This window comes from Nocardia puris, from assembly GCF_036051655.1.
In the GTDB taxonomy this organism is placed as follows: Bacteria; Actinomycetota; Actinomycetes; order Mycobacteriales; family Mycobacteriaceae; genus Nocardia; species Nocardia puris.
The window spans coordinates 7,609,091-7,666,633 of sequence record NZ_CP107943.1 but is presented as its reverse complement, the minus strand read 5'-3'; the positions used below and the strand labels follow the sequence as shown (position 1 = coordinate 7,666,633).

55 protein-coding genes (2 of these 55 only partly in view) are annotated in these 57,543 nt (G+C 70.4%); 35 read left to right on the top strand and 20 right to left on the bottom strand.

Features of this window, described 5'->3' with window-relative positions; genetic code table 11:
• The 8 genes from OHB21_RS35585 to OHB21_RS35550 form a co-directional block, all read left to right on the top strand.
• Positions 1 to 33, top strand: the final stretch of a protein-coding gene (locus OHB21_RS35585) for a DivIVA domain-containing protein (protein WP_067509033.1). 714 nt of this gene lie to the left of the window's left edge; the window shows 33 of its 747 coding nt (coding positions 715-747); the start codon falls outside the window, past its left edge; its stop codon occupies positions 31 to 33.
• Positions 34 to 162: 129 nt separating this feature from the next.
• Positions 163 to 789 carry a YceD family protein gene (locus OHB21_RS35580; protein WP_195126100.1) on the top strand — a complete coding sequence of 209 codons (627 nt, stop codon included), beginning with the start codon at positions 163 to 165 and terminating at the stop codon, positions 787 to 789.
• Positions 790 to 836: 47 nt separating this feature from the next.
• A complete protein-coding gene (rpmF, locus tag OHB21_RS35575) occupies positions 837 to 1,019 on the top strand; it encodes a 50S ribosomal protein L32 (RefSeq protein ID WP_067509037.1) in 183 nt (60 codons plus the stop codon).
• Between the two features lie 23 nt (positions 1,020 to 1,042).
• Positions 1,043 to 1,765: a ribonuclease III gene (rnc, locus tag OHB21_RS35570; RefSeq protein WP_067509039.1), complete on the top strand. Its 723-nt coding sequence runs from the start codon at positions 1,043 to 1,045 to the stop codon at positions 1,763 to 1,765.
• A gap of 1 nt (position 1,766) precedes the next feature.
• Entirely contained in the window at positions 1,767 to 2,624 is an 858-nt protein-coding gene (gene mutM / locus OHB21_RS35565) for a bifunctional DNA-formamidopyrimidine glycosylase/DNA-(apurinic or apyrimidinic site) lyase (protein WP_195126101.1), read from the top strand.
• A 60-nt stretch (positions 2,625 to 2,684) separates the two neighbouring features.
• Entirely contained in the window at positions 2,685 to 3,266 is a 582-nt protein-coding gene (locus OHB21_RS35560; protein ID WP_067509044.1) for a dihydrofolate reductase family protein, read from the top strand.
• Between the two features lie 5 nt (positions 3,267 to 3,271).
• Positions 3,272 to 4,321, top strand: coding sequence for a PHP domain-containing protein (locus OHB21_RS35555; protein ID WP_067509047.1), 1,050 nt, complete (start codon positions 3,272 to 3,274; stop codon positions 4,319 to 4,321).
• Positions 4,322 to 4,577: 256 nt separating this feature from the next.
• The gene (locus OHB21_RS35550) at positions 4,578 to 6,092 is read left to right on the top strand and encodes a PstS family phosphate ABC transporter substrate-binding protein (RefSeq protein WP_067509049.1); all 1,515 of its coding nucleotides are present in this window, start codon (positions 4,578 to 4,580) and stop codon (positions 6,090 to 6,092) included.
• 108 nt (positions 6,093 to 6,200) lie between these two features.
• Here the strand turns inward: OHB21_RS35550 and OHB21_RS35545 are convergent, their stop codons facing one another.
• From OHB21_RS35545 to OHB21_RS35510, 8 genes are all read right to left on the bottom strand, one after another.
• Positions 6,201 to 6,383 (bottom strand): hypothetical protein, encoded by a 183-nt coding sequence (locus OHB21_RS35545; RefSeq protein ID WP_067509051.1) that lies wholly within the window; start codon positions 6,381 to 6,383, stop codon positions 6,201 to 6,203.
• A 49-nt stretch (positions 6,384 to 6,432) separates the two neighbouring features.
• On the bottom strand, positions 6,433 to 8,553 hold the full coding sequence (locus OHB21_RS35540) for an amylo-alpha-1,6-glucosidase (protein WP_067509053.1): 2,121 nt from the start codon (positions 8,551 to 8,553) through the stop codon (positions 6,433 to 6,435).
• The gene (locus tag OHB21_RS35535; RefSeq protein ID WP_067509057.1) at positions 8,550 to 9,710 is read right to left on the bottom strand and encodes a glycosyltransferase family 4 protein; all 1,161 of its coding nucleotides are present in this window, start codon (positions 9,708 to 9,710) and stop codon (positions 8,550 to 8,552) included. Before OHB21_RS35535 ends, OHB21_RS35540 begins: the two co-directional genes overlap by 4 nt.
• Positions 9,711 to 9,966: 256 nt before the next feature.
• Entirely contained in the window at positions 9,967 to 11,058 is a 1,092-nt protein-coding gene (locus OHB21_RS35530) for a winged helix DNA-binding domain-containing protein (RefSeq protein WP_195126102.1), read from the bottom strand.
• Positions 11,059 to 11,111: 53 nt separating this feature from the next.
• Positions 11,112 to 11,708 (bottom strand): TetR/AcrR family transcriptional regulator, encoded by a 597-nt coding sequence (locus tag OHB21_RS35525; RefSeq protein ID WP_067509088.1) that lies wholly within the window; start codon positions 11,706 to 11,708, stop codon positions 11,112 to 11,114.
• Between the two features lie 55 nt (positions 11,709 to 11,763).
• A complete protein-coding gene (locus OHB21_RS35520) occupies positions 11,764 to 12,435 on the bottom strand; it encodes a hypothetical protein (protein WP_067509061.1) in 672 nt (223 codons plus the stop codon).
• Positions 12,436 to 12,567: 132 nt separating this feature from the next.
• Positions 12,568 to 12,762, bottom strand: a complete 195-nt coding sequence (locus tag OHB21_RS35515; protein WP_195126103.1) for a hypothetical protein — start codon at positions 12,760 to 12,762, stop codon at positions 12,568 to 12,570.
• A 311-nt stretch (positions 12,763 to 13,073) separates the two neighbouring features.
• Positions 13,074 to 14,000 (bottom strand): AraC family transcriptional regulator, encoded by a 927-nt coding sequence (locus OHB21_RS35510; protein WP_324192209.1) that lies wholly within the window; start codon positions 13,998 to 14,000, stop codon positions 13,074 to 13,076.
• 73 nt (positions 14,001 to 14,073) lie between these two features.
• Between OHB21_RS35510 and OHB21_RS35505 the strand changes: the two genes are divergently transcribed.
• The gene (locus OHB21_RS35505) at positions 14,074 to 14,871 is read left to right on the top strand and encodes an NmrA family NAD(P)-binding protein (RefSeq protein WP_067509063.1); all 798 of its coding nucleotides are present in this window, start codon (positions 14,074 to 14,076) and stop codon (positions 14,869 to 14,871) included.
• Positions 14,872 to 14,922: 51 nt separating this feature from the next.
• On the opposite strand, the gene OHB21_RS35500 is transcribed toward OHB21_RS35505, so the two are convergent.
• The 5 genes from OHB21_RS35500 to OHB21_RS35480 are packed head-to-tail and all read right to left on the bottom strand — an operon-like array spanning position 14,923 to position 20,128.
• The gene (locus OHB21_RS35500; RefSeq protein ID WP_195126104.1) at positions 14,923 to 15,792 is read right to left on the bottom strand and encodes a potassium-transporting ATPase subunit C; all 870 of its coding nucleotides are present in this window, start codon (positions 15,790 to 15,792) and stop codon (positions 14,923 to 14,925) included.
• A 1-nt stretch (position 15,793) separates the two neighbouring features.
• The gene (gene kdpB / locus OHB21_RS35495) at positions 15,794 to 17,947 is read right to left on the bottom strand and encodes a potassium-transporting ATPase subunit KdpB (protein WP_195126105.1); all 2,154 of its coding nucleotides are present in this window, start codon (positions 17,945 to 17,947) and stop codon (positions 15,794 to 15,796) included.
• A gap of 1 nt (position 17,948) precedes the next feature.
• The gene (gene kdpA / locus OHB21_RS35490; protein ID WP_195126106.1) at positions 17,949 to 19,619 is read right to left on the bottom strand and encodes a potassium-transporting ATPase subunit KdpA; all 1,671 of its coding nucleotides are present in this window, start codon (positions 19,617 to 19,619) and stop codon (positions 17,949 to 17,951) included.
• On the bottom strand, positions 19,620 to 19,694 hold the full coding sequence (gene kdpF, locus OHB21_RS35485; RefSeq protein WP_267898895.1) for a K(+)-transporting ATPase subunit F: 75 nt from the start codon (positions 19,692 to 19,694) through the stop codon (positions 19,620 to 19,622).
• Between the two features lie 8 nt (positions 19,695 to 19,702).
• Entirely contained in the window at positions 19,703 to 20,128 is a 426-nt protein-coding gene (locus tag OHB21_RS35480) for a hypothetical protein (protein WP_228791649.1), read from the bottom strand.
• A 145-nt stretch (positions 20,129 to 20,273) separates the two neighbouring features.
• Between OHB21_RS35480 and OHB21_RS35475 the strand changes: the two genes are divergently transcribed.
• The 7 genes from OHB21_RS35475 to OHB21_RS35445 all read left to right on the top strand — a co-directional run bounded on the left by OHB21_RS35475 (position 20,274) and on the right by OHB21_RS35445 (position 27,235).
• Positions 20,274 to 22,976 carry a sensor histidine kinase gene (locus tag OHB21_RS35475; protein ID WP_324192208.1) on the top strand — a complete coding sequence of 901 codons (2,703 nt, stop codon included), beginning with the start codon at positions 20,274 to 20,276 and terminating at the stop codon, positions 22,974 to 22,976.
• Between the two features lie 126 nt (positions 22,977 to 23,102).
• The gene (locus tag OHB21_RS35470) at positions 23,103 to 23,774 is read left to right on the top strand and encodes a response regulator (protein ID WP_324192218.1); all 672 of its coding nucleotides are present in this window, start codon (positions 23,103 to 23,105) and stop codon (positions 23,772 to 23,774) included.
• Positions 23,775 to 23,877: 103 nt separating this feature from the next.
• Complete coding sequence (locus OHB21_RS35465) at positions 23,878 to 24,357, top strand: OsmC family protein (protein WP_084537591.1); 480 nt, start codon at positions 23,878 to 23,880, stop codon at positions 24,355 to 24,357.
• A gap of 123 nt (positions 24,358 to 24,480) precedes the next feature.
• The gene (locus tag OHB21_RS35460) at positions 24,481 to 24,783 is read left to right on the top strand and encodes an acylphosphatase (protein ID WP_195126107.1); all 303 of its coding nucleotides are present in this window, start codon (positions 24,481 to 24,483) and stop codon (positions 24,781 to 24,783) included.
• 32 nt (positions 24,784 to 24,815) lie between these two features.
• Entirely contained in the window at positions 24,816 to 25,586 is a 771-nt protein-coding gene (locus OHB21_RS35455; protein WP_067509074.1) for a hypothetical protein, read from the top strand.
• A complete protein-coding gene (locus OHB21_RS35450; protein ID WP_195126108.1) occupies positions 25,586 to 26,752 on the top strand; it encodes a glutathionylspermidine synthase family protein in 1,167 nt (388 codons plus the stop codon). The genes OHB21_RS35455 and OHB21_RS35450 overlap by 1 nt, the downstream gene beginning before the upstream one ends.
• 33 nt (positions 26,753 to 26,785) lie before the next feature.
• Positions 26,786 to 27,235: a DUF350 domain-containing protein gene (locus OHB21_RS35445; RefSeq protein WP_067509078.1), complete on the top strand. Its 450-nt coding sequence runs from the start codon at positions 26,786 to 26,788 to the stop codon at positions 27,233 to 27,235.
• Positions 27,236 to 27,245: 10 nt separating this feature from the next.
• On the opposite strand, the gene OHB21_RS35440 is transcribed toward OHB21_RS35445, so the two are convergent.
• The gene (locus OHB21_RS35440) at positions 27,246 to 27,890 is read right to left on the bottom strand and encodes an MBL fold metallo-hydrolase (protein ID WP_195126109.1); all 645 of its coding nucleotides are present in this window, start codon (positions 27,888 to 27,890) and stop codon (positions 27,246 to 27,248) included.
• A gap of 339 nt (positions 27,891 to 28,229) precedes the next feature.
• Between OHB21_RS35440 and OHB21_RS35435 the strand changes: the two genes are divergently transcribed.
• Complete coding sequence (locus OHB21_RS35435; protein WP_147265730.1) at positions 28,230 to 28,628, top strand: hypothetical protein; 399 nt, start codon at positions 28,230 to 28,232, stop codon at positions 28,626 to 28,628.
• A gap of 8 nt (positions 28,629 to 28,636) precedes the next feature.
• Here OHB21_RS35435 and OHB21_RS35430 read toward each other — a convergent pair whose 3' ends face one another.
• Entirely contained in the window at positions 28,637 to 29,722 is a 1,086-nt protein-coding gene (locus OHB21_RS35430) for an S-(hydroxymethyl)mycothiol dehydrogenase (protein WP_195126110.1), read from the bottom strand.
• 163 nt (positions 29,723 to 29,885) lie between these two features.
• Between OHB21_RS35430 and OHB21_RS35425 the strand changes: the two genes are divergently transcribed.
• Positions 29,886 to 30,338, top strand: coding sequence for a DUF1707 SHOCT-like domain-containing protein (locus OHB21_RS35425; RefSeq protein ID WP_067509085.1), 453 nt, complete (start codon positions 29,886 to 29,888; stop codon positions 30,336 to 30,338).
• A 41-nt stretch (positions 30,339 to 30,379) separates the two neighbouring features.
• On the opposite strand, the gene OHB21_RS35420 is transcribed toward OHB21_RS35425, so the two are convergent.
• Positions 30,380 to 31,483, bottom strand: coding sequence for a hypothetical protein (locus OHB21_RS35420; protein WP_067509086.1), 1,104 nt, complete (start codon positions 31,481 to 31,483; stop codon positions 30,380 to 30,382).
• A 271-nt stretch (positions 31,484 to 31,754) separates the two neighbouring features.
• Here OHB21_RS35420 and smc point away from each other — a divergent pair, with 271 nt between their 5' ends.
• Positions 31,755 to 35,369 carry a chromosome segregation protein SMC gene (smc, locus tag OHB21_RS35415; protein WP_195126111.1) on the top strand — a complete coding sequence of 1,205 codons (3,615 nt, stop codon included), beginning with the start codon at positions 31,755 to 31,757 and terminating at the stop codon, positions 35,367 to 35,369.
• 36 nt (positions 35,370 to 35,405) lie between these two features.
• On the opposite strand, the gene OHB21_RS35410 is transcribed toward smc, so the two are convergent.
• The 3 genes from OHB21_RS35410 to OHB21_RS35400 all read right to left on the bottom strand — a co-directional run bounded on the left by OHB21_RS35410 (position 35,406) and on the right by OHB21_RS35400 (position 37,150).
• Complete coding sequence (locus tag OHB21_RS35410; RefSeq protein WP_147265729.1) at positions 35,406 to 35,615, bottom strand: hypothetical protein; 210 nt, start codon at positions 35,613 to 35,615, stop codon at positions 35,406 to 35,408.
• A gap of 20 nt (positions 35,616 to 35,635) precedes the next feature.
• Complete coding sequence (locus tag OHB21_RS35405; protein ID WP_067514141.1) at positions 35,636 to 36,517, bottom strand: MBL fold metallo-hydrolase; 882 nt, start codon at positions 36,515 to 36,517, stop codon at positions 35,636 to 35,638.
• Positions 36,518 to 36,760: 243 nt separating this feature from the next.
• A complete protein-coding gene (locus OHB21_RS35400) occupies positions 36,761 to 37,150 on the bottom strand; it encodes a DUF2237 family protein (protein WP_067514140.1) in 390 nt (129 codons plus the stop codon).
• Positions 37,151 to 37,279: 129 nt separating this feature from the next.
• On the opposite strand from OHB21_RS35400, the gene ftsY reads away from it, so the two are divergent.
• The 13 genes from ftsY (at position 37,280) to trmD (ending at position 50,711) form a co-directional block, all read left to right on the top strand.
• Entirely contained in the window at positions 37,280 to 38,872 is a 1,593-nt protein-coding gene (ftsY, locus tag OHB21_RS35395) for a signal recognition particle-docking protein FtsY (RefSeq protein WP_067514150.1), read from the top strand.
• A 307-nt stretch (positions 38,873 to 39,179) separates the two neighbouring features.
• Positions 39,180 to 40,484, top strand: a complete 1,305-nt coding sequence (locus OHB21_RS35390; protein ID WP_067514149.1) for an ammonium transporter — start codon at positions 39,180 to 39,182, stop codon at positions 40,482 to 40,484.
• A gap of 5 nt (positions 40,485 to 40,489) precedes the next feature.
• The gene (locus OHB21_RS35385; RefSeq protein ID WP_067514148.1) at positions 40,490 to 40,828 is read left to right on the top strand and encodes a P-II family nitrogen regulator; all 339 of its coding nucleotides are present in this window, start codon (positions 40,490 to 40,492) and stop codon (positions 40,826 to 40,828) included.
• Positions 40,829 to 40,912: 84 nt separating this feature from the next.
• Positions 40,913 to 43,378 (top strand): [protein-PII] uridylyltransferase, encoded by a 2,466-nt coding sequence (locus tag OHB21_RS35380; RefSeq protein ID WP_067514139.1) that lies wholly within the window; start codon positions 40,913 to 40,915, stop codon positions 43,376 to 43,378.
• Positions 43,379 to 43,474: 96 nt separating this feature from the next.
• A complete protein-coding gene (locus tag OHB21_RS35375; RefSeq protein ID WP_084538194.1) occupies positions 43,475 to 43,801 on the top strand; it encodes a hypothetical protein in 327 nt (108 codons plus the stop codon).
• A gap of 80 nt (positions 43,802 to 43,881) precedes the next feature.
• Positions 43,882 to 45,435, top strand: a complete 1,554-nt coding sequence (gene ffh / locus OHB21_RS35370; protein WP_067514137.1) for a signal recognition particle protein — start codon at positions 43,882 to 43,884, stop codon at positions 45,433 to 45,435.
• A gap of 332 nt (positions 45,436 to 45,767) precedes the next feature.
• On the top strand, positions 45,768 to 46,862 hold the full coding sequence (locus OHB21_RS35365) for a metal-dependent hydrolase family protein (protein ID WP_195126112.1): 1,095 nt from the start codon (positions 45,768 to 45,770) through the stop codon (positions 46,860 to 46,862).
• Between the two features lie 401 nt (positions 46,863 to 47,263).
• Entirely contained in the window at positions 47,264 to 47,809 is a 546-nt protein-coding gene (locus tag OHB21_RS35360; RefSeq protein ID WP_195126113.1) for a Uma2 family endonuclease, read from the top strand.
• 150 nt (positions 47,810 to 47,959) lie between these two features.
• Positions 47,960 to 48,511, top strand: a complete 552-nt coding sequence (locus OHB21_RS35355) for a dihydrofolate reductase family protein (RefSeq protein ID WP_195126114.1) — start codon at positions 47,960 to 47,962, stop codon at positions 48,509 to 48,511.
• Positions 48,512 to 48,730: 219 nt separating this feature from the next.
• Complete coding sequence (gene rpsP, locus OHB21_RS35350; RefSeq protein WP_067514135.1) at positions 48,731 to 49,165, top strand: 30S ribosomal protein S16; 435 nt, start codon at positions 48,731 to 48,733, stop codon at positions 49,163 to 49,165.
• Positions 49,166 to 49,247: 82 nt separating this feature from the next.
• Positions 49,248 to 49,490, top strand: coding sequence for an RNA-binding protein (locus OHB21_RS35345; protein WP_067514134.1), 243 nt, complete (start codon positions 49,248 to 49,250; stop codon positions 49,488 to 49,490).
• Between the two features lie 4 nt (positions 49,491 to 49,494).
• Positions 49,495 to 50,019 (top strand): ribosome maturation factor RimM, encoded by a 525-nt coding sequence (gene rimM / locus OHB21_RS35340; RefSeq protein ID WP_067514133.1) that lies wholly within the window; start codon positions 49,495 to 49,497, stop codon positions 50,017 to 50,019.
• A 2-nt stretch (positions 50,020 to 50,021) separates the two neighbouring features.
• The gene (gene trmD, locus OHB21_RS35335) at positions 50,022 to 50,711 is read left to right on the top strand and encodes a tRNA (guanosine(37)-N1)-methyltransferase TrmD (RefSeq protein WP_067514132.1); all 690 of its coding nucleotides are present in this window, start codon (positions 50,022 to 50,024) and stop codon (positions 50,709 to 50,711) included.
• A 284-nt stretch (positions 50,712 to 50,995) separates the two neighbouring features.
• Here the strand turns inward: trmD and OHB21_RS35330 are convergent, their stop codons facing one another.
• Positions 50,996 to 51,850, bottom strand: coding sequence for a helix-turn-helix transcriptional regulator (locus OHB21_RS35330; protein WP_067514131.1), 855 nt, complete (start codon positions 51,848 to 51,850; stop codon positions 50,996 to 50,998).
• Between the two features lie 97 nt (positions 51,851 to 51,947).
• Between OHB21_RS35330 and OHB21_RS35325 the strand changes: the two genes are divergently transcribed.
• The 3 genes from OHB21_RS35325 to OHB21_RS35315 form a co-directional block, all read left to right on the top strand.
• Positions 51,948 to 53,588, top strand: a complete 1,641-nt coding sequence (locus OHB21_RS35325; RefSeq protein WP_067514130.1) for an AMP-binding protein — start codon at positions 51,948 to 51,950, stop codon at positions 53,586 to 53,588.
• Positions 53,588 to 55,225: an AMP-binding protein gene (locus OHB21_RS35320; RefSeq protein WP_067514129.1), complete on the top strand. Its 1,638-nt coding sequence runs from the start codon at positions 53,588 to 53,590 to the stop codon at positions 55,223 to 55,225. Before OHB21_RS35325 ends, OHB21_RS35320 begins: the two co-directional genes overlap by 1 nt.
• Positions 55,226 to 55,384: 159 nt before the next feature.
• Positions 55,385 to 57,543: the 5' portion of a Tex family protein gene (locus tag OHB21_RS35315; RefSeq protein ID WP_084538195.1), read on the top strand. The gene runs 268 nt beyond the window's last position; only the first 2,159 of its 2,427 coding nucleotides appear in the window; its start codon is at positions 55,385 to 55,387; its stop codon lies off the right edge, out of view.

Below are 57,543 nucleotides of genomic sequence, written 5' to 3'. Positions count from 1 at the left end.
GCGCCCGACTACGCCGCCGACTACCGGCGGTAGGCGCCACCGCGGGCGTCCGGTCGGCGCGCGGGGAGCTGGTGATCGCCGGCCGTTTTGAGGTTCGACCGGGCCCTCGCGTATTGTTGAGTGGTTGCCCATCCCCCTTCCCGCAGTGAGAGTGAGTACGTGATGCCCGCCGGTTCCGGTTCCGCGTCGCGTTCGCGCGCGCGTTCCCACCGCACGCCGGACGCGGGTTTCGTGCTGGACGTCCGCAGTCTGGGCCGCAGGCCCGGCACGATGCGGGAGTTGCGGCGCTCGCTCACCACCGAGGGCCGGATCGGGCTCGATCTCATCGCCATCCCCGAGGGTTCGACGGTGGAGCTGGACCTGCAGTTGCAGGCGGTGTCCGAAGGCGTACTGGTCACCGGCACGGTGTCCGCGCCGACGGCCGGGGAGTGCTCGCGCTGCCTGGAGTCGTTCACCGACAGCGTGGATCTGCACGTCACGGAACTGTTCGCCTACCCGGACAGCACCACCGAGCAGACCACCGAGGACGACGAGGTCTACCGCATGACGGACGATCTCATCGACCTGGAACCCGTGGTGGTCGACGCCATCGGCCTCGCGCTGCCGTTGCAGCCGCTGTGCGGCCCCGACTGCGCGGGCCTGTGCCCGGAATGCGGCGTGCGGATGGCGATTGCGGGTTCTGATCACCGGCATGAGATACTTGACCCTCGCTGGGCCGGGCTGGCGAAGTTCGCCACCGGATCGCCCGGCAGCGGCGCGCCCGACGCGGACGCCGACCCAGACCGATAACCCGCCGAACAGGCAGCGTTCATCAAGACAACAGAGGAGAGTTAGTCGTGGCCGTTCCCAAGCGCCGGATGTCCCGTTCCAACACCAGGTCGCGGCGCAGCCAGTGGAAGGCCGCCGCGCCGACCCTGATCACCTGCCCGAACCGCGGCTGTGGTCAGAAGACCCTGCCGCACATCGCCTGCCCCTCCTGCGGCACCTACAAGGGCCGCCAGGTCACCGCCGCCGTCTGAGGCATTCGATCCTTCGTATCGACGTGACAGCCAGCAAGGATGATGCCGGTTCGCCCGGTGCACACCAGAGCCTGATCGAAGCGCTCGGCGTCGACGTGCGACCGGACCTGCTGCGCCTGGCGCTGACGCACCGGTCGTACGCCTACGAGAACGGCGGCCTGCCGACCAACGAACGGTTGGAGTTCCTCGGCGACTCCGTGCTCGGCCTGAGCATCACCGAGCGGCTGTACCACGAGCACCCGGACAAGTCCGAGGGCGAACTGGCGAAGCTGCGGGCGAGCGTGGTCAACATGCACGCGCTCGCCGAGGTGGCGCGCGGGCTCGGTGACGGCGGGCTCGGCGCGCACCTGCTGCTCGGCAAGGGCGAAGAGCTCACCGGCGGCCGGGACAAGCCGAGCATCCTCGCCGACGGCATGGAATCGCTGCTCGGGGCGGTGCACCTGCAGTACGGCATCCAGGTCGCCCGCGACCTCGTGCTGCGCCTGTTCGCCGACCTGCTCGAGCGCGGCCCCCGCATGGGCGCCGGGCTCGACTGGAAGACCAGCTTGCAGGAGCTCACCGCCGAACGTGGACTCGGCGTGCCCAGCTACGAGATCACCTCGACGGGCCCCGACCACGACAAGGAGTTCACGGCGACCACCGTGATCGGCGGCCGGGCCTACGGGCAGGGCATCGGCCGGTCCAAGAAGGAAGCCGAGCAGAAGGCCGCGGGCGCGGCCTATCAGGCGCTGACCGACGAAGCCTGACGTGCCCGAACTTCCCGAGGTCGAGGTCGTGCGGCGCGGACTCGCCGAACACGTGGTCGGCCGCACCATCGAATCGGTCACCGTCACCCATCTCCGCTCGGTGCGCAGGCACCTGCTCGGCGCGGCCGATCTCGCGGCCCGGATGACCGGCCGACGGGTGGACTCGGCGCAGCGGCGCGGCAAGTACCTCTGGCTCACCCTGGACGACGACGAGGCCCTCGTCGTGCACCTCGGCATGAGCGGCCAGATGCTGGTTCAGCCCGCCGGCGCGCCCGTGGAGAAGCACGCCCACATCAGGGCCGCGCTGCACGATGGCACCGAACTGCGATTCGTGGACCAGCGCACCTTCGGCGGCTGGGCGCTGGCCCCGCTCGTCGAGGTGGACGGTTCGTTGCTGCCGGAACCCGTCGCGCACATCGCGCGCGATCCCCTCGATCCCCGCTTCGACCGGGAGGCCGCCGTCAAGGCGCTGCGCGCGAAGCACTCCGAGATCAAGCGGGTGCTGCTCGACCAGTCCGTTCTCTCAGGGGTCGGCAACATCTACGCCGACGAGTCCCTGTGGCGGGCCCGCATCCACGGTAACCGGATCGCCGCCACGCTCACCCGGCCCGCGTTGCGCACCCTGCTGGACGAGGTCGGCGCGGTGATGGGGGAGGCGCTGGCCGCGGGCGGTACCTCGTTCGACGCGCTGTACGTCAACGTCAACGGTCAGTCCGGGTACTTCGAACGGTCCCTGGCCGTGTACGGGCGGGAGGACGAGCCGTGCCGGCGCTGCGGAGCCCCGGTGGCGCGCGAGAAATTCATGAACCGGTCCTCGTACTACTGCCCCCGCTGCCAACCGAAGCCTCGCTTTCGCTGACGCTCGCGAGCTACCGTTTCCTCAGGCGATCGATGTGTGGTCGGCTGAGGAAAGGTATACATGCGCAAGCTCACCTACTATGTCGCGTCGACGATCGACGGGTACATCGCCACGGAGGACGGGTCGGTCGACTTCTTCCCCGTCGGCGGTGATCACGGCCCGGCGATCACCGCGCAGTATCCGGAGACCCTGCCGTTCAAGGTCAGGGAGGCGCTGGGCATCGACAAGCGCAACGCGAGCTTCGACACGGTGATCATGGGGCGCAAGACGCACGACTTCGGCGTGCGCACCGGCACCTCGAGCCCGTACGCGCACCTGCGCCAGTTCGTCGTGTCCACCACGCTGCCCGAGGCGCCCGATCCGGCGGTCGAGCTGATCTCCGCCGATCCGCTGGCGAAGGTGCGGGAACTCAAGCGCGCCAAGGGACTCGGCATCTGGCTGTGCGGCGGCGGGGAGCTGGCGCAGGTGCTGCTGCCCGAGATCGACCAGATCTTCCTGAAGCTGTACCCGATCGTGCTCGGGCGCGGCCGGTCGCTGTTCGGCGACGGGCCTGGGCTGCCCGAGCCCGCGCGCTTCCGGGTGATCACCAGCCGGGTGTTCGAGGACGGCGTCGCCTTCGTCAAGTACAGCCGGATCCGCTGACCGGCATGCCCGACCGCGCGCCCGCCACCGAACCCGCCGCGCCGGGCCCGGTGGAGGCGCTGCGCGAGATCGGGTTCTGGCTCGAGCGCGGCCGCGCCGAGACGCACCGGGTGCGCGCGTACCGGCGGGCGGCCGACGTGGTGGCCGAACTGTCCACGGCGGAGTACGAGGCCAGGCGCGCGGCGGGCACCTGGCAGGAACTGGCGGGGGTCGGCCCCAAGACCGCGGCCGTGATCGCCGCCGCGGCCGCGGGGACCGTGCCCGCCTATCTCACCGAATTGCGCGGCGCGGCAAAGCCGATCGGTGCGCAGGGCAAGTCGCTGCGCACGCTGTTGCGCGGCGACCTGCACACCCACTCCGACTGGTCCGACGGCGGCAGCCCGATCGCCGAGATGATGGGGGTGGCGGCCGCACTCGGGCACGAGTACTGCGCGCTGACCGACCATTCGCCGCGCCTGAAGGTCGCCAACGGGCTCTCCGCCGCGCGGTTGCGCAGGCAGCTGGACGTGATCGCCGGGCTCAACGAGCGGCTCGCGCCGTTCCGGATCCTCACCGGCATCGAGGTGGACATCCTCGACGACGGCACCCTCGACCAGGAGGCGGATCTGCTGGCCGAACTGGATGTCGTGGTGGCGAGCGTGCATTCGCACCTGCGCGACGACAGCGCCACCATGACCAAGCGGATGGTGTACGCGGTGGCGAACCCGAACGTCGACATCCTCGGCCACTGCACGGGTCGCCTGGTGGAGGGATCGCGGGGCACCCGCCCGGAGTCCACCTTCGATGCCGAGGTGGTGTTCGAAGCGTGCCGCACCTACGGCACGGCCGTCGAGATCAACAGCCGGCCCGAACGCCGCGACCCGCCCGCGCGCCTGCTGCGGCTCGCGGTGGAGATGGGTTGTTACTTCTCCGTCGACACCGACGCGCACGCGCCCGGCCAATTGGATTGGCAGGGTTACGGATGCGAGCGCGCGGTGGTGAATGGTGTTCCCGCCGAGCGGGTTATCAACACCTGGCCGTTGGAGGATCTACTGGGTTGGGTGAGCGACGGGTAGCGCTGGCTGTCCAGATGCGGCGCGTCGACGTGAACGCCTTCACCCGGCTGTCGGAGGCGCACGCCGCTGAACCCCGCATCGACGCAACCACAACCTGCTCCTGCTGCAATGGCACTAACTGCCGAGCAATACGCCGAAGGCGTTGGCTTATCTCAGTGGGGTGAACGGTGGTCGAATATTCGGTGTGCGCGGCGATTTCGGGCGGTAGGCGGCCGAGAATGGGTGCACGGCTTCGAACACGGGGGTGGCTGGGCTGGTGGGTGACTTCCCGATCGACACCGTGCTCGCGGTGATCGGTCTCGTCGTGCCCGTCGGCGCGTTCCTGTGGGAGTTCGTGTTCGTGGGCCGCAGGCGGCTGGGGTACCGCGTGCAGATGGACACGCCGGTCACCGGTGAGATCGAGTCGGTGTTCCCCGGCGCGCTCGCACGGCTGCACCCCGATCTGCCCGCCAATACCCCTGACCTGCGCGACTATTCGGTCGTGCTGGTGCGCATCGAGAACAGCGGCAGCACCGCCATCGGCGTGGCGGACTATTTGGCCCCGACCGCGCGGATCGGGCTGCACCTGCGGTTCCCGCGCCGCCGGGTGGTGGGTATGGCCGTCACCGAGCTCAGCGATCCCGACCTGGCCGAAAGCCTGGGTCCCGCTTCGGGAATCGCCGTGCGGGAGGACACCGACGGGCGCATCGGCGTGATCGACCTGCCCAAGGTGCCGCTGGCGCGGGGTGACCACTACAAGATCCTGGCCATCCTGCAACGGTCCGGCGGCAGCGGGGAGTATCCCGCGCCGGTGCTGCTCGGTCGTATCAGGGGTGGGCGCGTGGTCGAGACGCGCAGCCGCACCGGCGTGCCGCGAGTCATGGTGGTGCTCACCGGGTTTCTCGTCGCGGTGATCGTGGCGCAGTTCGCCGTCGCCGTCCTGCGTCCCGATCCCACCCCGCTGGACTGCGCGACCGGGAAGCTCACGCTGATCGGGTCGTCGGCGTTCGAGCCGGTGATCCGCGACGCCGCCGCCCAGTACGAGAAGCGGTGCACCGGGGCGGAATTCGCCTTCGATTTCGCCGGTACCGAACGCGGGCTGGACCGGCTCGCCGAAGCCGGTCCGGACGCGGGCCTGCTGGCCATCAGCGACGGGGAGAAGGGGCCGGGTTACCCGGCGTTGCGTCCACGGCCGTTGGCGCTGGCGGTGTTCGCGATGTTCGTGCACCCCGAGCTCGGCGTCGCCGACCTCACCGTCGAGCAGGTGCGCGACCTGTACGCCGGCCGGATCACCAACTGGCGCGAGGTGGGCGGCCCGGATCTACCGGTGGTGCTGATCGATCGCACACCGGGTTCGGGCACCCGGGTGATCTTCGAGGACGCTCTCTTCGGCGGGGAACAACCCGCCCGTCCGCACCGCAGTTGCACGGCGATCAAGGACACCGAGGGCACCTTCTGCGACGTGCCGGTCACCAGGGAGATGCACAAGGCCGTGCGCGAGATTCCCGGCGCGATCGGCTACGGCGAACTGGCGGAATCGAATCGGGCGGGCATGCGGGTCATCGCCTTGGATGGCGTGGCTCCGGGGCGGGAGGCCGCTCTCGACGGTTCCTACCCGTTCCACGGCGTCGAATATGCCTACAGCCACGGCGATCTGCCGGTGGGTTCCCCGGCGGCCGGGTTCCTGCACTACTTGACGGCGGGACTGGGCGCGGAGGTGCTGCGCGCACACGGCAACGAGCCGTGCGTGAGCGGGTCGGATGCGCGGGGGCACTGCGCTTCCGGGTCGTAGTCGCGGTCGGGTGTGCTCCGGTTGGGGTGCCTGCGTGGGCTGTTGGCCTCCTTGCCTGTTCGACTGCGCGGGCCAGGCGCGCGAAGTGTGGCGCGCCCGGCCCGCCACTCACACGTGGTCGGGGTTCAGGCAGTAGGCCGAGGCGGCCAGGTACTGCCGGCACTCCGGGCCGTGACCGGCGTGGACCCCGCGCAGGTAGTGCGCGAGGTCCTCGTCGAGATCGGTCGGCTCCACGGCGCAGTTGCTGTGCCGCGCGTTCCAGAGGTCGCGCGTGTCGAGCGATGTCTGCATCGTTGATCTCCCACTCGCGTAGTCGTTTTCACCGTCGGCGGCCCCGCCGTCACTCGGTGATCAGTTGCCAGTCGTCGGGCAGGCGGACCGAGTGCACGGTGCTGCCCTCGGCCTCCACGTCGACGCTCAGATCGCCCAGCCGCAGCGCGGTGAGCGTCACCCGCCCCCACGATTCGGGCAGGCGCGGGCGCACCCGCAGCGTGCGGTTGGGCACATCGGGATTCAAGCCCAGGAACGAGCGCACCAGCAGCAGCGGCGCCGCGCTCGCCCAGGCCTGCGGCGAACACGACGTCGGATACGGCACCGGCACCGCGAAACGCGCGCGGGGGAATCCGCAGAACAGCTCGGGGAGCCGCCCGTCGAACGCCGCCGCCGCGTCGAGCAGCCCGCCCGCCAGTCGGGTGGCCAGTTCCACCGCGCCGGGCACGTGGCCGTAGCGCAGCAGGCCCGCCACCGCGATGGCGGTGTCGTGCGGCCAGACCGATCCGCAGTGGTAGCTCATCGGGTTGTAAGCGCCCATGTTGGAAGCCAATGTGCGCAAACCGAATCCGGTGTCCATCTCCTCCTTGGCCAGCTGGCGCACCAGCTCGGCCGCGTGCTCGTCGGAGGCGATGCCCGCCCACAGGCAGTGCGCGGAGTTGCTGGTCAGCGCGTCCACGTGCCGCTTGGTGGCGTCCAGCGCGACGGCGTACCAGCCGCGGTCGGGCATCCAGAACTGTTCGGCGAACTTGCCGCGCAGCTCGTCGGCCCGGTCGCGCAGTCGCGCCGCCCGGCGCGGCTGGCCGAACACGTCGGCCAGTTCCGCCCGCGCGAGCAGCGCGGCGTGCACGTACCCCTGCACCTCGCACAGCGCGATCGGCGCCTGCGCGAGGTGCCCGCCCGCGTCGTTGATCCCGTCGAAGCTGTCCTTCCAGCCCTGGTTGACCAGGCCCCGGTCGGTGGCGCGGCGGTACTCCACGAAACCGTCCCCGTCGCGGTCGCCGTAGCGCATGATCCAGTCCAGTGCCGCGTCGGCGGCGGGCAACAGATCCTCGATCGCCGCCGGATCCGCGCCCCAGCGATGGCATTCGGCGAGCAGCATCACGAAAAGCGGTGTGGCGTCGGCGGTTCCGTAGTAGATGGTGCCGCCGAGCACCTGCCCGCCGGAGGGGCCGCGCCGCATCTCGTGCATGATGCGGCCCGGCTGCTCCTCGGTGATCGGATTCACCTCTCGCCCTTGCAGTTCCGCGAGCTGTTGCAGGGTGCCCAGCGCCAGGTCCACCGACAGCGGCAGCGCCATCCATGCGGTGAGCAGGCTGTCGCGGCCGAACAGCGTCATGAACCAGGGCGCGCCCGCCGCCACGAACGGCCTGCCCTCGGCGGTGTCGTCGTGGATGCGCAGCGCGCCGAGATCGCTCTCGGTGCGCCGCAACACCTGGGTGAGCACCGCGTCGGCCGAGACGATATCGGTCGCGGTGTCGCGCCACGCCTCGATCTTGCGGCACGGCGCGCTCACGCCGACGTGTTCGCCCGGCGTGAGCGGCGCGGGCACCTGCTGGTTGCCCAGCGTCGGCTGCGCGATGATCTCGGTCTTCCACATGCCGCCCACCGGGACCACCACCCGCCACACCAGCGTGCCGGGCAGAACGGCCGGTTCCACGGTGGAGGTGATGGTGATCCCGCGCATCCGGTCGGTGCGGTCGTGCAGCAGCAGTTCGCCGTCGGCGACGCTGATCTCGGCCCGCACGTGGCCCGCGCGGCCCTCCTTCACCGCGAACAGATCGACGAAATCGGCGTCGACGTGCAGCTCCAGCGTCACCGCCGTCGGCTCGCGGCCCATGTTCTCCAGCGAGAGCACCTCGTGCATGCCGTCGGCGATGATGCGCTCGCGCACGACGAGCAGGGTGCTGTCGGCCAGGCCCTCCTGCGGCGGCCTGCGCAGCACGAACCGCGCGATGAAGGCCTCGGGGGTGAGCACCGACAGCGATTCCGCCGGTTTGCCGTCCACCATCAGCTCCCACCGCGACAGCACGCGCGCGTCGCGGAAGAACAACCCGTGCGGACGGCCCTGCTCGACGTCGCCGAGCCGGTTCGACAGGCAGAAGGTGGCACCCTCCACCAGCGTGACCGACCCGGCGCCGCCGAAACCGGCCGGCTCGCCCGAGTTGAGCGGCGCGGGCACAGCGGTCACGCCAGACCGCCCGCGCCGACCGGGACGGCCAGGGGCGGCGTGAGCGCGTCGGCGAGCAGCCGCTCGCGCTCGAGCAGGGTGCGGTAGACCCGCTCGTAGCCGCGCCCCAGCCCCTCGGAGCCGAAGTTGGCCTCCACGTGCGCCCGGCAGGCGACCGGGTCATAGTGGCGGACCTCCTCGACGGCGGCGGGCAGGTCGGCCGGGTCGTCGCAGATGCGGCCGGTGACGCCGTCCACCACCACCTCGGGCACCGCGCCGCCGCGCAGTGCGACCACCGGGGTGCCGCAGACCATGGACTCGATCATCACCATGCCGAACGGCTCCTCCCAGCGCACCGGGAACAGCAGACACCGTGCGCGCGAGAGCAATTCGCGCTTGGCGGTGGCATCGGCCAGTCCGAAGACGTGGTCGCGCTCGGTGAGCAGCGGCCGGACCTGTTCCTCGAAGTAGGCCCGCTCCGGCGGTTCGCTGCACTTGCCCGCCAGCACCAGCGGGATGCCCGCCGCGTGCGCGGCCTCCAGCGCCAGGTGCGGCGCCTTGCACTCGTTGAAACGGCCCAGGAACAGGGCGTAGTCGTCCTTCTCGGTGACGAACGGCCACTCCCGCGTGTGCAGGGCGTTGTGCACGCGCCCGGCCCACGGCAGGTCGGGGGCGAGTTCGCGCTGGCGGTCGCTGATCGCGACCAGCGAGACCTCGCGGCCCAGTTCGCGGTAGTAGCGGTAGCAGTCGTCCTCGACCGGGCCGTGCACGGTCACCACGGTCGGCAGGCCGAGGCCGCGGTAGGCGGGCGCGTTGAGCGGGCCCGCGAACGTGTGATCGTGCACGAGGTCGACGCCGTCGGTGGCGGCGAGGCGTTCGATCGCCCGCCGCACCTTCAGCGCGTGCACCACCTCGGGGAACGGATCGCCCAGTCGTTCGGGCAGCGCGCGGTCCCACACGGGGACGAAACGCGCCTTGGTGCCGGGCTCGCCGGCACCGAACAGGGTGACGTCGTGGCCGCGCTCGACCAGCGCGTCCACCAGGTCGGCGACGACCGCCTCGACACCGCCGTACGCCTTGGGCGGGACATCGAAATACGGGGGCACAACCATCGCAATGCGGAATCGGTTCGAAGCCACATCTCGCGCCGAAAGCGACGCGGGGAACACAGCGCTCATGACCTTCCTTCCATGGACACAACCATTCGCACTCGCATCCACCCGGCAAATGTGCCGGGCGTAGAACAAGGTGGCCGCCGTCAGCGGGGGTGGAGATGAACTGCACCGCCGTCCATTGGGGCTTGGTTGGCCTGTCACGCTGGACCGTGAGCAGGGGAGGCCGAAGGTTTTGTACCTCCGTTGACGTGTCTCAAACCTGCAAGTTGGGGTTTATGTTTACCAAATCGTTATGATACTGATAAGTAGCTCGCCCCGGTCAGTGCTGGTTCTCGATGATGATCGAGCCCGTTTCGCCGGGATTGGTGAATTCCAGCAAACTCGCGGATTCCGTGCGGAGCGCGGCCTCGTCGGCGGCGGTGAGCGGATGCCACGGGGTGATGCGCACGACGGCGCCCTCCAGCGCCCAGCGGCCGTGCACGAAGCCGTCCACCAGGTACATGGGCACGCCGGCCGAGGCCTCGCGCGCGGTGCGGGCACGGTCCTCGTCGCTGATCATGCGGCGGCGGTCCTTGTGGCCGAGCAGGGCGTTGTCGAAGGCGGGCAGCAGGCGCACGGGTGCGTCGAGGTCGGGGTCGGCCAGCGGCGCGTCCGGGAGGTCGAACAGCACGCGGTGCCGGTCGTCGGTGAAAACGACCAGCTCCGAACGCATTTCGTCGACCACCTCGGCCAGCCGGGTGACACCCGCCCAGGACTGCATGTCGGCGACGGTCGCGGGGCCGAACGCCGCGAGGTAGCGGCGAATCAGCGCGCGGGGGTCGGGTTCGGCCATCGGCGCGCCGATCCACTCCTCGCCCAGGCCGACCGTGACGTAGCGGTTGCGCCAGCGGCCCCAGTCGCCGGTGCCGTCGCCGTGCACCAGCGGGACCAGCAGTTCGACGCTCTCGGCCAGTCTGCGCGCGTGCCTACCCGGGAAGTGCGCCGTGAGCAGCTCCCCGAAATCCCTGCGGCTCAGCTGTTTTCCGGCGAGTGTCGCGCGCCCGGCGGCCGCCAGCTCGGTGCGGTCGATGCCCTCGATCTCGTCTCGGTAGTAGGCCACGTTGAGCGAGGACGCCACGGCCGCGTGCACCGTGGGGCGCAGCCAGCGGAAGTCCTCGGCGCAGGCCAGGTGCACGGTGCGCCGGATCAGCAACGAGCGCACCAGCTTGCGTTCCCGCAGCAGCTCGGCCAGCTCCTCGTGCCGGAACTCCGCCGAGCGCGTCCACAGTCCGATGTAGGGCCAGTTCGGTTCCTGCCCCTGCACCGCCACCAGCTGCCGCACGAGCTCCAGCGGACTCTCCTCGGTCCGCTCCGCGAGCCGCTGCCGCAGCAGCAAGGTCCGATTGAGTTCACGCAGCGACAGTTCCGTCATGCCCCCTATCCTGACCGAACCCACCGACAGGTCGGGGGATGTCCGCGGTCGCGCTAGGCCTGGCGGAGCAGCCCGGCGGCGAGTCGCCGGGCGGTGGCGATCTCGGCGTCCTGATCGAAGCCGGGATCGGAGGCGACGCGCGCGAAGAACCCCTCCACCAGGGCGGAGAGCCAGGTCGCGGCGCTGTCCGGGTCGAGCGCGGAATCGATAGCGCCACGGTCGATTCCGGCCCGGACGGCGGTGGCGAACGTCTCCCGGGTCTCCCGGTCGGTGGTGCGGAAGACCGCCGCAAGTTCGGGGTCGCGATGGGCCTGCGCCCACATCTCGAACGCCAGTCCCGCCACGTGCCGGTCGGCCGCGAGGCGGCAGAAGCCCTCGATCGTGTCCAGCAGCGCGGCCCTCGGGTCGGGGGCGTCGGCCAAGCCCGCCATCCGCGCGGCGGTGCGCTCCCGATCCCGTTCGGCCACGCCGAGCAGGACGTCGTGCTTGGTGGGGAAGTAGTGGAACAGGTTGCCGGTGCTCATCCCGGCCGCCTTGCAGATGTCGGCGGTGCGGGTGGCGTCGTATCCGTGCTCGGCGAACAGCGCCGCCGCCGCGGCGAGAAGGGCTTCCCGCCGCGCCGCGTACTGCTCGGGGTCGACTTTGCGCATGATCAACACTGTGGCGGCTCGGGTGACGGACGCGGCGCGCGGGGGTGCGTACCGGCTAGCGGCCCTCTCCGGCGGGCCTGTCGGGCTGGGCCATGAGGTGGAAGAACTGGATCGCCTGGATGACGAGATTCGGTCCGCCGACCAGGATCGTGCCCGCGACCACACCGGCCGCCGCGCCCACCACCATGCCCGCGACGCACCCGGCGATCGGGCCGCCGAGCGGCAGCAGCGGCCAGGTCAGCGGCACGGCGGCACCGAGCAGGCAGCCCAGGCTGCCGCCGATGACGGTGCCGATCAGGGAGCCGACGGCGGTGCCGAAGGTCAACTGCGGCGCGATGATCCCGATGACGCGGGGCAGCTTCGCCAGCAGATCGCCGGGGCCGGCGATCTGGGTCGCCACCGCACCCGGTTCGGGTCTGGTGGGAGTCAGCGTCGCGCGGTTGCCCTCGGCGGTCGCCGCGATCGGATAACTCCTGTCGCCGAACCGGTACTCGAGGGGGAGTAGATCGAGGGCGTTCGCTCCCGGCCGACCGGCACGCAACTGGCCGTCGGCGGTGTGAAACACGGTATCGGCGCTCTCGACGACGACACTGTCACCTTCGACGCGGGCGGTGAAGCCGATGGCGGGCGCGGGCGGGGGAGCGGGGTGCGCCGCAGCGGGAACCGTTGTACTACAGGCGATGACGGCGGCGCCGAGTGCGGCGGCGGTGAGCGTGGCGAGACGCATGATTGGATCCGATCTCCCGGAATTAATAATTCATTGAGTAGTCACTTAAATATAAAGCGGGTCCGGTGCGCGGGCAAGGCGGAACGGCGACAGGCCCGGGAAGCCGGTCCCGGGCCTGTCGACGGGTGGGGGTCAGCTCTGGGTGGGTACCGGGCGGTAGAACCACTCCTCGAGGTCGAAGTCCTCACGGATCTTGCCCTCGTCGACGAGGAACTTCTTGGTGCCCGTCAGCAGGGTCACGCCGCGTTCGGGGAAGGGGGTGTCGGGGATGTAGGTGCGGTCGGCGCCGGCGCGGACCACGGCTTCGGGCGCCTTCGACTGGGCCACCGTCCCAGTGCTGGGCGGCATAGGTGTTGGCTTCGGTGAGCGCGGCCTGCCAGGCCGGGCCGAAGTCCGCGTGCGTGTCGAGGAAGGCCTGGCTGCTGACCGCCACGGAGGTGCCCGCGAGGTCGGGGTGGCTGTCGCGGACCGAGTCGATCTGCCGGAATCCCTTGGCCAGGAACGCTTGCAGGAACGAGGACGGGTCGGTGTCGGGCAGCGCCGCCGCCGCGATGTCGCCGTTGTTGAGCGGCGCCTCCGCGCGGGGATCGACGCGTGCGCCGAAAGATTCAGTGGCGGTGAATATTCCGGTGAACGCTTCACCCTCGGAATTCGCCGGGGCGCACCCCTTTCACGCGGGTGAACGCGACGCTGAGGGCGTAGCCGTCGCTGTAGCCGACACGCCGGGCGATCGTCGCGAGGGTGTCGTCGGTGTGGCGTAAGCGGTCGGCGGCCAAGGCGATTCGCCAGCTCGTCAGGTACGAGACCGGTGGTTCGCCGACGAGTTCGCCGAACCGGCGCGCGAACGCGGCGCGGGAGACGCCGACGGCGGCCGCCAGCGCGGCGACCGTCCACGGGTGGGCCGGATCGTCGTGGATGAGGCGCAGGGCGGGGCCCGCCACCGGATCGCCCAGCGCCCGGTACCAGCCGGGCGCGGTGGAATCGGCCCGGTCGAACCACGCGCGCAGCGTGCACACCAGCAGCAGGTCCATCGCCCGGTCCAGGATCACCTGCTGGCCCGGCCGGTCGGCCGCGATCTCGGCGGTGACCAGGTCCATCAACGGGGACTCGAGCTGGTCCGGCGGCACGATCAGCACCGGCGGCAGGGCGTCGAGCAGCCAGTCGCTCACCTCCGACCGGATCGGGTAGAGGCCGGTGACGAGCGCGGCGGGCGCCGCCGCGTGATCGCCCCACGTGTGCGGGCCGAGGAATCGCGACTCGGAGATGTCGCGGCCCAGGTCGTCGGTGCAGAAGTCGGCGGATTCGACCAGGACGCGCGGCGGGGTGCCCGGTGCGTCGGCGACCGCGTACGGCTCGGGGCCGCGCACGATCGCGATGCTGCCCGCCGTGAGCGGCACGGGGTCCCGGTCGTCGCGCAGTAGCCACCCGTCGCCGCCCACCATGGCCAGCACGGTCAGGGGGCTGCGGTCCAGGAACCGGATGTGCCACGGCGGATCCATGCGGGAGAGGCGGATCGAGGCGTGGCGGGCGCGCGTCTCGTGGAGCATCGAGTCCAGAACGTCCACCCGTAGACGATCTCACATCGACCGTGGATGCGCGACCATTGGACGTCTCGCCCCGGTCGGATTCCATGAAGACATGACCTATCTCGTTCTGGGCGCCACCGGCAAGACCGGCCGCCATGTCGTTCCCGCCCTCACCGCGCGCGGCGTCACCGTGCGCGCCGTCTCCCGCGCCACCGGATTCCACTGGGAGGATCCGTCCACCTGGGACGAGGTCCTGGCTGGTGTGCGCGGCGTCTATCTCGTCGAGAACGACGAGAACCCCGATCCCGTAGCCGATTTCGCGAAGCGCGCGGCGGCGGCCGGCGTGCGCCGGCTGGTGTTCCTCTCGGCGCGCAGCGGCGACGCCGTCACCCTCGCGCCGAAGCGGGCGTCCGAGCGCGCTGTGGCGGAAGCGGGCGTGCCGTGGACCGCCCTGCGCCCGTCCTGGTTCACGCAGAACTTCACCGAGTTCCCGGTGTTCGCCGACCCGCTCGCGACCGGGGTGCTCCGACTGCCCACCGGCGACGGCCGCGAGCCGTTCATCGACACCCGCGATATCGCCGAGGTGGCCGCGGCCGCGCTCCTCGACGACGGCCACGAGGGCCGGATCTACGAGTTGACCGGTCCGCGGGCACTGAGTTTCCCGGAGTTCCTGGCCGAGTACGCCCAAACGACGGGGCGCGCACTGCGTTTCGAATCGGTGGGCGAGGAGCGGTATCGCGCCGACGCCGCGGCGGAGGGGATGCCGGAGGAATTCGCCGAACTGCTGGTCCGGCTGTTCCGCGAGATCCGCCACGACGGCGGCGCGAGCATCGCCCCGGGGGTGGCGGAAGTGCTCGGCCGCCCGCCGCGCGACCCCGCCGTGTGGATGCGTGAGCAAGCCGGGAAGTGACGAAAGCCGGTGCCGGATCGACTGATCCGGCACCGGCTTTCGCGCTGTGCGTCAGCCCCGGTACGGATGTTCGCCGTCCAGCGCCAGGTTCAGGTCCAGCACGTTCACCCTGGGCTCGCCGAGGAAGCCGAGCGTGCGGTCGCTGGTGTGCGCTTCGACCAGGGCGCGCACGCGGTCCTCGCCGATGCCGCGGGCCGCGGCGACGCGGGGGATCTGGATCGCGGCGTAGGCGGGCGAGATGTGCGGGTCCAGCCCGCTGCCGCTCGCGGTGACGGCGTCGGCGGGCACCACGGGATCGGCGGGCGCGTCACCGCGAATGGCGATGATGCGGCCCTCGGCGTAGTCGCGGCCCGGTTCGGCGCATTCCACCGACACGCCGAGGTACTCGGCGAGGAACGGGCTCGCCGGGCACAGCTCGTTGACGCTCACCACCGCGACGGGTTCGATGACCTCGCCCATGGCGTCGCGGGGCCCGATCACCGAGAGCACCGCGCCGACACCGTCTTTCGTGCAGTACGGGCGGGAGCCGTCGACCCCCTCACGGTCGGCGATCTCCTTGCTGCGCGTGCAGACCGTGGTCAGCAGGCTGGTGCGGTCGGCGGTGTCCACGATGTCCTCCGGGCCCAGGTTGCTCGCCGACGTGGACATCGGGTCGTACCCGTCGCCCGCGGCCGACGGGCGGCTCTGGAAGTACTGGATCAGTGCCGCGCCGTCGGCGTCGGTGAAGGACTGGCCGATGAGGCTGCTGCCCACCACCTTTCCGTCCATCGTGACGAGCGAGCCGTCGGCCTTGCCGTTCAGCCCCGGCAGCTGCGCGACCGCGAAAACGGCCAGGGGATAGAGGATTCCGGTGATCGCCGTCAGCACCAACAGCGCGCGCAGTGCGGCGAGGTGCTGACGGACCCAAGTGGAGATACGCATATCAGGACATCCCGGGGAGGAATTGGACCAGCAGGTCGATGAGTTTGATGCCGACGAACGGGGCGACGAGACCGCCGAACCCGTACACGGTCAGGTTGCGGCTCAGCAGCGCCGACGCGTCGGCAGGCCGGTAACGCACACCGCGCAGTGCCAGCGGGATCAGCGCGACGATGACGAGCGCGTTGAAGATGACCGCCGACAGGATTGCCGACTGCGGGCTGGCCAGCCGCATCACGTTGAGCAGGTCCAGCCCCGGGTACAGGCCCACGAACAGCGCCGGGATGATCGCGAAGTACTTGGCGATGTCGTTGGCGATGGAGAACGTGGTGAGCGCGCCCCTGGTGATGAGCAGCTGTTTGCCGATCTCCACGATCTCGATGAGCTTGGTCGGATCGGAGTCCAGATCGACCATGTTGCCTGCCTCTTTGGCCGCCGACGTGCCGGTGTTCATCGCCACGCCCACATCGGCCTGGGCCAGCGCGGGGGCGTCGTTGGTGCCGTCGCCGGTCATGGCGACCAGCCGGCCGCCGTCCTGCTCCTTCTTGATCAGGGCGAGCTTGTCCTCCGGCGTGGCCTCGGCGAGGAAGTCGTCGACACCGGCCTCGTCGGCGATCGCCTTGGCGGTCAACGGATTGTCGCCGGTGATCATGACGGTGCGGATGCCCATCCGGCGCATCTCGTCGAAGCGCTCCCGCATGCCCTGCTTCACAACGTCCTTCAGATGGACGACGCCGAGCACGCGGGCCTTTCCATCGCGGACCTCGCCGACGACGAGCGGTGTGCCACCCGAGGCGGACACGCCGTCGACGGTGACGCCGACCTCGCGCGGAATCGAACCACCTAGTGCGCGAACCCATTCGGTGACCGCGCTGGCGGCACCCTTGCGCAGCGCGTGCCCGCCGGGCAGGTCCACGCCGGACATGCGGGTCTGGGCGGTGAACTCCACCCAGGTGGCGCCGGTGAGCTCGCCCGGCGTGCGTTCCCGCTTGCCGTGGGCGTTCTTGGCGTACACCACGATCGAGCGGCCCTCGGGCGTTTCGTCGGCGAGACTGGACAATTGGGCCGCGTCGGCCATCTCGTCGGCCGAAATGCCCGGCATCGGCACGAATTCCGAGGCCTGCCGGTTGCCGAGGGTGATGGTGCCGGTCTTGTCCAGCAGCAGCGTGTTCACATCGCCCGCGGCCTCGACCGCGCGCCCCGACATGGCCAGCACGTTGCGCTGCACGAGGCGGTCCATGCCCGCGATGCCGATGGCCGACAGCAGCGCGCCGATCGTGGTCGGGATCAGGCAGACCAGCAGCGAGACCAGCACGATCCCGGTGATGCCGTGGCCGTCCAGCGCGAGCGAATCGGGCACGCCCGGACTGGACTCCTTGGCGAAGATCGCCAGCGGCTGCACCGTGACGACCGCGAACAGGAAGATGATCGTGAGCGCGGCCAGCAGGATGTTGAGCGCGATCTCGTTCGGCGTCTTCTGCCTGCTCGCGCCTTCGACCAGGGCGATCATCTTGTCGATGAAGCTGCGGCCCGGCTCCTGGGTGATCCGCACGACGATGCGGTCCGAGAGTACGGTCGTGCCGCCGGTGACGGCGCTGCGGTCGCCGCCGGATTCCCGGATGACGGGGGCGGATTCGCCGGTGATGGCCGACTCGTCCACCGAGGCGATGCCCTCCACGACATCGCCGTCACCGGGGATGACCTGACCGGCCTCGACGACGACGTGGTCGCCACTGCGCAGTTCGGGGGCGCGGACCTCCGCCTCGACCACCCGCCCGCCGGGCGCCCAGTCGACCAGGCGGCGGGCGACGGTGTCGGTCTTGGCCTTGCGCAGGGTGTCGGCCTGCGCCTTGCCGCGCCCCTCGGCCACCGCCTCGGCCAGGTTGGCGAAAACGACCGTGAGCCACAGCCATACGACGATCGCCCAGGCGAAGAAGCTCGGGTCGGCGAGCGCGAGCACGGTGGACCAGACCGCGCCGAGCTCCACGATCAGCATGACCGGGTTGTGCCACAGCGTGCGCGGGTCGAGTTTGCGCAACGCCTCGGGCAGAGAGGTCAGCAGCATCGTGGGGTCGAACGGGCCGCCGGACACCCTGTGCTCGCGGCTGGGGGCGTCCGCCCGCGGTTTCTCGGTGAGTTCCGGTGTGGTGGTGGGCATATCAGTGGATTCCTTCGGCGAGTGGCCCGAGCGCGAGTGCGGGGAGGAAGGTGAGGGCGACGAGGATCACCGTCACGCCGACGACCAGGCCCACGAACTGCGGGCGGTGGGTCGGCAGCGTGCCGATCGACGCGGGGGAGCGGCCCTGCGCGGCCAGCGAACCCGCCAGGGCGAGCACGAAGATGATCGGCAGGAACCGGCCGAACAGCATCGCGAGGCCGAGGGCGGTGTTGTACCACTTGGTGTTGCCGGTGAGGCCCGCGAACGCCGAGCCGTTGTTGTTGGCCGCGGAGGTGAAGGCGTACAACACCTCCGACAGTCCATGCGGCCCGGAGTTGAGCATGCTGTCGCGCTGTCCGGGCATGGCCATGGCGATCGCGGTGAAGATCAGCACCAGCAGCGGACTGACCAGGAAATACGCCGCGGCCAGCTTGATCTCGCGCGGGGTGATCTTCTTGCCCAGGTACTCCGGTGTGCGCCCGACCATGAGTCCCGCGACGAACACGGTGATCACGGCGAGGATGAGCATGCCGTACAGGCCCGAGCCGACACCGCCGGGTGCGACTTCACCGAGCTGCATGTTGAGCATGAGCATCAGGCCGCCGAGGCTGGTGTAGGAGTCGTGGAACGAGTCCACCGCTCCGGTCGAGGTGAGTGTGGTCGCGGCCGCGAACGTGGCCGAATTCGCCACGCCGAAGCGGGTTTCCACGCCCTCGGTGGCCGCGCCGACGGCGTCGGGCACGGTGCCGTTGTGCTGGAGCTGGAACACGGTGGTGAGCGCGATGCTCGCCAACGCGATGACGCTCATGACGGCGATGATCGCGTAACCCTGTTTGACGCTGCCCACCATGCGGCCGAAGGCGCGCGGCATGGCCGTCGGGATCAGCAGGATCAGGAAGATCTCGAACCAGTTGGTCCACGTGGTCGGGTTCTCGAACGGGTGCGCGGAGTTGGCGTTGTAGAAGCCGCCGCCGTTGGTGCCGAGTTCCTTGATGGCCTCCTGCCCGGCCACCGGCCCGCCGGGAATGGTCTGCTGCGCGCCGGCGACGGTCTGGGCGACCTGCTCGTGCAGCTGGAAGTTCTGGATCACGCCGCCCGCGACGAGCACGACGGCGCCGACGAAGGCGATCGGCAGCAGGATGCGGATCGTGCCGCGCACCAGATCGACCCAGAAGTTGCCCAGTTCGCCGGTGTCGCGCCGGGCGAAGCCGCGCACCAGCGCGACCGCGACCGCCATGCCGACCGCGCCCGAGACGAAGTTCTGCACCGCCAGGCCCGCCATCTGCACCAGGTGGCCCTGGGTGGACTCGCCGGAGTAGTTCTGCCAGTTCGTGTTCGTGACGAAGCTGACCGCCGTGTTCCACGCCAGCGCGGGCGTCATCTCGGTGGCCGGATCGTTCAGGTGCAGCGGCAGCTCGCCCTGGACCAGCTGGAAGAAGAACAGGAACAGGATGCCGACCGCCGAGAACGCGAGCACGCTGCGCGCGTACACCGGCCAGCTCTGCTCCACTTCGGGTTTCGCGCCGATGGCCCGGTAGAGGAGCCGTTCGGCGCGGGAGTGCGTGGTCGCGCTGTACACCCGGTGCAGGTAGTCGCCGAGCGGCACGTGCACCAAGGCCAGCGCGAGGATCAGGGACGCCACGAAGACGATCCCCGCCGTGGTCGTGTTCACCTAGAACCTCTCGGGGTACAGCAGCGCGGCGACGAGGAACACCGCGACAAGGACGGCCAGCGCGAGACCGATCACGTTCGCGATCACAGTTTCTCGACCCCCCGTTGGATCAGGCCGAGCAGCGCGAACAGCGCGACGGTCAGTGCCGTGAACACCACGACGGACATGACTCTCCTACCTCCTGCGGTCCCGGCGATCGGGACGCGCGAGGTCCGAGTCAAGCGCCGATGCGGGCGCGTGGATGGGTCCCTGACGAGTTCTTGGCGTCGCGGCGCGCGGACTTGACGGTTCGTTGACGAGATCCGCGGGGTGACCGGGGACGCGGCCGGTGCGGCGAATGTCGTCAAAGCGGCGGCGGTGAGCGTCAAGAAATCGTAAAGATCCAGGTCGGCGCGTTTCGCGACGGTAGAAATCGACGGGTCGGACGAGTGGAAAGCACTACCCGCCCGGTGGTCGATCCCGCCCGTGGAGAGGAATGAGATGTCGGTCGTGACCGTCGCGCTGCTCACCGGATTCGTGCTGGGCGCGCTGACGATCCGTGTGTTCGCGCTGCGCGAGCGGCGCCGGGTGCGCCTGAGGACGTACCGCACCGGTGGCTGAGGGAGTCGGTACCGCGTCGGCGCCGCGGTGTGGCCGATGGCGCAGGATGATCGGATGAGAGACGGCAAGCTGCGGATCTACCTCGGCGCCGCGCCCGGCGTCGGGAAGACCTACGCCATGCTCGCCGAGGCGCACCGGCGGCTGGAGCGCGGGCGCGACGTGGTGGCGGCGGTGGTCGAGACCCACGGGCGCACCAAGACCGCCGAACTGCTGGAGGGCATCGAACGGATACCGCCCAAGCTGGTGGAGTACCGCGGCGCGGTGTTCCCCGAGCTCGACGTCGAGGCGGTGCTGCGCCGCGCGCCCGCCGTGGCGCTGGTGGACGAACTCGCCCACACCAACACTCCCGGCAGCGGCAACGAGAAGCGCTGGCAGGACGTCGCCGAACTGCTCGACGCGGGCATCGACGTGATCTCCACGGTGAACGTGCAGCACCTGGAGAGCCTCAACGACGTGGTGGAGCGCATCACGGGCGTGCGGCAGCGCGAGACGGTGCCCGATGCCGTCGTGCGCGGCGCCGAGCAGATCGAGCTGGTCGACATCACTCCGGAAGCATTGCGGCGCAGGCTTTCCCACGGCAACGTGTACGCCGCCGACAAGGTGGACGCCGCGTTGCGCAACTATTTCCGTCCCGGGAACCTCACCGCGCTGCGCGAGCTGGCGCTGCTGTGGCTGGCCGATCAGGTCGACGCCGCCCTGGCGAAGTACCGGGCCGAGCACCACATCACCGAACCGTGGGAGGCGCGCGAGCGGGTGGTGGTCGCGGTGACCGGCGGCCCCGAATCGGAGACGATCGTGCGCCGCGCCGGGCGCATCGCCACCAAGTCCAGCGCCGAGCTGATGGTGGTGCACGTCGTGCGCGGCGACGGGCTGGCCGGGGTCTCCGCCGAGCGCCTGGCGCGGCTGCGGGAACTGGCCGCGAGCCTCGACGCGAGCCTGCACACCGTCACCGGCGACGACGTGCCGGGCGCCCTGCTCGAATTCGCCACCGAGGTCAACGCCACGCAACTGGTGCTCGGCACCTCGCGGCGCTCCCGGTGGGCGCGCATGGTCGACGAGGGGATCGGCGCCTCGGTCGTGCAGCGCTCGGGCAAGGTCGACGTGCACATGGTCAGCCACGAGGAGGCCAATCGCGGGTGGCGATGGCGCACCCTGGTGCCGCGCCAGCCCGCGCTGGCCTGGCCCGCCGCCGTCCTGGTGCCGCTGCTGGTGTCGCTGCTCAGTGCCGCCGTCCTGGACCGGCACCTGGAGCTGGGCGGACTGAGCGCGGTGTTCTTCGTCGGCGTCGTCACCGTGGCGCTGCTGGGCGGCGTGCTGCCCGCCGCGTGCTCGGCGCTGCTGTCGGGGCTGATGCTCAACTGGTTCTTCACCGGCCCGCGCTACAGCCTCACGATCGCCGAGCCCGACAACTTCATCACCATCGTGGTGATGCTGTTCGTCGCCGTGGCGGTCGCGGCGCTGGTCGACGTCGCCGCCAAGCGAACGGGACAGGCGCGCAAGGCTTCCCGAGAGGCGGAACTGCTGGCGGCCTTCGCCGGGGCGGTCCTGCACGGTGCGGATCTGCCCGGGATGCTCGAGCAGGTGCGCGAGACCTTCGGGATGCGCGGGGTGAGCATGGTCGGCGGGGGCCGGGTGCTCGCGAGCGTCGGACCGGAGGCGCCCGCGAACACCGCCGCCGCCGACACGGTCGTGGAGGCGGGGGACGGTTCGGGCGCGCTGCTGCTGGCGGGGCCGACACTGGGCGCGGCGGACCTGTCGATCCTGGTCGCCGTCGCGAATCAGGCCGCCGGGCTGGTCCGCCAGTCGCGGCTGGCCGAGGAGGCCAAGGCCGCCGCCGCACTGTTCGAGGCCGACCGGCTGCGGCGGGCGCTGCTCTCGGCGGTCGGCCACGACCTGCGCACGCCGCTGGCCGGGGCCAAGGCCGCCGTGTCCAGCCTGCGCAGTGACGATATCGAGTTCTCCGCCGAGGACACCGCCGAGTTGCTGGAGACGATCGAGGAATCCGTCGACCAGCTGACCGCGCTGGTGGACAACCTGCTGGATTCCTCGCGGCTGGCCGTCGGTGTGGTCCGGCCCACGCCGCGCCAGGTGTACGTGGACGAAGCGGTGCACCGCGCGCTGGTGAGCACCGGGATGGGCGCGCGCGGGCTGCGGCGCGCGGCGATCGGTCGCGTCGAGGTGGCGGTCGGGGAGGTGTCGGTGCTCGCCGACGCAGGTCTGCTGGACCGGGTGCTGGCCAACCTCATCGACAACGCGCTGCGGCATTCGCCGCGCGAGACGCCGGTGCGCGTCACCGCCGAGCGCGACGGCGACCGGGTGCTCATCGCGGTCGCCGACCGGGGCCCCGGCGTGCCGCCCGGCACCGAGGACCAGCTGTTCGAACCGTTCCAGCGGCTCGGTGATCGCGACAACACCACCGGCGTCGGCCTCGGCCTCTCGGTGGTCCGCGGGTTCGTCGAGGCGATGGACGGCACGGTGCACGCCGAACCGACGCCGGGTGGCGGACTGACCATGCTGGTCGAACTGCCCGCGGCCGGTGCGGGCGAATCGGCGGAGGCGGACGACGAGGCCGTTGCGGACCGGTTGGATCCCGGACCTGGCGGCGCGAATCCGGCGGGCGCGCACTCCGAGGTGGACGTCTCCGGGGCGGATGAGCGAATCGCAGACCGTCCGGGCGCGGAGCAGAGTGCGGACAGACCCGGCAGCGCCGACGACACGACGCGTGCCGGGAGACCGCGCGGCGTGCGGTGGCGATAGGACGATGAGCTGTGGACGATGGCGACCAGGGAGGTCGGGACGCGGATGACGGAGGTGGGCGAGTATGACGCGGTGCGGACGGATCCCGCGGTGAGCGAGGGCAGGCAGACCGCCGCGCCGGTGAAGGTGCTGGTCGTGGACGACGAACCGCAGATCGTGCGCGCCCTGCGCATCAACCTGTCGGTGCGCGGCTACGAGGTGAGCACGGCGGGCACCGGCACCGCCGCGCTGCGGGTGGCCGCCGACAAACACCCCGACGTGGTGATCCTCGATCTGGGACTGCCCGATATCGACGGCATCGACGTGCTGGCCGGGTTGCGCGGATGGAGCACGGTGCCGGTGATCGTGCTGTCGGCGCGCACCGACTCCGCCGACAAGGTCGAGGCGCTGGACGCGGGCGCCGACGACTACGTCACCAAGCCGTTCGGGATGGACGAGCTGCTGGCGCGGTTGCGCGCGGCCGTGCGGCGGGGCGCCTCGGGCGCCGACACCGGTGACGCGGTGGTGGTGACCGAATCGTTCACCGTCGATCTGGCCGCCAAACAGGTCACCAAGGACGGCGAACCCGTGCACCTCACACCCACGGAATGGGGGATGCTGGAGATGCTGGTGCGCAACCGCGGCAAGCTCGTGGGCCGCAAGGAACTGCTGCGCGAAGTGTGGGGTCCCTCCTACGCCACCGAAACCCATTATCTGCGCGTGTATCTCGCGCAGCTGCGCCGGAAACTGGAGCGCGACCCGTCCCATCCCAAGCACTTGCTGACCGAGGCGGGCATGGGATACCGCTTCCAGGTGTAGCCCGGCGGGCGGTGTGGCGGAGATCGCCCGCCCGGAATGGCGCCCGCGACGGTGCTGTTGCCAGGCGTGAAGCGACCGCTACGAGGATGGCAGGATCAGACCCATGGCTGAGAACACCGCTGCGACCGCGACCGGTACGTCATCGACCACGGGGGCCGCGAAACCGGGGGAGCCCACCACCCTGTGGGTCGAGCGCACCGGCACGCGGGCCTACACCGGGCGCAGCTCGCGCGGCGCCGAGGTGCTCATCGGCTCGCAGGGCGTGCCCGGCGTGTTCACCCCGGGCGAGCTGCTCAAGATCGCGCTGGCCGCCTGCTCGGGCCTGAGCGCCGACTTCCCGCTCTCACGCAAGCTCGGCGACAACTTCGACGCGACCATCCGCGTCTCGGGCGACCCCGATCGCGAGAACGAGGTGTACCCGCAGCTGGAGGAGGTGTTCGAGCTGGACCTCAGCGAACTCGACGAACAGGCCCGCGAACGCCTGCTGGTCACCGTGCAGCGGGCCATCGACAAGGTGTGCACCGTCGGGCGCACCCTGAAGGCGGGCAGCAAGGTGACGCTGTCCTTCGAGGTCGACGCCTGAGCGGGAGCGCGCCGCGGCGAAAGCTGGAACACACGGCGCGCCGGGAGGTGCGGGCGTGCGCGGCCGACCGGTGGCGGGACACGGGGGCGACACGGCCCCGGGCGAGTGAGGGGTGAGACGAGCATGAGCGAACCGACGGCGGGGACACCCGACGAGAACGTCCGGCTGGTGGCGTGGGTGCACGGTCTGGTGCAGGGTGTCGGGTTCCGATGGTGGACCCGGTCGCGCGCACTGGAATTGGGGCTGGTCGGCCACGCGCGCAACACCAGCGGCGGGCGCGTGCACGTGATCGCGGAGGGGCCGCGAGTCGGGTGCGAGCGGTTGCTCGCACTGCTGCGCTCGCCGGATACGCCTGGCCGGGTGAGTCTGGTTGTGGAAAGCTGGGAGCCCGCGCGGGGTGATATGACGGGATTCGAGGAGCGCTGAGTGGTGGGTCCGACGGTGACGGGGAGGGATCGGTGAGCACGCAGAACCCGGGAGACGACCAGCGGCCACCTGATCGGCCCGGCGGGGAACCCGACTGGGCCAGGCCCGAACTCAACATCCCGGAGCCGGGGCAGACGGGGCCGGACGAGCCGGGGCAGCAAGGCCCGGCCGGTCAACCGTGGCAGCAGGGTTCGGCCGGGCAGCCGTGGCAGCCGCCGGAGCAGGGGCAGCCGGGAGTTCCGCCGGGGCAGGAACAGCCCGCTGTGCCGCCCTCCGGTCCGCGTCCCGGCAGCATCCAACGGCAGGAACCCGGTGTCACCCAGCCGCGCCCGCCCACCGTGGCCGAGGCGCGCGCCAGGGACAAGGCGCGCCGCGACGCCGCTGCGGCGGCAGCGGCAGCGGCGGCCGCCGCGGATGCCAAGCGCCGCACCCGCAATCGGGTGCTGATCGGCGGCGTCGCCATCGTCGGCGTGGCCGGATTGGTCGGCGGCGGGTACCTCGCCTACCGCGCGCTGAACGCCGAACAGGTCACTGCCTACTGCGTGAAATACGAGGACGGACAGGAAGTCGTCGTCGAGGACCGTTACTGCGAGGGCAGCAATGGTGGCTCCGGCGGCGGCTCGTTCGTCGTGCTCGGTGGCGGCCCGCAGTACCGGTACTACTACGGCGGCAACAACACCGTCGGCAAGCCGCCCGTCGGCGGCACCACGGTGAAACCCAAAGGCGCCGAGATCAAGACGCGCTCGGGCACCACCATCCAGCGCGGCGGGCTCGGCAGCAAGAGCACCGGCGGCGGCTCCTGATGCGCCGGGTACGCGGCACACCGCGACCGGGCTGGCAGCAGATCATCGAGAACCAGGGGCTCGTCTACGGCTCACCCGGACGCGACGCCAGCGGACTGCCGCGGCCGTACTGGGATGAGTCGGTGCACTACGAGTTCGCGATGGACGAGATCCTCGCGCTGGAAGCCGATGTCGAACTGCTGCACTCGATGTGCCTCAACGCGGTCGAACACGTGATCCTCACCGAGCGGTTCGCGGATTTCGGTCTGCCCGACTGGAGTTGGGGGCCGATCGCCGAATCCTGGCGCCGCGGTGACCCATACGTCTACGGGCGCTTCGACCTGCGCTACGACGCGCGCAAACCCGCGAAACTGCTGGAGTACAACGCGGATACGCCCACCTCGCTGCTGGAGGCGGCGATCGTGCAGTGGCACTGGCTGACCGACGTGTTCCCCGGCAGCGACCAGTGGAACTCCTTGCACGAGAAGCTGGTCGAGCGCTGGGCCGAGGTGCGCGCGACCCTGCCCTCGCCGCAGTTGCACTTCACCTGGTCGGGGGCCGACGCCACCGGCGAGGACAACGTCACGACCGCGTACCTGCAGGAGACCGCCGCCGAGGCCGGCTTCGACACCGTCGCGCTGCCCATCGAGGAAGTCGGATTCGACACGGAGCTGGCGCGTTTCGTGGATCTGGCCGAGGCGCCGATGGAGTCGGTGTTCAAGCTCTACCCGTGGGAGTGGGTGCTAGACGACGAGTTCGGCAAGCGCGTGGTGGAGAGCCTGCCCGCGACCATGTGGGTCGAACCGCTGTGGAAGACGCTGCTCAGCAACAAGGCGATCCTGGCGGTGCTGTGGGAGATGTACCCCGGCCACCCGAACCTGCTGCCCGCCTACCTGGATCAGCCCAACGAGCTCACCGAGTACATCCGCAAACCGAAGCTCGGGCGCGAGGGCGCGAACATGACCATCGTCGGCGCAGGCATGGAGACCGCCACCGGCGGCGTGTACGGCGCGGAGGGTTTCGTGTACCAATTGCTCGACCCGCTACCGGTGTTCGACGAGATGCGCCCCGTGCTGGGGGCGTGGCTGGTCGGCGACACCGCCGCCGGGCTCGGCATCCGCGAGACCGCCGGACTGATCACCGACGACGGCGCGGCCTTCGTGCCGCACCGCATACCCACCGAATAGACCACCCGCACAACACATTCCGGAAGGACCACGATGACCGCAGTCGCCCTCGAATCGGGGTACTGGAGTTCGCTCGGCGAGGGCGTCGGAGCGATCCTGCTCTACGCCCTGGTCGGCCTGGCGCTGATGCTTGTCGGCTTCTTCGCCATCGACCTCACCACCCCCGGCCACCTGCGCGAGCTCGTCTCGGCGGGCAAGCCGAACGCGATCATCGTGACGGCGGCGGGCATGGTGAGCATGGCGTTCATCGTCGTGCTCGCCATCTACGCCTCGGCGGGCAGGCTCGCCGAGGGACTCATCGCCGCCCTCGTGTTCGGCCTGGTCGGCATCATCGCGCAGGTGATCTCCGTGCGGGCGCTGGAGCGGGTACTCGGCATCGACATCGGGGCGACGCTGCACTCCGATGTGCGCACCACCGAGGTGCTGGTGGTGGCCGCCGCGCACTTCGCCATCGGTCTGGTGGTCGCGTTCGCGATCCTCTGACCGCCCGCGGTCAGTGACCGCGCGCGATCCACTCCGCCAGGTGCGGTTTCTCCGCGCCGATGGTGGTGCCGTCGCCGTGCCCGGTGTGCACCATCGTGTCCTCGGGGAGGGTGAGCAGGTGGTCGCGGATCGAGTCGATGATCGTGTCGAAATCGGAGTACGACCGGCCGGTGGCGCCGGGACCGCCCGCGAACAGGGTGTCGCCGGTGAACAGCGCGCCTTGCTCCGGTAGGTACAAGCTGACCGAACCGGGGGAGTGGCCCGGGGTGTGCAGCACGTCGATGTCGATGCCCGCCACCGTGATCCGCGACGTGTCCGCCAGGGACCGGTAGTCGGCGTCGGGGTGGGTCATGCGCCACAGCGGTTCGTCGCCGGGGTGCAGCAGCACCGGCGCGTCCAGCCGCTCGGCCAGCTCCGGCGCGACGGTGACGTGATCGTTGTGCCCGTGCGTGCACAGCACCGCGATTACGTGCCGTCCGCCGACGGCCTCGACGATCGGCGCGGCGTCGTGCGCGGCATCCACCACCAGCACCTCGCGCTCGTCCCCGATCAGCCAGACATTGTTGTCGACCTCCCACTCTCCACCATCGAGAGCGAACACACCCGAGGTAACCACTCGTTCGATACTCACTTCACCACCTCCAGAAACGGTCATACAAGACTCTTCGTCGACGCTTCATCAATCGGCGACAACTGATTTCACGAGCACGTGGGCAACTTTTCGGGGACCGGCTCACCCGACCCCCACCAGACTGGCTGACCGCCGCGAACGATCCCTGCATCTGACGCAGCCGGCTTGCACACATCGAGGCCGGCAAGAGGGTAGCCTGGCTCCTTGTTGGTTGTGGCGGATCACCAGCGGGCCTCTCAGCGCCCCTGAATCGCGGGTCGGCTCCGGACGGGAGACACGGTCCCCTCGCGCAGCGCACGCCGCCTCACCGCCTCGAATTATCTGTGCTATCGGCACGAAACCTCGGAAAAGGAGCGCTCGACTATGCGTTGGACCACGAAGGTTACGGGTGTATCGGCGGTGGTTGCCGGTATCGGCGCCGCGATGATCGCGACGTCCGGTTCGGCGGCCGCCGAACCGCGCGATTGCGTACTCGACCGCACGCCGACCGGCGCCTCGGCGCACTGCGGCGGTGACGGGACCTACATCCTGGAAGTCGATTGCTTCGGGCTGAATCTGGCCGGGGGCAGCCCGGTGTTCGGTCCCTACAACAAGTCGGTGACCGGTTTCGGCGGCGATCCCGCTTCCCGCCCGGCGCGGGATTGCACGATGCCGTTGACCCTCGGACAGGTCGGAATTGCGGTTGATGCGCGAATCACCCCGTTCCCGACGCGGCCCGGCCTGCCCCCGAACGCCTGGGAATACGATCCCGGCCGCCGGTAGGCAACTCGTCACCACACGACGACCGAGCGCAGCACCTCGCCCGCGTGCATGGCGGTGAACGCCTTCTCCACCTGGTCCAGGGCGATGCGTTCGGTGACGAACTTCTCCAGCGGCAGCCGGCCCTGGCGGTACAACTCGACCAGCATCGGGAAGTCCCGCTCGGGCAGGCAGTCGCCGTACCAGGAGGACTTGAGCGCCCCGCCCCGGGAGAACAGGTCGATGAGCGGCATCTCGATCGTCATGTCCGGGGTGGGCACGCCGACCAGCACCACGGTGCCCGCCAGGTCGCGCGCGTAGAACGCCTGCTTCCAGGTCTCGGGGCGGCCCACGGCCTCGATCACCACATCGGCGCCGAAGTCGCCGGTGATCTCCCGGATGCGCTCCACGGCGTCCTCGGTGTTCGCGTCCACGGTGTGTGTGGCGCCGAAGTCGGTGGCCCAGCGCAGTTTTCCGGGGTCGCGGTCGACGGCGATGATGGTGCGCGCCCCCGCCAGCTTCGCGCCGGCGATGGCCGCGTCGCCCACGCCGCCGCAGCCGATCACCGCGACGGTGTCGCCGCGCGAGACGCCGCCGGTGTTCACGGCCGCGCCGATACCGGCCATCACGCCGCAGCCGAGCAGTCCGACGACCGCCGGGTCGGCGTCGGGATCGACCTTGGTGCACTGGCCCTCGTGCACCAGCGTCTTGTCGGCGAACGCGCCGATTCCCAGGGCCGGGCTGAGTTCGGTGCCGTCGGGCAGCGTCATCTTGCGGCTGGCGTTGCGGCTGTCGAAGCAGTACCAGGGGCGGCCGCGCTTACACGCCCGGCATTCGCCGCACACCGCGCGCCAGTTCAGCACCACGAAATCACCGGGCGTCACGTGGGTGACCGCCTCGCCGACGGTCTCGACCACGCCCGCGGCCTCGTGACCGAGCAGGAACGGGAACTCGTCGTTGATGCCGCCCTCGCGATAGTGCAGGTCGGTATGGCAGACGCCGCACGCCTGGACGCGAACCACCACGTCGTGCGGGCCGGGATCGGGAATGACGATGTCGACGAGTTCGACAGGGGCGCCGACGGTTCGGGCGATCACCCCGCGCACAGTCTCGGACACTATTCCTCCTCGATGCTCGTATGCCGATACCGGCATACGAGCCAGCGTATCGGCATCGCGCGCGTGCTCCCGCGAAACCAGTTGACATTCCACTGTGGGAGGAGCACTCTGGACTGACCAACATTCCATTGTGGAGGGTGGGAAGGTGAAGGGGATAGGAAATATGGACATCACGCCCGGAACCCGCGCATCCGATGCCGAGCGCGACCAGATCGTCCGGCAACTCGGCAGGCATATGTCCGAGGGCAGGCTGGACCTCGCGGAATACGACCAGCGGGTCGCCCGCGTCTACGGGACGACCACGCGCGAGGACCTGCAACTCGTCCTCGCGGACCTGCCGAAGCTCGAGCGCGAACGCGGCGCGACCACCACGGTCGCGAAGGCGCGCGGCCCGCGCATTCCGGTGTGGCAGCGCATCGAGGGCAGCGCCTGGCTCGGCGTCAGCGTGCTCGTGCTGGTCATCTGGGGCGCCATCTCGCTCGGGGTCGGCGAACTCACCTACTTCTGGCCGATGTGGGTCATCGGGCCCTGGGGTGCGGTGCTCGTCTTCCGGATGCTCACCGGGTTCGAGTCCGGGCGCGGGTGCGGTGCGCCCAGGGTGCGCCGCGCCGGCTGAATTCTGTCGGAGGGGCTCCCCGGTCCGCCCTGTTGTGTCGGTCAGAGATAGCGGTGCGGACGTCGGCGCGGTGGCTCTTCGTCCTCGGGGTGGTCGGCGTACGGCGTTGCGGGAGTAGACGTTCGGGGCCATCGCTCGGGCGTAGACGACGGCGCGGCCGCGCCGCGCCGTCGATCCTGGTCCGCTCCGAGGCTCGAGGGTTCGCGATCGGTATATGTCCGGTGGTCCGCGCCGCCGCGGGGGGCTTCGTCGAAGGCCCAGCGGCCGCGCGGTTGTTCGTGGGGTGGGGCGGGTTCGTCAACGTGACGCCGTGACGGTTCGCGGCGATCGGGGACGAACCGGTCGGGTCCGGGCCTGCGATAGTTCGCGTCACCAGGTGCCGGGGGCCGCAAAGTCGGGTGTTCGGGCAGCGGCATGGACGGATGCGGGTCGCCGTCGGGTTGGGCCCGGCGCGACCACCGCGCTTCGTTCTCCCGCGCCGCCGCCTGCCGCCTGGCGATCACTCGCGGATCCGCCGCACGGGGACGACGCTCGGCGGGAGCCTGGGGCGACAGCTCGGGGCGCTCGGTCGCACGTCGCGAGGTGGGCCGGAAGATGGGCAACTTGTCGGTGATCCGGCTCGGATGCTCACCCTTCTCCCGGTAGGTGGCCGCGATGCCGTGCGCGCGCAACCATCCGCCGGGATCGGCGGCGGCCTCGGGCGTGAGCGTGGGCACCACCTCGTCCAGCAACGCGATCAGATCGCCGTCACCGCCGAGCGCCTTTCGCACCGCGTCGAACGTCGCGGGCCGGAACGTCCACGACCATTCGTGCCCGGCGTGCGGTCCCTCCTCGACGCGTCCGTGGAACACCAGGTTGCCGGACCCCGCGATGCGGGCCCGCACGCTGCGGTCGCCGGAATCGAACACGAACTCCTCGGGCGGCTCGTCCGGGCGGCCGCGGTCGGTGCGGGAGATCTCGAACCACGCCGTCACCATGGCTCCCACGCCCAGCGCGGCGGCCGCGCCCAGTTCGATCCACACGTCCAGGGGGATCACCTTGCGCGTCCGGTCGCAGGCGTGCAGGAACAGCAGGCAGCCCGCGACCAGCGCGGCGATGCGGGTCAGCCGCAAGGCCGTGCCGGTGTCGATCGAAGGTGCGCGCATCCGTTGACTGCTCCCGGGGAACGAGGCCACTTGCGGAGACAGAGAGGATCGTAGGCCGCCGCCACCGCGCGTGGCAGCCGACTCCGTCGCACCGGGTGCCGACCCGGACCGCCCGGTGGCCTCGGCAAACGCCGGGCATCCCGGATCCCCCGCTCCCGGCGTGTGAGTCGTTACCCTGGAGCCGTCGCGCCCCGGCTCCGACCGGCGGTTAGCATGGCTGGTCACCCCGCGCAGCACGCACCGGCCACCGCGCACGGAAAGGTCGTCGAACTTGCATCTCAAGAGCTTGACGCTGAAGGGCTTCAAATCCTTCGCGTCCGCGACGACGTTGCGGTTCGAACCGGGCATTACCTGCGTGGTCGGGCCGAACGGCTCCGGCAAGTCCAATGTCGTCGACGCGCTGACCTGGGTGATGGGCGAACAAGGCGCGAAGGCCCTGCGCGGCGGCAAGATGCAGGACGTCATCTTCGCGGGTACCGCGGGCCGCGCGCCGCTGGGCCGCGCCGAGGTGACCCTCACCATCGACAACTCCGACGGCGCGCTGCCCATCGACTACGCCGAGGTGTCCATCACCCGGCGCATGTTCCGCGACGGCGCGGGCGAATACGAGATCAACGGCAGCTCCTGCCGCCTGATGGACGTGCAGGAGCTGCTCAGCGACTCCGGCATCGGCCGGGAGATGCACGTCATCGTCGGGCAGGGCCAGCTCTCCGCCATCCTGGAATCGCGGCCCGAGGACCGGCGCGCCTTCGTCGAGGAGGCGGCCGGTGTGCTCAAGCACCGCAAACGCAAGGAGAAGGCGGTCCGCAAACTCGAGGCGATGCAGGCCAATCTGGCGCGCCTCACCGACCTCACCACCGAGCTGCGCCGCCAGCTCAAACCGCTGGGCCGCCAGGCCGAAGTGGCCCGCCGCGCGGCCACCGTGCAGGCCGACCTGCGCGACGCGCGGCTGCGCCTGGCCGCCGACGACCTGGTCACGCGCCGCCGCGAGCTGGAGAGCCAGCAGAGCAAAGAGGCCTACGCGCGCGAACAGCAGATCACCGTGCAGGCCGAACTGGACGCCGCCAACGCCGCGTTGACCCAGGGCGAGTTCCAGCTGTCGAAGCTGACGCCGAGCGCGGAGGCGGCGGCGCAGACCTGGTTCCAGCTCTCGGCGCTGGCCGAGCGGGTGAACGCGACCATCCGCATCGCCGAGGACCGGGCCAGGCATCTGCACACCGACGCGCCGGTGGGCACCGGTCGCGATCCCGAACAGCTCGAGGCCGAGGCCGACCGTATGGAGGCCGAGGAGGCCGAACTGCGCGAGGCCGTCGAGATGGCGGTGGAGACGCTGGAGGCCGCCCGCGACGCGCTCGCCGAACGCGAGCACGCCGCCAAGGCCGCCGAACAGGCGCACCTGGCCGCCGTGCGGGCCATCGCCGACCGGCGCGAGGGCCTGGCGCGGCTCTCCGGCCAGGTCGACACGTTGCGCACCCGGGCGCAGTCGGTGGACGCCGAGATCGCCCGCCTCTCGGTCGCGATCGCCGAGGCGCGGCACCGCGCCGAGGCCGCACAGGCCGAATTCGACACGGTCCAAGGCGAACTCGGCGAACTCGACGCCGGGGAGGAAGGGCTCGACGCCCAGCACGAACACGCCGTGCAGGCTCTCGAGATCGCCGACCGGCGGGTGACCGAACTGCGCGAACAGGACCGCGACGCGAGCAAGCTCGTGGCCTCGCTGACCGCCCGCATCGAAGCGCTCGGCATGGGCCTGGCCCGCCGCGACGGCTCGGCCTGGCTGGTGGAGAACCACGCCGACGGATTGCTCGGGCCGCTCTCGGGGCTGCTGCGGGTGCACGCCGGATTCGAAACCGCCGTGGCCGCCGCGCTGGGCCCGCTCGCCGACGCCGTCACCGCCGAGACCGGCGACGCGGCGCACGCGGCCGTGCGGGCGTTGAAGGAGGCCGACGGCGGGCGCGCCGCCCTGGTGTTCACGGCGGCCGCCGCGCCCGAGCCCGCGCGCGAGGCGCTGCCCGGTGGGGCGCGCCGGCTCGCCGAGGTGGTGGAGTGCCCGGAGGCGGTGCGCGCGGCCGTCGCGGCGCTGACCGCAGGCATCGCCGTGGCCGACGACCTCGCGGCCGCGGCCGAACTCGTCGCGGCCCGCCCCGACCTGCGGGTGGTCACCCGCGACGGCGACCTCACCGGCACCGGCTGGCTGGTCGGCGGCTCCGACCGCGCGCCCAGCCAGCTCGAGATCCAGGCCGATATCGACACCGCGCGCGCCGAACTCGTCGCCGCGCAGCGCCGCGCCGAGGAACTGGAGGCGGCGCTGTCCGGCGCGCTCGCCGAACAGGCCGACCGCAAGGAAGCCGTCGACCACGCGCTGCTCTCCCTGCACGAATCCGACCAGGCGCTGATGGCGATCTACGACCGGCTCGGCAGGCTCGGCCAGACCGCCCGCACCGCGCAGTCCGAGGGCGAGCGGCTGGGCGCCCAGCGCGCCGAAGCCGAGGCCGGGCGCGAGGAAGCGCTCTCGGCCCTGGCCGATCTCGAGGACCGGCTGCGCCACGCCGAACTCGAACAGGCCGACGTGGACGCCGACGGGCTCGGCGCGGCGGGCACCGAGACCGCGGGCCGCGACCGCGAGGAGGCGGCCGCCGCGCTGGCCGAGGCCCGCTCCATGGAGGTCGAGGCCAGGCTCGCCGTGCGCACCGCCGAGGAACGCGCGGAATCGGTACGCGGCAAAGCGGATTCGCTGCGCCGGGCCGCCCGCGCCGAACGCGAGACGCGGGCCCGCGCCGAACGCGCGCAGGCCGCGCGCAAGCGGGCCGCGGCGGTCGCGGCCGCCGTCGCCGAGGCGGGGGCCCGGGTCGCGGCGGAACTCGAGCGCGTGGTGGCCGAGGCGAGCGCCCGCCGCGACGAGCTGGTGCGCCGCCGCACCGAATGCGCCGCGCAAGTGGACCAGGTGAAGGAGCGCGTCCGGGCGCTCGGCACCCAGCTGGCCCAGCTGACCGACGCCGTGCACCGCGACGAGGTGGCCAAGGCGCAGGCGGCGCTGCGGATCGAACAGCTGGAGACGACCATCGCCGAACAGTTCGGCATCGCGCTGTCGGACCTGGTCGCCGAGTACGGGCCCGAGGTGCCGCTGCCGCCCTCGGCGCTGGAGATGCAGGAGTACGAGCAGGCCAAGGAGCGGGGCGAACAGGTCAGCCCGCCGCAGCCCATGCCCTACGACCGGGCCAGTCAGGAACGACGCGCCAAGCGCGCCGAGAAGGATCTCCAGACCCTCGGGAAGGTGAATCCCCTGGCGCTGGAGGAGTTCGCGGCGCTGGAGGAGCGCTACAACTTCCTGTCCACCCAGCTCGAGGACGTCAAGAACGCGCGCAAGGACCTGCTCGACGTGGTGGCCGAGGTGGACGCGCGCATCCTGCAAGTGTTCACCGAGGCGTACGCCGACGTGGAGCGCGAGTTCGTGCAGGTTTTCGCGAAGCTGTTCCCCGGCGGTGAGGGCAGGCTGGTGCTCACCGACCCCTCCGACATGCTCACCACCGGCATCGAGGTGGAGGCGCGCCCGCCGGGCAAGAAGGTCAAGCGCCTGTCGCTGCTCTCGGGTGGCGAGAAGTCGCTGACCGCCGTCGCCCTGCTGGTCGCCATCTTCCGCGCCCGGCCCTCGCCGTTCTACGTGATGGACGAGGTGGAGGCCGCGCTCGACGACACCAACCTGCGCAGGCTGATCGGCCTGTTCGAGCAGCTGCGGGAGAAGAGCCAGCTCATCGTCATCACCCACCAGAAGCCCACCATGGAGATCGCCGACGCCCTCTACGGCGTCAGCATGCGCGGAGACGGCATCACCCAGGTGATCTCACAGCGGTTGCGCAGCGGGGACATGGCCGCCGCACCGGCATAGGGCGGGCAGGTCTGCGCGGGCGAGTGCAGCGGCAGATCAGCTCCACAGGTCATCGCGAGCGGGCAGCGTGACAGTGCCCGACTCGAGGTCGACCAGCGGATCGTCGCCGGATATCCGGTCGTCGAGCTTGGCGACCGCGATCCACTCCTTGTGCTCGTGGATGTGTCTGCGGGACGGGCCGAAGATCTCATCGACTTCCGCGCCGACAGGGTCCCGCCGCCCGCGCCACCTCCGGAAGAAGCTCACCGCGTCCAGCGTACGCATGGTCAGCGGGCCGGAACCGGGGTGAAACGGCGGGGTTGCCAGACGCGCCCGCCGCCGTTCGGCACCGCGTTGCCGAACTGGACGTCGGCGAAATGGCAGCCGTAGCCCAGGGTGCCGGGTGCGGCCAACTGTTCCACCAGGCCGTGGCGGACGTCGGCCGAGCGCATCGGGTCCAGATCGGCGACGGCGGACAGTTCGGGGTGGGCGATCTGCAACGACGAATGCAGCGCGTCGCCGAACGCGATCAACCGCTGCCCGTGTGACTCCAGGACGTAGCCGGTGTGCCCGACGGTGTGGCCGGGCAGCGCCAGGGCGCGCACGCCGGGGAAGATCTCGTCGCCCTCCTCGACGGGACTCACCTGTCGCTCGAACATGGCCAGCATCTCCGGCCGGGTGCCCGACATCGCGGCGAGCGCGCGCTGCCGCCACTCCTGCGCGCCGACGAACACCCGTGCGTGGGTGAACGGCGGACGCGGCTGCCCGGGCGCCGCGCGCCACAGCCAGCCGAAGTGGTCGGCGTGCAGGTGGGTGAGCGCGACGGACTCGACCTCGGCGGGCGTGCGCCCCGCCCGGGCGAGGCTGTCCAGCAGCGCGCCGCCGCGCAGGATGCCGACCCCCGTCCGGTAGACCAGCGGCCCGAATCCGGCGTCGATCAGCATCGCCCGGGTGCCGTGCTCGACCAGCAGCCCGCCGACGCTGCCGACGAAACAGTCGTCGGCGAGGTATTCGCCGTGCCCGCGCCAGAACTCCTCGGAGGCGGCGGGCAACCAGGCGCGCGCGTTCATGGTGGTGAGCCCGTCCGGCAGATACGTGACGGTGAGCTCACCGCACGACACGGTGCGGATCGGTGCGGGGTTGGTCAAACGCTCGGCGATCGGATCCATCGCGGCTCGGCTTTCCTGCGGCGGTGCGTGCGGCGTGAGTGGCGCTGATGTCCGATGACTCTAGCCGTGTTTTCCGCCACTGTCGCCTCGGGCGGCACGAATGGCATTGTCAGACTGAGGATTTCGTTATGAGGTCGGTCAACTGCGCGGGCAGTCGGGGAGCCCCTGGCACCCGCGGAGTGACCGTTCGCGCGGGGTGCGCCGGGGCCGGTCCCGCGCCACCCGCGCGGGACCGGCCCGCGCCTAGAGCAGATCGCTGACGTCGTCGGGGACGTCGACCGCGTACTTGCGCAGGATTTCCATGGAGATCACTTCGAGCGCGTTCTCGTGGGTGGCGGCCAGCACCACCGGCGCCGCGACACCGTCCTCGTGCGCGTGCAGCCACCGCACGGCGACCACGCACCACCGGTCCCCGGGTTGCAGGCCGGGGAAGTTGTTCTCCGGCCGCGGCGTACTCAGATCGTTGCCGATGGACGCCTGGTGCTCCAGGAACTCCGCCGTCACGACGGTGCACACCGTATGGCTGCCGAGGTCCTCCGGACCGGTGCTACAGCACCCGTCCCGGTAGAAGCCCGTCAGCGGATCGGTGCCGCACTCTTCCAGCGGCCCCCCAAGCACGTTTCGATCGGTCACGCCGCCGATCCTATTGTCACTTCGCGAGAAGTTCCGCAGGACAAGAAATCTCGTGGGGCCGAGTGTCGCGGCGCGACCGGCGCACGGCCGCGCTCATCAGGGGCGATGTGTTCTGCAAGGATGGTCGGCGTGAGTTCCGAAGCCTGGATACTGATAGCCGCGATCGCCGCCGTGCTACTGGTGGCGCTCGTCACCGGATTCATCCTCTACAAGCGCAGGCGGGTGTCGATCGCCGCGCCGGAACCGGACAAGGAGCTGACCGACCGCTCCGGCGGGTACACCGCCTCGGGCGGGTTCTCGTTCAGCCAGGGCGGCACGGCAACCGCACCGCGACCCGACCCGCCCCTGCTGGAACGGACCGACGACGAGGGCCAGCCGCACGTCGGCGACGACGCGGCCATCCCGCGCGACGCGCCGAAGCGCGGCATCACCAACGTGCGGCTGCCGGAAGCCGACGTCTTGGAACCCCCGCAGCCCACGTCGACGGCGCCGGCCGCCGACACCGAGGAACCTCCGAGGGCCGAGCCGGCCACCGCCGACCCGGCGGACACGACGTCGACCACCGATACCACGCCCTCGGACGCGAAACCCACCGAGATCGCGCCCTCGGACACCGCACGCGCCGAGACCGCGAAACCCGCCGAGACCGCACCGTCGGACACCGCACGCGCCGAGACCGCGAAACCCGCCGAGACCGCACCGTCGGACACCGCACACGCCGAACCGGAAACCCTGGAACCGGCCCCGGCGATCCCCGACACCCCCGCCGGTGTCGAGACCGCCCCCGGACTCGAGGAGATCGAGCCCACCGCGGGCCGCCTCGTACGCCTGCGCGGCCGCCTGTCCCGCTCCCAGAACGCCGTGGGCAAGAGCCTGCTCGGCCTGCTCGGCGGCGGTGACCTGGACGAGGACTCGTGGGAGGAGATCGAGGACACCCTCGTGCTCGCCGACCTCGGCACCGCCAGCACCACCGCCGTGGTGGAGCGGTTACGCGAGGAACTGGCCGCCCGCAGCGTCCGCACCCCCGACCAGGCCCGCGCCGTTCTGCGTGACGTGCTGGTCGAGGCGCTGCGCCCGGAACTCGACCGTTCCATCCGCGCGCTGCCACATCCCGATCACCCGGCGATCCTGCTGGTCGTCGGCGTGAACGGCACCGGAAAGACCACCACCACCGGCAAACTGGCCCGGGTCCTCGTCGCCGACGGGCGCCGCGTGCTGCTCGGCGCCGCCGACACCTTCCGCGCCGCCGCCGCCGACCAGTTGCAGACCTGGGGTGAGCGCGTCGGCGCCGAGACCGTGCGCGGCAAGGAGGGGGCCGACCCGGCCGCCGTCGCGTTCGACGCGGTGGCGGCGGGCATCGACCGCGGCGTGGACGCGGTGCTCGTGGACACCGCGGGCCGCCTGCACACCAAAACCGGCCTGATGGACGAGCTGGGCAAGGTCAAGCGCGTGGTGGAGAAGAAGGCCGCGGTCGACGAGGTGCTACTCGTGCTCGACGCCACCGTCGGCCAGAACGGGCTCACCCAGGCGCGGGTGTTCGCCGAGGTGGTCGACATCACCGGCGTGGTGCTCACCAAACTGGACGGCACCGCCAAGGGCGGCATCGTGTTCCAGGTGCAGCACGAGCTGGGCGTCCCGGTGAAGCTGGTCGGGCTCGGCGAGGGCTCCGACGACCTCGCGCCGTTCGAACCGGGCGCGTTCGTGGACGCGTTGCTGGGCTGAGCGTGACGAGGGCACGGTACGAATCGTCTCAGCGCGAATCGGATCTACCGGACACACGGCCGGGCGGGTGACTCCGGCCGTGGCCGTTTGCGCATCGGATGCTCTCGACACGCACCTCACAGCGGGTACGAAACCTCCGGTGCACGCCACGAAACCTGGTAGCAACACAACCGCGCTATCCGTTCACGCAGGTGAAACACGACAGCTCAACAGATGAAACACCGAGTGAGGACCCTTCTGTGCAGGCTTACGTCGTTGCCGGCGAAGCCCGAGATGAGGAGGAACAAAGGTGGTGAATCCCGTAATCCTGGCGGCGCCGGAGATCGGTGTGCCCGACACAGGTGACACGGCTTGGTTGCTGACCAGTGCGGCCCTCGTGCTGCTCATGACGCCCGGGTTGGCATTCTTCTACGGCGGCATGGTCCGCAGCAAGAACGTGCTGAACATGATCATGATGAGCATCAGCGCCATGGGCGTTGTCGCGGTGCTCTGGGTGCTGTACGGCTACTCGGTGGCCTTCGGCACGGACAAGGGAAGCCTGATCGGCGACCCCACCGAATTCTTCGGGCTACGCACCCTGCTGGCCGGTTTCGGTGAGGAGTCGGTCGGCGTCCCGCTGGTCGGCACGATCCCGGCGACCGTCTTCGTCGCCTTCCAGGCGATGTTCGCGATCATCACCGTGGCCCTGATCTCGGGCGCCGTGGCCGACCGCCTGAAGTTCGGCTCCTGGCTGGTCTTCGCCGGCATCTGGGCGACCCTGGTCTACTTCCCGGTCGCGCACTGGGTGTGGGGTGGCGGCTGGATCATGTCGAAGGTGGAGGCCATCGACTTCGCCGGTGGCACCGCCGTGCACATCAACTCCGGCGCCGCGGCGCTGGCTCTGGCGATCGTGGTCGGCAAGCGCGCGGGCTGGCCCAAGACCCCGTTCCGTCCGCACAACCTGCCGTTCGTGATGCTGGGCGCGGCCCTGCTGTGGTTCGGTTGGTTCGGCTTCAACGCCGGGTCGGCCGTGGCCGCCGATGGTGTCGCCGGGTTCACCTTCGTCACCACCCTCGTCGCCACCGCCGCCGCCATGCTCGCCTGGTTGCTGGTGGAGAAGATCCGCGACGGCAAGCCGACTTCGCTCGGCGCGGCGTCGGGCATCGTGGCGGGCCTGGTCGCCATCACCCCGTCCTGCTCCTCGGTCAACGTGCTCGGCGCGCTGATCATCGGCGTCATCGCCGGCGCGGTCTGCGCCCTGGCGGTCGGCCTCAAGTTCAAGTTCGGTTATGACGACTCGCTCGACGTCGTCGGCATCCACCTGGTCGGCGGTGTCCTCGGCACCGTGCTGATCGGCCTGGTCGCCGCGCCCGAGGCTCCGGCCGGCGCGGAGGGCCTGTTCTACGGTGGTGGCCTGGAACTGCTCGGCAGGCAGGCGCTCGGCGCGGTCGCCGTACTCGCCTACTCGTTCGTCGTCGCCCTCGCGATCGCCTACGTCATCAAGCTGACCATCGGCCTGCGCGCCAGCGAAGAGGAAGAATCGGTTGGCATGGACGAGTCGGAACACGCGGAAACGGCATACGATTTCGCTGCTGTGGGTGGCACGGCACGCTCGGCCGTCAAGGAGGCATGACGAACATGAAACTGATCACCGCAATCGTCAAACCGTTCACGCTCGAGGACGTCAAGACCGGACTCGAAGCGGCGGGCGTGCTGGGCATGACCGTCAGCGAGGTGCAGGGCTACGGGCGCCAGAAGGGACACACCGAGGTCTATCGCGGCGCGGAGTACTCGGTGGACTTCGTCCCGAAGGTCCGCGTCGAGGTCGTAGTCGACGACGCCTCGGTGGACAAGGTCGTCGACGTGATCGTCGAGGCCTCGCGCACCGGCAAGATCGGTGACGGCAAGGTCTGGGTCACCCCGGTCGAGTCGATCATCCGGGTCCGGACCGGCGAACGCGGTACCGACGCACTGTAAGCGCGACTAGCGGAAATCGAGCGGCGGCTCCGCTCCCACCGGACAAGCCCGGTCGGGACGGGGCCGCCCTCAGTTGGATGGGCGGTGTGGGTTGTGGGTAGTGGAGACGGGGCCGGCAAGGGCGGCGAACGGGTGTCGAACGGGGCGGCGGATCTGGTGCGGGCCCGTAAGCAGTTGCTGGACGGCGGATTGCCGCGCAATCCGCGCCTGGACGCCGAATCGCTGCGGGCCGCGCTGGTAGACCTCTACGAACTGTGGCTCACCAGCAAAGGCGCCGAACTGGGCATCACCGCCGACAGTGGACTGGCCATCGTCGCCGTGGGTGGCCTCGGGCGCCGGGAGATGCTGCCGTACTCCGATCTGGACCTGGTGCTGTTGCACGACGATGTCGACCCGGCCCGGGTCGCCGAGGTCGCCGATCAGCTCTGGTATCCGCTGTGGGACGCCCACATCAAGCTCGACCACAGCGTGCGCACCGTCCCGCAGGCGCTGCGGGTGGCCAACGACGATCTGATCGCGGCGCTCGGCATGCTCGAGGCCCGCCACATCGTCGGCGACGCCGAGCTGAGCAATCTGCTCATCGGCGGGGTGCGCCGGGAGTGGCGCACCGGGATCCGCAACCGCTTCGACGAGCTGATCACCCAGGCCAAGGCCCGCTGGCAGCGCAGCGGCGAGATCGCCCACCGGGCCGAACCCGATCTGAAGAACGGACGCGGCGGACTGCGCGACATCCAGCTGCTCGACGCGCTCGCCATCGCGCAGCTGACCGACGCCATGCCGGGGCTCGGTCCCGAGGTGCCCGGCGGCGGCCTGAAGCACGCGCACCGCAGGCTGCTGGATGTGCGCACCGAGTTGCATCGCGTCGCCGGACGCGCCCGCGACCAGTTGCGCGCGCAGGACGCCGACGAGATCGGCGCGGCGCTGCGCATCGGCGATCGCTTCGATCTGGCCAGGACGCTGAGCGATTCGGCGCGGACGGTGAGCTACTCGGTCGAGGTCGGGCTGCGCACGGCGGCGAACGCGCTGCCGCGGCGTGGGCTGGCCCGGCTGCGCCGGATGCCGGTGCGGCGACCACTCGATGAGGGGGTGGTCGAGCACGCGGGCGAGGTGGTCCTGGCCAGGGACGCGCGCCCGCAACGGGATCCGGGGCTGATCCTGCGGGTGGCGGCCGCGTCGGCGCAGACGGGGTTGCCGATGTCGGCCACCACGCTCAACCGCCTGTCCGAGGACGCGCCCGAACTGCGCGAGCCGTGGCCGAAGGACGCGCTCAACGATCTGCTCGTGCTGCTCGGGTCCGGGCGCGGCGCGATCGGCGCGATCGAGGCGCTGGACCGCACCGGGTTGTGGGGCCGTCTGCTGCCGGAATGGGGCGCGGTGCGCGATCTGCCGCCGCGCGACGCCCTGCACACCTGGACCGTCGACCGTCACCTCATGGAGACGGTCGCCTACGCGAGCGCGCTGAGCACCCGGGTGGCCCGCCCCGACCTGCTCGCGCTCGGCGCGCTGATGCACGACATCGGCAAGGGCCGCCAGGGCGACCACAGCGTCGTCGGCGCGGAACTGGCCACCCACATCGGGCGCAGGCTCGGGTTGTGGCCCTCCGACGTGCGCACGCTCAGCGCCGTCGTGCGCCACCACCTGCTGCTGCCCGACACCGCGACCCGGCGCGACCTCGCCGATCCGGAGACCGTGCAGTACGTGGTGGACGCCCTCGACGGTGACGTGCAGACGTTGGAATTGCTGCACACCCTCGCCGAGGCCGATTCGCTGGCCACCGGTCCCGGCGTGTGGGGCGATTGGAAGGCCTCGCTGATCGGCGACCTGGTGCGGCGCTGCCGCCTGGTGATGGCGGGCGACGAGCTGCCCGCGCCGGAGCCGATCGCGCCCGAACTGCTGGCGAAGGCCGCAGCGGGTGGCGTGCACGTCACGCTGGAGCCCGGCGAGGGCAAGTACACCTATGGGATCACCGTGATCGCGCCCGACACCTCCGGGCTGCTGTCGGAAGCCGCGGGCGTGCTGGCGCTGCATTCGCTGCGGGTGCTGTCGGCCTCGCTGGGCGGCGAAGGTGCTTCGGCGGTCAATACTTTCGTGGTGGCGCCCAAATTCGGCGACCCGCCCGACGCCGGACTGCTGCGCCAGGAGCTGATCCGCGCCATCGCGGGCGATCTGGATCTGCCCGCGTTGCTGGCCAAGCGCGAACGGGAGGCCGCGGGTGCCGGCCCCAGCCCGTACGCGCAGGCCGCGCCCCGGCTGATCTGGTCGTCCACCTCGACACCGGGCCAGGTGATCCTGGAACTGCGCGCGGAGGACCGGATCGGCCTGCTCAGCAGGCTGGCGGCCGCGTTCGCCGCGTGCCGCGCCGATGTGCGCTGGGCGAAGGTGGTCACCATGGGCGCGGCCGTCGTGGACTCGTTCTGCCTCGACCTGGGCGCCGACGACGGCCCGCAGCGGCGCGAGGCCATCGAGAAGGCCGTGCTCGACGTGGTCCCGCACCCCGCGCCGAAACGTCCGGAGGACGCCGACGCCGCGGTGAGCGACTCGGCGTCGTAGCGTTGCGAGAGATTCGCTCGATAGCGTCTCGCGTACCTGCCTGCGCCCCTTACGATCGGAGCGTTCCACTAGCGCGAGCACGAGGGGAGCAGGCCGGTGGCAATTCAGGTGGTGGCGGCATCGCTGATGACCAGCGACGAGACCACCCACATGGCGCGCTGCGTCGGCGAGGACCGCTGGGTCGTGTCCTGGTTGCCCGGCCGCACGCTGACCGGTCGCCAGGCGGTCACCGCCATGACGATCGCCATCGCCGTCGCCGCGAAAACGCCACCGGCCGAGGTGGATACGGCCGAGCTCGACGACCTCGCGCTGGAACTCGGGCTCACCGGACGCGAGGCCGCCTCCATGGTCGGTCTGGAGAACCACGACTATCGCGGGCCCGCCGCCCGGCGCCGCCGCTCGCTCGACCAGCGCGCGCGATGACGCACCGCCCGCGCGGGCGGGTGGACGATCCCATTACTCTGGGAGGCAATTGACGTCATTCGAGATCAGGAGCGCGATCGGTGTTCGAATCCCTGTCCGACCGGCTAACCGGTGCCCTGAAAGATCTGCGCGGTAAGGGGCGTCTGTCACCGGCCGACATCGACGCCACGTGCCGGGAGATCCGGTTGGCCCTGCTCGAGGCGGACGTCGCGCTGCCCGTGGTGCGCGGTTTCATCGCCAGGATCAAGGAGCGCGCCAAGGGCGCGGAGGTCTCCGCGGCGCTGAACCCCGCCCAGCAGGTCGTCAAGATCGTCAACGAGGAACTCGTCGGCATCCTCGGCGGCGAGACCCGCAGGCTGAACCTGGCCAAGAACCCGCCGACCGTGGTGATGCTCGCCGGTCTCCAGGGCGCCGGTAAGACCACCCTGGCGGGCAAGCTCGCGAAATGGCTCAAGGGCCAGGGGCATCAGCCGCTGCTGGTGGCCTGTGACCTGCAGCGCCCCGGCGCCGTCACCCAGCTCCAGGTGGTCGGCGAGCGCGCGGGCGTGCCCGTGTTCGCCCCGCACCCCGGCACCTCCGTCGGCGGTGGCGAGAACCCGCTGGGCATCACGGCGGCTGATCCGGTCGCCGTCGCGCGCCAGGGCGTCGAGGAGGCGAACGCCAAGCAGTACGACGTGGTGATCGTCGACACCGCGGGCCGCCTCGGCATCGACGAGGAACTCATGCGCCAGGCCGCGGGCATCCGCGACGCCGTGCAGCCCGACGAAACGCTGTTCGTCCTCGACGCCATGATCGGCCAGGACGCCGTCAACACCGCCGAGGCGTTCCGCGACGGCGTCGGCTTCACCGGCGTGGTGCTCACCAAGCTCGACGGCGACGCGCGCGGTGGCGCGGCCCTGTCGGTGCGCAACGTCACCGGCGCGCCGATCCTGTTCGCGTCCACCGGTGAGAAGCTCGAGGACTTCGACGTCTTCCACCCCGACCGCATGGCCAGCCGCATCCTCGGCATGGGCGATGTGCTCACCCTCATCGAGCAGGCCGAACAGGTCTACGACGCGCAGCAGGCCGAGGAGGCCGCGCGCAAGATCGGCAGCGGCGAGCTCACCCTCGAGGACTTCCTCGAGCAGATGCTGGCCATCCGCAAGATGGGCCCGATCGGCAACCTGCTCGGCATGCTGCCCGGCGCGGGCCAGATGAAGGACGCGCTGGCCGCCGTCGACGACCGGCAGCTGGACCGGGTGCAGGCCATCATCCGCGGTATGACGCCCGCCGAGCGCGCCAACCCGAAGATCATCAACGCCTCCCGCCGCCTGCGCATCGCCAATGGTTCGGGTGTGCAGGTCTCCGACGTCAACCAGTTGGTGGACCGGTTCTTCGAGGCCAAGAAGATGATGGCGAGCATGGGCCGCCAGATGGGCCTGCCCGGCGCCAACCGCCGCAACGCCAAGAAGGGGAAGAAGGGCAAGAAGGGCGGGCGCGGCCCCACACCGCCGAAGGTGCGCGGTGGGTTCCCGGGGATGCCGGGCATGCCCGCCGGGATGCCCGACCTGTCGAACATGCCCGCGGGGCTCGACCAGCTGCCGCCGGGGTTGGACGGGTTCGATCTGTCGAAGCTCAAGTTCCCCAAGCAGTAGGGGCCGTCGGCGTCCAGGTGCCGTGTCGAGGGACCGCTCACGGGCGGTGTGGGTAGGTCGCGGCGGTGCGCTCGGGTGAGCGTGGGCATCGACGATGCACCGCTTCGGTGCCGGGTGACCGGGCGCGATGGCTCGGGTGTTTGCTCCGGCCGGGCGGAGCTGTGCCCGTCGGACCCGGCCCGGCGCGATCGGATCTCATGTCGGCGGGTGGAAGGCTGGAACCGGTCCGGTCTGTGCATGCCGGGTCGGGGTGGCGTACCCCCGTGTGTGGGTGGTCGTCGACTTCACGGGCGGAGTAGGTTCGGTGGAGCCGACTCGCGAGGAGGTTGCCGATGCATCTGCGTGGTGTTGTTCTGCCCGGTGACGAGGTGCGCGACCTGTGGGTGCGCGACGGGCGGGTGACCTTCGAGCCGGTGCCCGGCGCCGAAACCCTGTGCGACACAGGGTGGATCGTGCCCGGTCTGGTGGACGCGCACTGCCACGTCGGCATCCGGTACGGCGGGGGCGACGAGACTCGCGAGGGCGCGATCGCGCAGGCCGAGACCGAACGCGACGCGGGCGCGTTGCTGTTGCGCGACGCGGGCTCCCCGATCGACACCCGGTTCATCGACGAGCGCGAGGACCTGCCGCGCATCATCCGCGCGGGCAGGCACATCGCGCGGCCCAAGCGCTACATCCGCGAACTCGGCATCGAACTCGACGACGAGCGCGACCTGCCGGAGATCGTCGCCGAGCAGGCGCGGTTCGGCGACGGGTGGGTCAAGATCGTCGGCGACTGGATCGACCGATCCGTCGGCGACCTGCGCCCGCTGTGGAGCGACGCCGTGCTGAAGGAGGCGATCGACGCCGCCCACGCCAACGGCGCGCGCGTCACGGCGCACGTGTTCGGCGAGGACGCACTGCCCGGCCTGCTCGAGGCGGGCATCGACTGCATCGAACACGGCACCGGCCTCACCGACGAGACCATCGAGCTGATGGTCGAGCACCGCACGGCCTTGGTGCCGACCCTCGTCAATATCGACACCTTCCCCGATATCGCCGACAGCGCGGGCAAGTTCCCCGTGTACGCCGCGCACATGCGCGACCTGCACCGCCGCGTCCGCCGCACCATCGCCGACGCCCACGACGCCGGCATCCCCATCTACACCGGCACCGACGCGGGTGGCTCCATCCACCACGGCCGCATCGCCGACGAGATCACCGCCCTCACCGAAGCAGGTTTCTCACCCCACGACGCCCTCGGTGCGGCCTCCTGGCACGCCCGCACCTGGCTCGGCCACAGCACCATCGAAGAAGGCGCCCCCGCCGACTTCGTCGTCTACCCCGAAGACCCCCGCACCAACCTCGCCACCCTCACCACCCCGGCTCACGTGGTCCTCCGCGGCCACGCCTACCCCCGCGCCAACCCGGTGACAGCCCACCGGTGAGCTGTGTCGGCGCCGTCGGTTCAAAGAATGTTTGGGACCCGGCCGCTCTTTGGCCCACCCGCCTACGACCGGTGCGAGTCAACTACCTGCGGGCGGCTCGGGGCGGATGGGGCCACCATGTAGGACAATCGACCACTTGTGGGAATTAGCGTATGAATTAACGTGAGTTATGGGTGACAAATCCACTCGGTTCGGGGTAGAAAATGGCAAGCACTATCTGTGCGATACCCCGGGGGAGGGCACGATCAGACGGATAGGACGACGATGACAGCCGAGGTTGCGATGCCCCACTCCCTTGGCGAGATGACTGTGCAAGACTGGTACGACGAAGCACGGTTTCCCGCACCGGTCGGATCGAAATCTGTTGTCTTCGAGGGATTCATCGCGAGGGGGGTGCGAGGATGATGATTTCACCACTCCCGAAGTTGTTGTCATTGGCGGAATGGGACGCGCTGCCCGAGAACACGAGCAGCCATGTCGAACTTCAGGAGGGTGTGCTCATCGTGTCGCCGCGGCCGAAGCGTCAGCACGCGCGGGCGGGGTTGCGGTTGGCTCGGCAGTTGCAGGTACAGCTGCCGCCCAAGTGGGAAGTGCTTCCCGAGTTCGAGGTGTGCGTCGACGAGGGCAGGGAGCCGACCGTGCGTGTTCCCGACCTGGTGATCACTCGGGAGGACGGTCCGGAGGATCGGTTGGCGGCTGCCGACGCCCTGCTGGTGGTGGAGATCATCTCGCCGGGATCGCGCCGAACCGATACGGTCACCAAACCCTTCGAGTACGCGAGGGCGGGTATTCCGCACTACTGGGTGATCGACCCCGTCGCGCCACTGTCGCTCACCGTCTACCACCTCGCGGGCGAGTTCGGTTACGTCGAATCGCCCGCTGTCAGCGGACAGTTCAGCACCACGGTCCCGTTTCCCCTGACCATCGATCTGGACAGCCTGATCTGAGGGCAAATCTCCGGCTCGGCAAACCGCAGTGCGCCGGGCGTGCGGGGAGTCGTACCCGGCGAGGGTGGCGCACCGTCAACCGGCACTTGCCGATGAGTTCGCGTGCCGCGTCTCGTCGCTACTACAAGGGCGACGACGAGGAGGTTCCGCATGCGCGACTTGGTGGTGACCCAGAACATCACGGTGGACGGCGTCATCGATGCGTCCGAGGGATGGTTCACGGTGGAGGACGAGTCGGTGGACGAGTCCGACATCCTGGCGGAGTTGATGGAGCAGACGGCGCGGTCCGACGCGATTCTGTTCGGGCGGACGACATTCGAGGAAATGCGCGGCTACTGGCCGGAGCAGACCGACGACAAGACCGGCATCACCGACGACCTGAACCGCACGACGAAGTACGTCGTGTCCAGCTCGATGACGGACCCGGGCTGGCAGAACTCCGTGATCCTGCGCGACCTCGACGGCGTCCGCGCGGTGAAACAACAGCCGGGCCGCGACATCGTGTGCACCGGCAGCATCACCCTGGTCCACCACCTGATCGAGGCGGGCCTGGTCGACGAGTTCCGCCTGTTCGTCTACCCGGTCGTGCTCGGCCACGGTGCGAAGCTGTTCACCGAGGGCGCGAAGGTGCCCCCGCTGCGCCGCACGGCGACCAAGACGTTCCGGTCCGGCGTCGTCCTGCTGTCCTACCGCACCGACTAGCTCGCGGAATCGGTGAGTGCACCCGACCCCACCGGGAGGCGATTTCGGCAGACCGCGCCCGGTCTGGCAGAATGATCGACCGTCCTCATGGACAGTGTCAGCCCGTCTCCGGTTACGTACCGCGCGGCGGTCACACACTTCAAGCGTGAAACCGGGCTCGCAGACCGTGCGGGTCGCTGAATCGCGCGGTGACCAACTACCTGAAAGAGGCAGATCAGCATGGCTGTTCGCATCAAGCTCACCCGCCTGGGCAAGATCCGCAACCCCCAGTACCGCGTCGTCATCGCCGACGCCCGCACCCGCCGCGACGGCCGGGCCATCGAGTCCATCGGCAAGTACCACCCGAAGGAAGAGCCCTCGCTGATCGAGATCGACTCCGAGCGCGCGCAGTACTGGCTGGGCGTGGGCGCGCAGCCGACCGAGGCCGTGCAGCGCCTGCTGGAGATCACCGGCGACTGGCAGAAGTTCAAGGGCCTGCCGGGCGCCGAGGGCACCCTGAAGGTGAAGGCCGCCAAGCCGTCCAAGCTGGATCTGTTCAACGCCGCGCTGGCCGCCGCCGACAACGAGCCGGTCGCCGAGGCCGTCACCCCGAAGAAGAAGGCCAAGAAGGACGACGCCGCCGAGGCCGAGGCCGCCACCGAGGCTGCCGAGTAATCGTGAACGAGCGCAGCGAGCGAACCATCGACACAGCGCCCACCGGGCTCACGGCGGAGCCGAGCGCCAGCGAGGCGGAGTCGTGAGCGCGGTCGTCGCCGATGCCGTGGAGCACCTGGTGCGCGGCATTGTCGCCAATCCCGAGGACGTCCGCGTCGAGCTGATCACCGGCCGCCGCGGGCGCACCGTCGAGGTGCACGTCCACCCCGAGGACCTGGGCAAGGTCATCGGCCGCGGCGGGCGCACCGCCACCGCGCTGCGCACCCTGGTCGCCGGTATCGGCGGCCGCGGCATCCGGGTCGACGTGGTCGACACCGACCAGTAATCGGATGGAACTCGTCGTCGGGCGGGTCGCCAAATCGCACGGTGTGCGCGGCGAACTCGTCGTCGAGATCCGCACCGACCGGCCCGACGAGCGTTTCGCGGCGGGCGCCACCCTGCGTGGCCGCCTGCCGCGCTCGTCGCAGGTCCGCGATTTCACCGTGGAGTCGGCCCGCGAGCACTCGGGCCGGCTTCTGGTGTTTCTCGCGGGCGTGTCCGATCGCACCGCCGCCGACGCCCTGCGCGGCACCCTGTTCGTGGTGAACAGCGAGGATCTGCCCCCGTCGGACGATCCGGACGAGTACTACGACCACGAACTCGAAGGTCTCGCGGTGCGGCTCACCGACGGGTCCGAGGTGGGCACGGTCACCGAGGTGCTGCATTCGGCGGCGGGCGAACTGCTGTCGGTGCGCGCCGCCGACGACGGGCGCGAGATCCTGATCCCGTTCGTCACCGCGATCGTGCCGACGGTGTCGCTCGCCGAGGGCGTGGTGGTCATCGACCCGCCCGAGGGTCTGCTCGATCCGGAGTGACCATGCGGATCGATGTCGTCACGATCTTCCCCGAGTACCTGGACCCGCTGCGCACGGCCCTGCTCGGCAAGGCCATCGACAAGGGCCTGATCTCCGTGGACGTGCACGATCTGCGCCGCTGGACGCACGACGTGCACAAATCCGTCGATGACGCCCCCTACGGCGGCGGCCCCGGCATGGTCATGAAGCCCACCGTGTGGGGTGACGCCCTGGACGAGGTGTGCCCCGACGACGCCCTGCTGGTGGTCCCTACCCCGGCGGGCGTGCCGTTCACGCAGGCCACCGCGCACCGCTGGGCGGACGAGCGGCACCTGGTGTTCGCCTGCGGCCGCTACGAGGGCATCGATCAGCGCGTCTTCGACGACGCCGCCCGCCGCGTGCGCGTCGAGGAGGTCAGCATCGGCGACTACGTCCTCATCGGGGGCGAGGCGGCGGTGCTGGTGATGACCGAGGCCGTGGTGCGCCTGCTCCCCGGCGTGCTGGGCAATCAGCAGTCCCACCAAGAGGATTCGTTCTCCGACGGCCTCCTCGAAGGCCCCAGCTACACCCGCCCCGTGGTGTGGCGCGACCTCGAGGTCCCCCCGATCCTCCTCTCCGGCGACCACGCCAAGGTCGCCGCCTGGCGCCGCGAACAATCCCTCGAACGCACACGAGAAAGACGCCCGGACCTGTTGCCCCCGGAGGAGCGGTAGGCCGTCCGGACATCAGGCGGCGTTCAGGTCGAGCGGGCGGATCGGACGCCTCCGCGAGGCGCTGTGAGATCGATTTCTGCGACGAGAGCGACAGATTCGCGATCGTGGAGCTCGGGATGCGAAACCTGTCGCGCCGCTGAACTGTCAGGGCGACACTCGCCGTGCATCCGGCCCGGCAGTGCGTACTCGCCTCTCCGGCCGCCATCCCCGTGTCGAAGTCCATCCGGCGCCTCAGCGGCCCGGCCGCGTCGACCGAGCGTCGCGCCGCACGGTCATCTCCCGGCTCAGGGCAGCAGGCCGAGCCGCCGCGCCGTCACCACCGCTTCGTGCCGGGAGTGCGCGTCCAACTTCGTCATCGCGTTGCGCAGATAACTCTTCACCGTCTCCGGCCGCAGTGAAAGACGCTGAGCGGCTTCCTGATTGGTGCAGCCGAGCGCGATCTCGGCGAGCACGTCGAGTTCGCGGCGGGACAGGCGCGGCGCGTCGGGGGCGGGCTCGCCGGTGAGGACGCGGGTGAGCCGGGCACAGACGCGGTGCAGCCGGTCGCGTAGGTCGTTGTCGTCGGGCAGGGCGCGCGCCACCGAGCGCAGTTCGGCGTTGATATCGCGCAGTTCCTCGGTGACGGCGGGCGCGGTGGCGGCGGCGGGAGTCACCGATTCGAGCAGCCGCAGCCGCCGGTCCACCTCGTCGCGAATGGTGAACTCGGTGGCCAGCCGCTGCCCGGCCAGCACCATGAGGTCGGCGGTGCGGTCGCCCATCGGGCTGCCGCCGCGGGTGGCGGCATACAGCACGGCGCGGGTGCGGTCGTCCACCACCACCGGCACCGCCAGCACCGACCGGATGCCCTCGCCCGACACGGGCCCGTCGTAGTGGTGCGTAATCGACGAGGCCCGCCGGTAGTCGGCGACCGACGCGGGCCGCCGCATCTCCATGACGCGTCCGCCGAGCCCGGAGGAGCGCCGCACCGGCAGCCCGCGCAACCCGTTGGTCATGGTCCCGACGAACTCGGTGAGCAGCAGCGTGTCCTCGTGCACTTCACCGCCGAACAGCACGGGTACACCGGCCCGGCTTGCGACCCAGCGGATCTCGGCGCGCAGCGCGTCACCGTCGCGCGGGCGGAGCAGGTGAGTGGTGGTCATGGGGACTCACCCCTTTTCGGGGGTAGTAACGAACGTGATGTGCCGCACATCCTAGTGGACACCAGGGTGGCCTGGATCACCAACGAGGAGAGCAAGCATGAGCACCGATCCGGACGCGCGGGTGCGCGCGCTGCTGGCGGATTACGACGGACCCGACGCCTGTGCGGCGGAACTGCTCTGCGACCGGCATCCCGCCGACGCCGTCGCGTTCACGGTGATCGAGGCGGATCTGAGCGCCACCGATCTCACCTACGGTGAGCTGCGCGAGCGCTCGGCCCGCTTCGCGGCGGCGTTGGCCGGGCTGGACATCGAGCCGGGCGATCGGGTCGCCACACTGATGGGCAAGTCGGCGGAGCTGATCGTCGCGCTGCTCGGCATTTGGCGTCGCGGCGCGGTGCACGTGCCGCTGTTCACGGCGTTCGCGCCGCCCGCGATCGCATTCCGCTTGGACGCGAGCCGCGCCGCGCTGGTGCTCGCCGACGCCGACCAGGCGGCCAAGCTCGCGCCCGGCGACGACATCGCGGCCGAGGTGCCGTGGCGGCTGGCCGTGGTGGGCGGATCCGGCGCGGACGTCCGTGCCGACGCGCTGAGCTTCGCCGATCTGATGGAGAACCACGCCGCCGACGATCCGCGGGCGGCCGCCGTCGCGGTCGGCGGTGACGGACTGCTGGTGCAGCTGTTCACCAGCGGCACCACCGGCACCCCGAAGGGCGTGCCGATCCCGGTGCGCTCGCTCGCTTCGTTCCACGCCTACCAGGAGTTCGCGCTCGACGTCCGCCCCGACGACGTGTTCTGGAACGCCGCCGATCCGGGCTGGGCCTACGGGCTGTACTACGCGATCCTCGCGCCGCTGGCCTCGGGCACCCGCAGCCTGCTGCTGCACGCGGGCTTCTCCCCGTCGCTGACGTGGGAGGTGCTGCAACGGTTCGGCGTCACGAACTTCGCCGCCGCTCCGACCGTCTACCGCGCGCTGCGCGCCGACGACTCCGTGCCCACCGGTATCGCGTTGCGCCGCGCGTCCTCGGCGGGCGAGCCGCTCACGCCGGAGGTCGTCGCCTGGTCGGAGCGCCACTTGGGCGTCGCGGTGCGCGATCACTACGGCCAGACCGAGCACGGCATGGTCATCTGCAACGCCTGGCACGAGGATCTGGACTCCGCCGCCCCGCTCGGTTCCATGGGCAGGCAGCTGCCGGGCTGGTCGTGCGCGGTGCTGTCCGACGACGCCGATGTGGAAGCCGCGCCCGGCGAACTCGGCCGCGTCGCCATCGACACCGAACAAAGCCCGCTGCTGTGGTTCCTCGGCTACCTCGACGCCCCGGAGCGCACCGCGCAGCGCTACACCGCCGACGGCCGCTGGTACCTGACCGGCGACGCCGGCTCCCGCGACGCCGACGGCTTCTTCCACTTCTCCGCCCGCGACGACGACGTGATCATCATGGCGGGCTACCGCATCGGCCCGTTCGAGGTGGAGAGCGTGCTGGTCCTGCACGATGACGTAGCCGAGGCCGCGGTCGTCGGCCTGCCCGACGAGTTGCGCGGCGAAGTGCTGGAGGCGTTCGTGGTGCCCCGCCCCGGCGTCGAAGGCACACCGGAGCTGGCCGCCGAGTTGCAGCAGCTGGTCAAGGACAAGTTCGCGGCGCACGCGTATCCGCGCCGGGTGCGGTTCGTCGAATCGCTGCCGAAGACACCCAGCGGCAAGGTGCAGCGGTTCGTGCTGCGTCAGCAGGGAGTGGCGTGATGATCGCCGTGCCGAGCTACGCCTCCGGCGTCTCCGACGCGCCGCTGCTGGGTGACACCATCGCCACGAACCTGCGGCGCACGGCGGCCGCGCATCCGGATCGCGAAGCGCTGGTGGACGTTCCGTCCGGCCGGCGCTGGACCTATCGCGAGCTGCTGGCGGCCGTCGACGCCGTCGCGACCGGACTGGCCCGGCGCGGCATCGGCAAGGGTGACCGGGTCGGCATCTGGGCCCCGAACTGCGCGGAGTGGGTGTTCACCCAGTACGCGACCGCCGCGCTGGGCGCGATCCTGGTGAACGTCAACCCCGCGTACCGCACCTCGGAATTGGGGTACGTGCTGCGGCAGGCCGGGGTCCGGATGGTGATCGCCGCACCGGAGTTCAAGACGTCGAACTACGTGGCGATGATCGAGGAGGTCCGGCCGGAATGCCCCGGGCTGGAACAGGTGCTGATCCTCGGTAGCCCGGAGTGGGACGAGGTCGCGCGTACATCGGCCGACGGCGACCGGTTGGCCGAGATCGAGGCGACGCTGTCGGCGGACGACCCGATCAACATCCAATACACCTCGGGCACCACGGGTTTCCCGAAGGGCGCGACGCTCAGCCACCACAACATCCTCAATAACGGGTATTTCGTGGGTGAGCTGTGCGGATACACCGAACAGGACCGGATCTGCGTGCCGGTGCCGTTCTACCATTGTTTCGGCATGGTGATGGGCAACCTCGCCGCGACCAGTCACGGTGCGGCCGTGGTGATCCCGGCCCCGTCGTTCGATCCGGCCGCGACCCTGTCGGCCGTCACCGCAGAACGCTGCACGTCGCTCTACGGTGTGCCTACGATGTTCATCGCCGTGCTGGCGGAGCTGGACGGTCAGCTCGAGAAGTCCGGCGCCGCACCCGATCTGACCGGATTGCGCACCGGGATCATGGCCGGTTCGCCATGCCCGGTCGAGGTGATGAAACGGGTCATCGACCGGCTCGGCATGCACGAGGTGTGCATCTGCTACGGCATGACCGAGACCTCCCCGGTGAGCACCCAGACCCGCCGTGACGACGACCTCACCCGGCGCACCGCCACCGTGGGCCGCGTCGGCCCGCATCTGGAGGTCAAGATCGTCGATCCCGCAACGGGTCTCACCGTGCCGCGCGGGGAACCGGGCGAACTGTGCACGCGCGGTTACTCGGTCATGCTCGGCTACTGGGAACAGCCCGACAAGACCGCCGAGGCGATCGACGCCGCCCGCTGGATGCACACCGGAGACATCGGCGTGATGGACGCCGACGGCTACATCGCGGTGACGGGTCGCATCAAGGACATGGTCATCCGGGGCGGCGAGAACATCTACCCCCGCGAGATCGAGGAGTTCCTCTACACCCACCCCGATATCGTCGACGCGCAAGTCATCGGCGTCCCCGATCCGAAGTACGGCGAGGAGCTGATGGCGTGGGTTCGCCTGCGCGACGGCGCCGCCCCGCTCACGGCCGAGTCCCTGCGCGAGTTCTGCGCCGGCAAACTCGCCCACTTCAAGATCCCCAAGTACGTCCACCTCGTCGACGAGTTCCCCATGACGGTCACCGGCAAGATTCGCAAGGCCGAAATGCGGGAGATCGCAAAGGAATTGCTCGGCGACGCGTGAGGCGGCCCGGTCCTCGCGAGGTGCGCACGCCGGCAGGCGATCTCGCCGAGCACGTGGACAGGTTGCCTGATCCGCCGCGATCCGGGCGACAGCCCACGATCGGCTCCGCCGCACCCACACCCGGCGAGCGGTCGCGCGGCGGCGGACTAGTCTGTGGGCGTGACGACAGCGCCTGAGATCGCCAGTTCAGAGTCGAACACCGCCGCGCCGACCGCCGCCCTCGCCAGTGTGGGCAGGCGCATCGCCGAGGAACTCGGGGTGCGCGAGAGTCAGGTGCGCGCCGCCGTCGAGTTGCTCGACGCCGGGTCGACCGTGCCGTTCATCGCGCGGTACCGCAAGGAGGTGACGGGCGGCCTCGACGACGCGCAACTGCGCACGCTGGACGAGCGGCTGCACTATCTGCGGGAATTGGACGAGCGTCGCGGCGCGATCATCGAGTCGATCAAGAGCCAGGGCAAGCTCGACGCCGAGCTGCACAAGCAGTTGATGCTCGCCGAGACGAAGGCGCGGCTGGAGGACATCTACCTGCCGTACAAGCCCAAGCGGCGGACCAAGGCGCAGATCGCGCGCGAGGCCGGGCACGAGCCGGTGGCCGACGCGTTGATCACCGACCCGTCCACCGATCCGGCGCAGTACACCGCCGAACAGCTCGACGGTGCGCGCGCCATCCTGGTGGAACGGTTCGCCGAGGACGCGGACCTGGTCGGTGAGCTGCGCGAACTGATGTGGAACCGGGGTCAGCTGACTTCCTCGGTGCGGCCCGGCAAGGAGGAGGCGGGCGCGAAGTTCGCCGACTACTTCGAATTCAGTGAACCGTTCAACAAGCTGCCCTCGCACCGCGTGCTGGCGCTGCTGCGCGGGGAGAAGGAGGAGGTGCTCACCCTGCACCTCGAGCCCGACACCGAGGAGCCGGCGCCGGGTGAGCGCACCGTGTACGAGACGAGAATCGCGGCGCGCTTCGGCATCGCCGACCGGGGCCGCCCGGCGGATTCCTGGTTGCTCGACACGGTCCGCTGGGCGTGGCGCACCAAGCTCCAGGTGAGCCTGGGCATCGACACCCGGATGCGGTTGCGGCAGGCGGCGGAGAAGGACGCCGTCGACGTGTTCGCCACCAACCTGCGCGATCTGCTGCTGGCCGCACCCGCGGGCACCAGGGCCACCATGGGCCTGGACCCGGGCTACCGCACCGGCGTGAAGGTCGCGGTGGTGGACGCCACCGGCAAGGTCGTCGCCACCGAGGTCATCTACCCGCACAAGCCGCAGGGTCAGACCGAGAAGTCCCTCGCGGTGCTGGGCGCGTTGGTCGCCCGGTTCGGCGTGGAGCTGATCGCGATCGGCAACGGCACCGCGTCACGCGAAACCGACGCCCTCGCCGCCGAACTCATCAACCGCATCGGCGCGGCGGGCGGCAACAAGCCCACCAAGATCGTCGTGTCGGAGGCGGGCGCGTCGGTGTACTCGGCGTCGGCGTACGCGTCGCAGGAACTGCCGGAGCTGGATGTGTCGCTGCGGGGCGCGGTGTCGATCGCGCGCCGCCTGCAGGACCCGCTCGCCGAGCTGGTGAAGATCGATCCGAAGTCCATCGGCGTCGGCCAGTACCAGCACGACGTGTCCGAGACACTGTTGGCCCGCTCGCTGGGCGCCGTGGTCGAAGACGCGGTGAACGCGGTCGGTGTGGACGTGAACACGGCGTCGGTGCCGCTGCTCTCGCGCGTGTCGGGTATCGCGTCCTCGGTCGCGGAAAGCATTGTCGCGCACCGCGATCAGAACGGTCCGTTCCGCAGCCGCACCGCCCTGCTCGACGTGCCCCGGCTGGGCCCGAAGGCGTTCGAGCAGTGCGCGGGCTTCCTGCGCATTCGCGGCGGTGACGACCCGCTCGACTCCTCCGCCGTGCACCCGGAGGCTTACCCGGTGGTGCGCCGGATCGTGGAGCGCACCGGCCGCGACGTGCAGGAGATCATCGGCAATTCCACGGTGCTGAAAGGCCTGCGCCCGGCCGATTTCACCGATGAGAAGTTCGGCGTGCCGACCGTCACCGACATCATCAGCGAGTTGGACAAGCCGGGCCGCGACCCGCGCCCGGAGTTCAAGACCGCCGAGTTCGCCGCGGGCGTGGAGAAGGTCGCCGACCTGGAGCCGGGCATGGTGCTCGAGGGCGTGGTCACCAACGTCGCCGCGTTCGGCGCGTTCGTGGATGTGGGCGTGCACCAGGACGGACTGGTCCACGTGTCGGCCATGTCGCACTCCTTCGTCAAGGACCCGCGCGAAGTCGTCAAGTCCGGTGACGTGGTGAAGGTGAAGGTGCTCGAGGTCGACGT

Bases quoted from the DNA above. Each gene is read 5' to 3' on its own strand.
- OHB21_RS35355 (WP_195126114.1), top strand. From the start codon at position 47,960: ATGCGCGACTTGGTGGTGACCCAGAACATCACGGTGGACGGCGTCATC.
- OHB21_RS35445 (WP_067509078.1), top strand. From the start codon at position 26,786: ATGACCGCAGTCGCCCTCGAATCGGGGTACTGGAGTTCGCTCGGCGAG.
- kdpB (WP_195126105.1), bottom strand. From the start codon at position 17,947: ATGCCCACCACCACACCGGAACTCACCGAGAAACCGCGGGCGGACGCC.
- OHB21_RS35330 (WP_067514131.1), bottom strand. From the start codon at position 51,850: ATGACCACCACTCACCTGCTCCGCCCGCGCGACGGTGACGCGCTGCGC.
- rpsP (WP_067514135.1), top strand. From the start codon at position 48,731: ATGGCTGTTCGCATCAAGCTCACCCGCCTGGGCAAGATCCGCAACCCC.
- OHB21_RS35530 (WP_195126102.1), bottom strand. From the start codon at position 11,058: ATGACGGAACTGTCGCTGCGTGAACTCAATCGGACCTTGCTGCTGCGG.
- OHB21_RS35520 (WP_067509061.1), bottom strand. From the start codon at position 12,435: ATGCGTCTCGCCACGCTCACCGCCGCCGCACTCGGCGCCGCCGTCATC.
- OHB21_RS35500 (WP_195126104.1), bottom strand. From the start codon at position 15,792: ATGCGTATCTCCACTTGGGTCCGTCAGCACCTCGCCGCACTGCGCGCG.
- OHB21_RS35580 (WP_195126100.1), top strand. From the start codon at position 163: ATGCCCGCCGGTTCCGGTTCCGCGTCGCGTTCGCGCGCGCGTTCCCAC.
- OHB21_RS35325 (WP_067514130.1), top strand. From the start codon at position 51,948: ATGAGCACCGATCCGGACGCGCGGGTGCGCGCGCTGCTGGCGGATTAC.
- OHB21_RS35425 (WP_067509085.1), top strand. From the start codon at position 29,886: ATGGACATCACGCCCGGAACCCGCGCATCCGATGCCGAGCGCGACCAG.
- OHB21_RS35555 (WP_067509047.1), top strand. From the start codon at position 3,272: ATGCCCGACCGCGCGCCCGCCACCGAACCCGCCGCGCCGGGCCCGGTG.
- OHB21_RS35385 (WP_067514148.1), top strand. From the start codon at position 40,490: ATGAAACTGATCACCGCAATCGTCAAACCGTTCACGCTCGAGGACGTC.
- trmD (WP_067514132.1), top strand. From the start codon at position 50,022: ATGCGGATCGATGTCGTCACGATCTTCCCCGAGTACCTGGACCCGCTG.
- OHB21_RS35535 (WP_067509057.1), bottom strand. From the start codon at position 9,710: ATGAGCGCTGTGTTCCCCGCGTCGCTTTCGGCGCGAGATGTGGCTTCG.
- OHB21_RS35320 (WP_067514129.1), top strand. From the start codon at position 53,588: ATGATCGCCGTGCCGAGCTACGCCTCCGGCGTCTCCGACGCGCCGCTG.
- OHB21_RS35525 (WP_067509088.1), bottom strand. From the start codon at position 11,708: ATGCGCAAAGTCGACCCCGAGCAGTACGCGGCGCGGCGGGAAGCCCTT.
- OHB21_RS35460 (WP_195126107.1), top strand. From the start codon at position 24,481: ATGAGCGAACCGACGGCGGGGACACCCGACGAGAACGTCCGGCTGGTG.
- OHB21_RS35475 (WP_324192208.1), top strand. From the start codon at position 20,274: ATGAGAGACGGCAAGCTGCGGATCTACCTCGGCGCCGCGCCCGGCGTC.
- rimM (WP_067514133.1), top strand. From the start codon at position 49,495: ATGGAACTCGTCGTCGGGCGGGTCGCCAAATCGCACGGTGTGCGCGGC.
- OHB21_RS35360 (WP_195126113.1), top strand. From the start codon at position 47,264: ATGATGATTTCACCACTCCCGAAGTTGTTGTCATTGGCGGAATGGGAC.
- OHB21_RS35545 (WP_067509051.1), bottom strand. From the start codon at position 6,383: ATGCAGACATCGCTCGACACGCGCGACCTCTGGAACGCGCGGCACAGC.
- OHB21_RS35560 (WP_067509044.1), top strand. From the start codon at position 2,685: ATGCGCAAGCTCACCTACTATGTCGCGTCGACGATCGACGGGTACATC.
- OHB21_RS35440 (WP_195126109.1), bottom strand. From the start codon at position 27,890: ATGACCGTTTCTGGAGGTGGTGAAGTGAGTATCGAACGAGTGGTTACC.
- OHB21_RS35405 (WP_067514141.1), bottom strand. From the start codon at position 36,517: ATGGATCCGATCGCCGAGCGTTTGACCAACCCCGCACCGATCCGCACC.
- OHB21_RS35435 (WP_147265730.1), top strand. From the start codon at position 28,230: ATGCGTTGGACCACGAAGGTTACGGGTGTATCGGCGGTGGTTGCCGGT.
- OHB21_RS35465 (WP_084537591.1), top strand. From the start codon at position 23,878: ATGGCTGAGAACACCGCTGCGACCGCGACCGGTACGTCATCGACCACG.
- OHB21_RS35420 (WP_067509086.1), bottom strand. From the start codon at position 31,483: ATGCGCGCACCTTCGATCGACACCGGCACGGCCTTGCGGCTGACCCGC.
- OHB21_RS35505 (WP_067509063.1), top strand. From the start codon at position 14,074: ATGACCTATCTCGTTCTGGGCGCCACCGGCAAGACCGGCCGCCATGTC.
- OHB21_RS35365 (WP_195126112.1), top strand. From the start codon at position 45,768: ATGCATCTGCGTGGTGTTGTTCTGCCCGGTGACGAGGTGCGCGACCTG.
- OHB21_RS35450 (WP_195126108.1), top strand. From the start codon at position 25,586: ATGCGCCGGGTACGCGGCACACCGCGACCGGGCTGGCAGCAGATCATC.